34 protein-coding genes and 1 riboswitch are annotated in these 42,022 nt (G+C 55.8%); of the genes, 12 read left to right on the forward strand and 22 right to left on the reverse strand.

The features are described from left to right. The coding region (locus tag K1Y02_07520) for an EamA family transporter (protein MBX7256196.1) at positions 1 to 968 on the reverse strand (968 nt) is incomplete at its 3' end. A 42-nt stretch (positions 969 to 1,010) separates the two neighbouring features. Beyond that, a complete protein-coding gene (locus K1Y02_07525; protein ID MBX7256197.1) occupies positions 1,011 to 1,346 on the reverse strand; it encodes a hypothetical protein in 336 nt (111 codons plus the stop codon). 160 nt (positions 1,347 to 1,506) lie between these two features. Here K1Y02_07525 and K1Y02_07530 point away from each other — a divergent pair, with 160 nt between their 5' ends. Next, a complete protein-coding gene (locus tag K1Y02_07530) occupies positions 1,507 to 2,310 on the forward strand; it encodes a prolipoprotein diacylglyceryl transferase (protein ID MBX7256198.1) in 804 nt (267 codons plus the stop codon). Here K1Y02_07530 and K1Y02_07535 read toward each other — a convergent pair. After that, a complete protein-coding gene (locus tag K1Y02_07535; protein ID MBX7256199.1) occupies positions 2,304 to 4,550 on the reverse strand; it encodes a sulfatase-like hydrolase/transferase in 2,247 nt (748 codons plus the stop codon). The two genes, K1Y02_07530 and K1Y02_07535, sit on opposite strands and share 7 nt — an antisense overlap. Before the next feature lie 418 nt (positions 4,551 to 4,968). Between K1Y02_07535 and K1Y02_07540 the strand changes: the two genes are divergently transcribed. Both K1Y02_07540 and K1Y02_07545 read left to right on the forward strand, forming a co-directional pair. After that, complete coding sequence (locus K1Y02_07540) at positions 4,969 to 6,057, forward strand: cobalamin synthesis protein P47K (GenBank protein ID MBX7256200.1); 1,089 nt, start codon at positions 4,969 to 4,971, stop codon at positions 6,055 to 6,057. Positions 6,058 to 6,210: 153 nt separating this feature from the next. Beyond that, entirely contained in the window at positions 6,211 to 7,719 is a 1,509-nt protein-coding gene (locus K1Y02_07545; GenBank protein ID MBX7256201.1) for a 2-isopropylmalate synthase, read from the forward strand. Between the two features lie 33 nt (positions 7,720 to 7,752). Here K1Y02_07545 and K1Y02_07550 read toward each other — a convergent pair whose 3' ends face one another. The 8 genes from K1Y02_07550 to ald form a co-directional block, all read right to left on the reverse strand. Next, positions 7,753 to 11,085, reverse strand: a complete 3,333-nt coding sequence (locus tag K1Y02_07550) for a UTP--glucose-1-phosphate uridylyltransferase (protein MBX7256202.1) — start codon at positions 11,083 to 11,085, stop codon at positions 7,753 to 7,755. A gap of 4 nt (positions 11,086 to 11,089) precedes the next feature. Beyond that, positions 11,090 to 12,049 carry an NTP transferase domain-containing protein gene (locus K1Y02_07555; protein MBX7256203.1) on the reverse strand — a complete coding sequence of 320 codons (960 nt, stop codon included), beginning with the start codon at positions 12,047 to 12,049 and terminating at the stop codon, positions 11,090 to 11,092. A 26-nt stretch (positions 12,050 to 12,075) separates the two neighbouring features. Further along, positions 12,076 to 12,657 carry a hypothetical protein gene (locus K1Y02_07560; protein MBX7256204.1) on the reverse strand — a complete coding sequence of 194 codons (582 nt, stop codon included), beginning with the start codon at positions 12,655 to 12,657 and terminating at the stop codon, positions 12,076 to 12,078. Positions 12,658 to 12,810: 153 nt separating this feature from the next. Continuing rightward, a complete protein-coding gene (gene serC / locus K1Y02_07565) occupies positions 12,811 to 13,905 on the reverse strand; it encodes a 3-phosphoserine/phosphohydroxythreonine transaminase (protein MBX7256205.1) in 1,095 nt (364 codons plus the stop codon). 158 nt (positions 13,906 to 14,063) lie between these two features. Continuing rightward, positions 14,064 to 14,858, reverse strand: coding sequence for a YhfC family intramembrane metalloprotease (locus K1Y02_07570; GenBank protein MBX7256206.1), 795 nt, complete (start codon positions 14,856 to 14,858; stop codon positions 14,064 to 14,066). A gap of 22 nt (positions 14,859 to 14,880) precedes the next feature. Further along, the gene (locus tag K1Y02_07575; protein ID MBX7256207.1) at positions 14,881 to 16,062 is read right to left on the reverse strand and encodes a glycoside hydrolase; all 1,182 of its coding nucleotides are present in this window, start codon (positions 16,060 to 16,062) and stop codon (positions 14,881 to 14,883) included. A 267-nt stretch (positions 16,063 to 16,329) separates the two neighbouring features. Next, positions 16,330 to 17,502, reverse strand: coding sequence for a Zn-dependent exopeptidase M28 (locus K1Y02_07580; GenBank protein ID MBX7256208.1), 1,173 nt, complete (start codon positions 17,500 to 17,502; stop codon positions 16,330 to 16,332). Position 17,503: 1 nt separating this feature from the next. Beyond that, on the reverse strand, positions 17,504 to 18,604 hold the full coding sequence (gene ald, locus K1Y02_07585) for an alanine dehydrogenase (protein MBX7256209.1): 1,101 nt from the start codon (positions 18,602 to 18,604) through the stop codon (positions 17,504 to 17,506). 168 nt (positions 18,605 to 18,772) lie between these two features. Here ald and dtd point away from each other — a divergent pair, with 168 nt between their 5' ends. The 5 genes from dtd to K1Y02_07610 are packed head-to-tail and all read left to right on the forward strand — an operon-like array spanning position 18,773 to position 23,583. Next, on the forward strand, positions 18,773 to 19,222 hold the full coding sequence (gene dtd / locus K1Y02_07590; GenBank protein MBX7256210.1) for a D-tyrosyl-tRNA(Tyr) deacylase: 450 nt from the start codon (positions 18,773 to 18,775) through the stop codon (positions 19,220 to 19,222). 2 nt (positions 19,223 to 19,224) lie between these two features. Further along, entirely contained in the window at positions 19,225 to 20,943 is a 1,719-nt protein-coding gene (locus K1Y02_07595) for a hypothetical protein (GenBank protein MBX7256211.1), read from the forward strand. Between the two features lie 3 nt (positions 20,944 to 20,946). Continuing rightward, positions 20,947 to 21,888, forward strand: coding sequence for a methionyl-tRNA formyltransferase (locus tag K1Y02_07600; protein ID MBX7256212.1), 942 nt, complete (start codon positions 20,947 to 20,949; stop codon positions 21,886 to 21,888). A 4-nt stretch (positions 21,889 to 21,892) separates the two neighbouring features. Further along, positions 21,893 to 22,981, forward strand: coding sequence for a glycosyltransferase (locus K1Y02_07605; protein ID MBX7256213.1), 1,089 nt, complete (start codon positions 21,893 to 21,895; stop codon positions 22,979 to 22,981). Beyond that, a complete protein-coding gene (locus K1Y02_07610; GenBank protein MBX7256214.1) occupies positions 22,978 to 23,583 on the forward strand; it encodes a GNAT family N-acetyltransferase in 606 nt (201 codons plus the stop codon). Before K1Y02_07605 ends, K1Y02_07610 begins: the two co-directional genes overlap by 4 nt. A gap of 211 nt (positions 23,584 to 23,794) precedes the next feature. Here K1Y02_07610 and K1Y02_07615 read toward each other — a convergent pair whose 3' ends face one another. Beyond that, positions 23,795 to 25,153, reverse strand: a complete 1,359-nt coding sequence (locus tag K1Y02_07615; protein ID MBX7256215.1) for a DUF2225 domain-containing protein — start codon at positions 25,151 to 25,153, stop codon at positions 23,795 to 23,797. Positions 25,154 to 25,585: 432 nt separating this feature from the next. Between K1Y02_07615 and K1Y02_07620 the strand changes: the two genes are divergently transcribed. After that, positions 25,586 to 28,015 (forward strand): PAS domain S-box protein, encoded by a 2,430-nt coding sequence (locus tag K1Y02_07620; protein MBX7256216.1) that lies wholly within the window; start codon positions 25,586 to 25,588, stop codon positions 28,013 to 28,015. Between the two features lie 13 nt (positions 28,016 to 28,028). Here the strand turns inward: K1Y02_07620 and K1Y02_07625 are convergent, their stop codons facing one another. From K1Y02_07625 to ribD, 6 genes are read right to left on the reverse strand one after another with little or no spacing between them, the layout of a single operon-like run. Then, the gene (locus K1Y02_07625) at positions 28,029 to 28,832 is read right to left on the reverse strand and encodes a PHP domain-containing protein (GenBank protein ID MBX7256217.1); all 804 of its coding nucleotides are present in this window, start codon (positions 28,830 to 28,832) and stop codon (positions 28,029 to 28,031) included. A gap of 2 nt (positions 28,833 to 28,834) precedes the next feature. Next, a complete protein-coding gene (gene nusB, locus K1Y02_07630) occupies positions 28,835 to 29,269 on the reverse strand; it encodes a transcription antitermination factor NusB (GenBank protein ID MBX7256218.1) in 435 nt (144 codons plus the stop codon). Beyond that, positions 29,266 to 29,730 carry a 6,7-dimethyl-8-ribityllumazine synthase gene (gene ribE / locus K1Y02_07635; GenBank protein ID MBX7256219.1) on the reverse strand — a complete coding sequence of 155 codons (465 nt, stop codon included), beginning with the start codon at positions 29,728 to 29,730 and terminating at the stop codon, positions 29,266 to 29,268. The genes nusB and ribE overlap by 4 nt, the downstream gene beginning before the upstream one ends. A gap of 36 nt (positions 29,731 to 29,766) precedes the next feature. Next, positions 29,767 to 30,960 carry a bifunctional 3,4-dihydroxy-2-butanone-4-phosphate synthase/GTP cyclohydrolase II gene (locus K1Y02_07640; GenBank protein ID MBX7256220.1) on the reverse strand — a complete coding sequence of 398 codons (1,194 nt, stop codon included), beginning with the start codon at positions 30,958 to 30,960 and terminating at the stop codon, positions 29,767 to 29,769. A 44-nt stretch (positions 30,961 to 31,004) separates the two neighbouring features. Next, a complete protein-coding gene (locus K1Y02_07645) occupies positions 31,005 to 31,637 on the reverse strand; it encodes a riboflavin synthase (GenBank protein MBX7256221.1) in 633 nt (210 codons plus the stop codon). A gap of 5 nt (positions 31,638 to 31,642) precedes the next feature. After that, the gene (gene ribD / locus K1Y02_07650; protein MBX7256222.1) at positions 31,643 to 32,704 is read right to left on the reverse strand and encodes a bifunctional diaminohydroxyphosphoribosylaminopyrimidine deaminase/5-amino-6-(5-phosphoribosylamino)uracil reductase RibD; all 1,062 of its coding nucleotides are present in this window, start codon (positions 32,702 to 32,704) and stop codon (positions 31,643 to 31,645) included. Positions 32,705 to 32,874: 170 nt separating this feature from the next. Further along, a riboswitch (FMN riboswitch) is annotated at positions 32,875 to 32,994 on the reverse strand. Between the two features lie 430 nt (positions 32,995 to 33,424). Here ribD and K1Y02_07655 point away from each other — a divergent pair. Together K1Y02_07655 and K1Y02_07660 are read left to right on the forward strand one after the other, a co-directional pair. After that, the gene (locus K1Y02_07655; GenBank protein ID MBX7256223.1) at positions 33,425 to 35,413 is read left to right on the forward strand and encodes an SDR family oxidoreductase; all 1,989 of its coding nucleotides are present in this window, start codon (positions 33,425 to 33,427) and stop codon (positions 35,411 to 35,413) included. Positions 35,414 to 35,457: 44 nt separating this feature from the next. Next, a complete protein-coding gene (locus K1Y02_07660; GenBank protein ID MBX7256224.1) occupies positions 35,458 to 36,090 on the forward strand; it encodes a class I SAM-dependent methyltransferase in 633 nt (210 codons plus the stop codon). A 6-nt stretch (positions 36,091 to 36,096) separates the two neighbouring features. Here K1Y02_07660 and K1Y02_07665 read toward each other — a convergent pair whose 3' ends face one another. The 3 genes from K1Y02_07665 to K1Y02_07675 all read right to left on the reverse strand — a co-directional run bounded on the left by K1Y02_07665 (position 36,097) and on the right by K1Y02_07675 (position 39,136). Next, on the reverse strand, positions 36,097 to 37,041 hold the full coding sequence (locus K1Y02_07665; GenBank protein MBX7256225.1) for an alpha/beta hydrolase fold domain-containing protein: 945 nt from the start codon (positions 37,039 to 37,041) through the stop codon (positions 36,097 to 36,099). 62 nt (positions 37,042 to 37,103) lie between these two features. Beyond that, positions 37,104 to 38,066, reverse strand: coding sequence for a flippase-like domain-containing protein (locus K1Y02_07670; GenBank protein MBX7256226.1), 963 nt, complete (start codon positions 38,064 to 38,066; stop codon positions 37,104 to 37,106). A gap of 35 nt (positions 38,067 to 38,101) precedes the next feature. Then, positions 38,102 to 39,136, reverse strand: a complete 1,035-nt coding sequence (locus tag K1Y02_07675) for a DUF3500 domain-containing protein (GenBank protein ID MBX7256227.1) — start codon at positions 39,134 to 39,136, stop codon at positions 38,102 to 38,104. 258 nt (positions 39,137 to 39,394) lie between these two features. Between K1Y02_07675 and K1Y02_07680 the strand changes: the two genes are divergently transcribed. Beyond that, on the forward strand, positions 39,395 to 39,982 hold the full coding sequence (locus K1Y02_07680; GenBank protein ID MBX7256228.1) for a L,D-transpeptidase: 588 nt from the start codon (positions 39,395 to 39,397) through the stop codon (positions 39,980 to 39,982). Positions 39,983 to 39,985: 3 nt separating this feature from the next. Here the strand turns inward: K1Y02_07680 and K1Y02_07685 are convergent. Then, positions 39,986 to 42,022: DUF1559 domain-containing protein (locus tag K1Y02_07685; protein ID MBX7256229.1), on the reverse strand; the 2,037-nt coding region annotated here is incomplete at its 5' end.

The raw sequence follows: 42,022 nt of genomic DNA on the forward strand, positions 1-42,022 counted from the left end.
GCCGCGCGTGTGGAGCGGTTCACCAGAGCCACGCCAGCGACCGTAACACAACTTCCGAGCAGCATGCTTTGAGAGAGCGGCTCGTGAAGGATCAGCCACCCCAGTGTTAATGCCACGAATGGATTGATGTAGGCGTATGTTGTGACGAAGGCAGCGGGAAGCTTCGACAGTGCGTAGATGAATGAACCGAATCCAACGAGTGAGCCGAAGATAATGAGGTACGCTAAGGAAACGGCATTGCTAGCGTTCAAGGTGAACTTGGGGGCTTCGCCCATAGCCAACCCGAGCAAGACTAGAACCGATCCACCTATTACGTTCTGAGGTCCGGCAATTGCCAGGGGCGCTGCGTGAATGGCAGTACGCTTCACGTAGAGACTACCAGCGCTCCATCCGAACGTGGCCAATAGGGCGCACGCCAAGCCCTGCATGTGCGCGACTTCAAAGGACGTCTCGGTAAGTTCGCGGTGAAAGATGATGCATACGCCGCCGGTGCCAAACAGAAGCCCAACGATGGTGAGAAGGTTCAGCGGGCGCCGCGGCGGTAAGAAAGACTCTATGATGACCACCCACATGGGCGTTGTGCTGATGATAATCGCGGCCATGCCGCTTGAGATGGTTTGCTCGGCATAGACGACCAATCCGTTGGCGAAAGCCAGAAAGAGGAATCCGGATATGGCCAAATCCTTCCACGCACTTCTGGGGGGAAGATGAAAACCCGCAAGGCGGGCAATGAGCATGAATAGAATGCCTGCAATGACGAAGCGTATCCCCGCAAACAATGCCGGAGGCAGACTAGCTACGCCAATCCGAATGGCCAGATAGGTCGTCCCCCAGAAAAAGCAGACCGATAGCCAAGCCCCGTAGGCTGCAATGGGAGGTTTGCCATCGGATGTCATGCGTTTGGTGTACCGTTGCCGTTGGACCTGCTTGCGGGTGGAAATCCTATCCTTTTTAGGGACGGGATTCACTTCGCCATTCCTCAAAGAATTCTTGAGGGAGAAGAAAGCGTGTCACCCCGCCAGCTTTTCGCTGTGGTCAAGCGAGGGAACTAAAGGAGTGGAAGCGGCTACTACTTCGATATCGTAGCCCCGTCGAAGAAGTGCCTCGCGAATATCGCACACAATCCGCCTGCGTTCAGAGTCGCTTATTGGCAACGATTCTGGTGCGGCCTCCCATTCCTGGATCGACGCTTCAAAGATGCGTAACCCTTGAGATCCAATCAGTACCTCTGCGGCTATATGCACTTGGCGATCGGTCTCTCTATAACAAATTGAAGTCATGCCGCTGACTTCCAGACTCGAGCCGCTGGGACATTCGAAAAGCACGGCCTTGAATAGTGAGACCACCTGACGACTCCTTTTCCTTCAACTGCTGCAAGTCTCTCCCTACCACTAATTGGTTGATGCGTACTTCGTCGAAAAGAAATACTATTCAGGTCCAATACAATCTGGAATTCGGTATGCATATCTTTATTCAAGACAATTCAGCGGTGAAGACGTTGCGCTTATGTGCCCTGAACTAATCACTTATCACGGAACCACGGTCAGTTCGTACACGACCATGATGGCGCTCGCGCTGTTTGTATCGGTGTACCTGGCGGCCCGTGAATGCGAGAAGCGCCGTTTGCGGCTTACTCCACTTGTTGGACTTCTCATCTTTGCGGCTGGATATATGGGTGCGCGTCTCCTCTATGTCATTCAAGAAGAAGGATTGAGCCGTATCTGGCGAGCGGCTCAATTTTGGCAGCCCGGACTTGTGTTTCATGGCGGCCTTGTTGCGGGAGCCTTAGTCTTCCTCGTATATCTTCGCATCCGGCGAATCCCGTTGATTGACGCATTGGATATTGCTGCGCCGTACGCCGCATTGGGTGAGGCCATTGGACGCGTAGGTTGCCTCTTAAACGGATGTTGCTGGGGGACCGCCACGCTTGCGCCGTGGGCATTGACCTATCCGCCGGGATCGTTCCCCTTCACTCAGCAGCTCGAAGCGGGAATTCTGGCCGCTGGGGCACAGTCCTCATTGCCCGTTCACCCCACGCCGATCTACCTGACCATTGGGTTGACTCTGGTATTCGTTATTCTCAAGCGCAGTCTTGATTGGAGCGCGTTTGCAGGCGTCACGATCTTGCTCTATGCCCTTCTCCAAGGCATATTGCGGTTTGCCGTCGAGTGCTATCGAGGCGATGTCACGCCCATTCTATGGGGACTCACGTGGGGACAGTGGATTAGCGCCGCCCTTGTCGCGGTGTCAGCCGCAATGCTTCTGTTGGCTTACCGGCGGCATCAGGAACGATGGACGGCTCGCTATTGAGCGGGATTCGTGTCCGCAGTTGAGGCTTTCGGCGGCTCACTCGAATCTGCCGTCAACTCCGCAAAGGCAGGTAACCCGCGAATTGAATCGAGGTCGGTATCGGACGCGAGCAACTGCTTGAAACGGTCCTTCGCAATCTTCTTCTGAGCGACGCTTCTCAGGTGGGCAACGGCTTCCTCATTCTTGCCCTGCAACGCACAGATACACGCAAGGTTGTATTCGGGAATCCAAGAATCGGGTCTGATATCGACGGCGCTCTGATAGAAGGTGGACGCTTTCTCGTAATCCTTCAACCTTGTGGCCGAAACCCCCGCTTGCACAAGGGCATGGAAATTCTGCGGAGCAACGTCCAATGCCTTTTCATACTGCGCCAAGGCTCGTGTGAAGTCTTCACGGAGAAAGTAGAGGTCGGCGATGCTGGCCAAGGCCCGCGGAGAGGTGGCATCTTCCTGCAGTGCTTTGTCATACCACTGTTGAGCCGTCTCCAAATCGCCCTGTTCTGCCAAGACGAATCCTAATTGGAGCATTGCCTCCACGAAACGAGGGGTAATCTCTAACGCCTTGCGATAGTGCTGTTCGGCTTCCTTGAAATCTCCCTTTTGAAGCGAAATAAAACCGAGCATATGCTCGGCTCTCGCTTGGTTCGGGTCAATCGCCAGCGACTCCTGATACTCGGCAGCGGCCTCCTCCCGCTTCTGTTGACGCATGAGCACATACGCGAGCGTGTTGCGCGCAGAGACGTGACGCGGCAGATCGGTGACTACTGCCCTCAAGGTCTTCTCAGCATCCTCGTAGCGACCCTGCTGCGCAAAGTGACGCGCGTCTTCCAACTTCTCGTGATAGGGCAAACCATCCTTGGGGTCCATGCCCTGCATTGCTTGACGCTGTGAGTCCGCAGACAAATACCCTAGCGCCTGAAGCATCTCCATGGTTTCGTTGTCCATCGGATTTCGCGTCTCGACCAGCGCTCGTCCATCACTCTCCTGGATAAGCTTAGAAAGCTCGCCGTCAAGGCGGATGGCGACTTCCGGAGTGCGTGCGTGGATGTTCTCAAGTTCCTTGGGATCTTTCGCCAGATCGTACAGTTCGGGTTTGGGCGCACGGATGTATTTGTAGCCGTCCATTCGAATCCCGAACAGCGGGGCCATCCCAAACCCAACTTCAGAAAGTAGCGACTCGCAGTATTGTGGGAGTTGAGGTGGTGGAACTTTCCCTTGAAACGCCGATACAAGGTCCTGCCCCTGAGTCCCTTCGCCCCCGGTCACACCTGCGATCGACAAAATCGTTGGCATGAGGTCGATGCAGCGCACCGGGCCGTTATAAGTCGTCTGGGGGGAGAAACACGCAGGATAGCGCAGGATCAGAGGAACGCGAATAGTCGCATCGTAGATGAAAATCGCGTGCGTCTTTTCGCCGTGCTCGCCAAGGCTCTCGCCGTGGTCTGCCGTAACCACAATGAGTGTATTGTCCAGTTGGCCTTGGTTTGCGAGCCAATCCACGAGAATACCGACCGCTGTGTCAGCCTGGGCGATTTCAGCGTCGTAGGGTGATGGCATGAGGTAGCCGTTCTCAACATTCGCTTCGTAGGGTTGGTGGGGATCGAAGAAATGTGTCCACAGGAAAAAAGGAGGACGGTTCTCTTTGGAAGCCCATTCCTCCAGCCAGGTTACTGCCCGCGTGGCAGTCTTGGGGCCAGGCCGGTCCGGGATCATGAAGAGCGGCGGTTTATCTTCCTCCCACATCTCGTCATCATAGGAATCAAAGCCTTGTGTCAGATTGTATCGTCGGGCGAGTACCTGAGCGGATACCGCGGCATGAGTGTCGTACCCGGCAGTCTTCAGGCATTCGGCCAATGTAACGGCTTCGTCACTGAGTGCATACGTCCCGTTGTCCCGAACGCCGTGTGCTGGCGGCAACAACCCCGTCATAATGGATGCGTGAGCCACCATTGTTATCGGGGCGGTGGTTGCGCAGTCGGTGCACAATACGCCCTCCCTGGCGATCCGGTCGATCACCGGCGTGCGCGCGAGGCCAAATCCGTAAGCGCCGAGGCGATCTGCGCGCGTCGTATCAAGGGTGATCAGCAACACGTTTGGACGCGTTGGCATGGGCGGAGTTGAAGTCTGCTGGTCTTTCGGTTGACAGCCCGCCATTCCTAGAACCGAAACGACAAGAAAGAGACACAACAGCGCTGGTCGCCACAATTTCATGAGAATTGTCTGTGCACGCCTCTCGGTCATCTGTTTCATCCTAGTGCGGATTTCTCACGAACACACTTGAACCTCTCTCGTAACCAATGTGCTTGTCTGACTTGCGGCCAAAAACAAAGCGATTCCCCGAAGACAGGGTGTGTTTGCGAGAAATCCTCATGGCATAACCTCCAAGTCTTGCACGTGAGCAAATTGCGTCGGCGCTCAGCTGCGCCGGTGCAAATTGCGGACTACCTCACATCCGCAAACGAACCACATGGTACCAGTTGCGGCTTAATCACTCCTAACGCTTGAACCCCAGTTCTTGTCTGTGGCTGGACGATGGACTAAACTTAATGAGGACGGTGGACGCACCCGCCGCCCTGCGCTGCTAGGATTCTGAACCCGCACAACTGCACGGTGGACAGCTTTGTTGAGCCCTTGTCCCACTTATACAGGGTCTTAAAGAATGAGACTGATCCTTGTAGGCGGCTTTCTTGGCGCCGGAAAGACCACACTTCTCGGAGTTGCGGCGAGGCATTTGTCCGCGCGCGGCTTCAAAGTGGGAATGATCACAAATGACCAAGCCCCCGACCTGGTGGACACGGCCCTATTGACTCGTTTTGGAACCAACGTGAAAGAGGTGGCGGGGAGTTGTTTTTGCTGCAACTTCGGGGGCTTCACCCACGCGGTTCAGTCCTTGGCCGACTCCGGCGCCGACTGCATACTCGCGGAACCTGTGGGTAGTTGTACGGACCTCTCTGCGACTATTGTTCATCCCATTAAGAGACAATTCACCGATTGGCAGATTGCACCGTTGAACGTCTTGGTCGATCCTGTTCGCGCGAGAGAGGTGACGTCCTCGGCGAGTTCCCCGCTCCATCCCGACGCATCGTACATTCTGGAGAAGCAGTTGGAAGAAGCGGATTGCATCTTGCTGAACAAGGTGGACACGTTGTCAGAAAGCGACCGCAAACAACTGGTGTCAGCTCTGAAGGCACGCTACCCGCACGCAGACGTTATAGCTGTCTCGGCGTTGCGGAAAATGGGAGTAGCCGAATGGCTGGACGCCGCTCTGGACGCCAAAGGCGTGGATACGCGCATAGCAGCGGTCGACTATGACCGCTATGCAAACGGGGAATCGGTCCTGGGGTGGCTGAACGCAACCGTTGAGCTGACCTGGATACGTGACGACGAGCCGGATTGGGAAACGATTGCGCTGCGTTTGATGACTGCTCTTGGCAAACGTTTTCACGAGACAAGTTCGGAAATCGGCCACATCAAGATTCTTATGAATGCATCTCACGGACAGCTTGTAGCCAATCGAACCGGCCTGCACGACGCCGACTCATTTCGCCTGGACGGGAATCTCGACGAATCAGCGGTGTTTCTGATCGTGAACGCCCGAGTGCAATCGTCCCCATCGGAGTTGGAAAAGGTGTTTCGCGTGTCCTTGGAAGAAGTCACAAAGGAGCATTCCAGTTCGGCCATTCGGGCTCTCCACTGCATCAAGCCAGGGCGGCCCGTACCCACCTTTCGCTACAGCGCCACAGGCTGACCCCACTCGAATTTCTGCGGGTCCGAGCCTCTCTTTGAACTCATTCGGATGCCTTTGGTACGCTGGAGGCGTGGGTGTGTGAAGTGTCAGCACTTCAGGAATCCAATAGCGTATTTCACGTTGGATAGGCCCCGCGATTTCAAAGGAGGAAACGTGTCCGAACGCGTTGAGATATTCGATACGACATTGCGCGATGGCGAGCAGTCTCCCGGCGCAAGCATGAATGTGCACGAAAAGCTGCAAATGGCCCAACAACTTGAGCGCCTGGGAGTCGATATTATCGAGGCCGGGTTCCCAATCGCATCGGAGCAGGAATTCGAGGGCGTGCGGCAGGTGGCAAAGACTGTAAAGAAGCCCCGAGTAGCAGCGTTGGCACGCGCAAACAAGGCCGACATCGAGCGGGCGGCTAAGGCCATCGAAGTGGCGCAATCCCCTGTTTTGCACACATTTATCGCGACTTCAGAGATTCATCTCGAGTACAAGCTCAAGATGAGCCACCAACAAGTGCTGGACAAGGTCGGTGAGTCCGTTCGGCTTGCGAAGAGTCTGATTGGGCGCGTCGAATACTCCGCCGAGGATTCGACACGTAGTAACTTTGAGTACCTTGCTCAAGTCGCCAAGGTGGCTATCGAGGCCGGCGCGGACGTAATAAACCTTCCGGACACTGTTGGGTATACGACACCCGTCGAGATTGAAGAGATGTTCCGATACGTAATTGCCAATGCCCCCGGATCGGACCGCGTCGTCTTTTCGTGTCATAACCACAACGACCTTGGTTTGGCGGTAGCGAACGCTTTGGCCGCGCTACGCGGCGGCGCACGCCAAATCGAATGTTGCGTAAACGGCATCGGTGAGCGTGCCGGGAACACGGCGCTCGAAGAAGTCGTCATGGCAATGAAGACCCGTCAGAATGTCTATCCATTCACGACGGGCATTATCACCGAAGAGATTACTAACACCAGCCGCTTGCTGGGCAATCTGACCGGCCTAACCGTGGCATACAACAAGCCCATCGTGGGTCGCAATGCATTTGCCCATGAAGCCGGCATTCATCAGCACGGCGTCATTGCCAGCCGTATTACCTACGAAATCATGACTCCCGAGTCCGTGGGCCGAACCAGCAATGAATTGGTGCTGGGTAAGCACTCGGGCAAACATGGACTGACGAAGCGCTGCGCGGACCTTGGTTTCACACTGACCGAAGAAGAGATATCGATCCTCTATCAGAAGTTCATCGCGCTTGCGGATAAGAAAAAGGAAGTGTACGAAGACGATTTGCGCGTGTTGATCGCATCAACCAGGAACGAGAGCTTCGAGATCTACACGTTGGAGCAACTCCGGACGGCGGGCAACGATCCGACCTTGGGTTTTGTGAAGCTCAAGCGCGGAAACGAAGAGTTCATGGAGACGGCTACCGGCGATGGTCCGGTCGATGCCGCATGCCAAGCCATCGAACGAATCACCGGAGTCAGCGGGCGTTTGCAGGAGTTCAGCATCCGCGCGGCCACACCGGGTCGAGAAGCTCTGGGCGAAGCGCATGTCACGGTCGATCTCAACGGCAAGTCATACTATGGCACCGGGGCCAGCACGGACATCGTCGAAGCGGCAGTCCACGCCTATCTGGGCGCGATCAACAAGCATCTGGCGTTGCAGGAGCAGTAGACCGACTGCTTTTGAAGTGCCGAGACTCTTCAATTACGTGAAAACGCAGAGCCCCTCAACGTGGGACTTGCTACCGTCGTTGGCCCACGGGTCCAGTTCGCTGGGGTCTTTGAGTTGTTGACCGCGCGAACGCGGCACGGCCAAGAAGCCTGACGCGACGTCTCCTAGCCCTGTCATGTCACTCCATAGCTTCTCGAATTGCGCGACGGGATAGACGTCTTCCTGACCATGTCCCCAGCGCCTCTTCACGTCCTTGATCGTCACATATGTGGGGACTCGCTGGGCGACGCGTCGAATGGCCTCGGCGATTACGCTTTCGGGACCTTCCAAGTCGGCGCGGGACAGGCCGAACACCGCAAGCAACGAATCAATTTGCACCCACGTGGTCATGGAGTTGTAGTAGCTGAGTTTCAGCTCGTCCTCTTCACGCGGTTGGGCAAGCCCTTCGAGAAGCCGCACGCGCCCATTTACGCGGGCCAAGCCACCGCCACGGTCCACGATTCTCCGTGGCACGACTTCAAACGTCAGCGTCCTTCCCGAGACAAGGTGCAATCCCAGCGCGAGTGGATCCAAATCGGCGCCTAATGTGTCGATGTTATGGAGCATGATTGTGTCGAGTTGGGGGCGTTCACGCAGCATCTTCGCCAGCACGCCGTTTCGTAGCAGGTTGGGCAGTTCATACCAATGGCCCGGCGGGTTGAATCGTTGGATGGGCAGGTTGTCGACGTAATCGCTCCCCTCTCCCACCGATCGCGCCCAGCCCATCAGCGCGCCGCGCACTGCTTCTCGGACTTTCTGCTTCTGTTCGTCGAGCGTCTCTTGCGGCATCTCTTCCCACAGAAACATGAGATCGCGAACCATTGGAACCAGCCGTTGCGCGATCGAGCGCCCCGGACTTAGGAAGACGGGGCCTGGATACCCGTAGTTTGCGGTTCGCTCAAGGTGACGTTCTATGGGCGCATGAGTAAGGAAGCTCGTGGAAACGGCGTGTAATGGTGGAGCGCCATACGTCTTAGCGGCTCTCCGCGACTTTGCCAGGTGTATTTCCAGGAAACTACGATGTTGTCCATTCATCATCACGAATGGATTGAGGGCCTTGATCGCCCCGGCACCGGTGGTCCATCGGCTGCCGACTCCGCCCGCCAGCGAAAGAACGGCCGCGCGTCCTTCGCGCAAGGCCTCTTCCCCGCGCTTCTGCGCCCCGTCAGAATCTAAAAATGGTGTCACGTCGCCAGGAAACGTGTCATCGATCTCTGTTTCAACCGGCAGACGATTGTGAGCCAGTCCGATACGGCCGCTTCGAAGGTCGGCGCGCAACTGCTCATGTTGAATTCCATCGAATCCGTGCTCGGCCTTGATACGTTGAGCGCCGGCGTCCCACTCGATTCGATCGGCTTGAGTAGCCGGATTCGCCACACGGAACAAATTGCTGACAATGGTCCGCAAGAGGCCAAACGTCTCTTCGGGATTGCTGACGCGCGCGGTGACATGATCCAATTCCGCTCGCCTCAAGTACGGTATCGTCTCTGGCGCACTTCGCACCAGCTCGGGGGCCTGAAGGGCATAGTACCGCGAAGGCATCAGGGCGTCATCACCCCGGCGGAGAGTTGCGGTGGTCCCAGCTTGATTGATCGCGAAATTGTACACAACGGGGTCCATGGCAAACGGAAGCGCGTCTTCCATTTCGCGTTTCGTGCGCACCATGATTTCGAGTATCTCGTCCTTGAACCGTTGGTGGTGTTGTGGCGATACGTACATCGCCATTCCCCCGCCGGACATGCCGCCGAGCATTTGGAAACCCCAATAGTCGTCACCGAAAGCGGCATTGGCACGCGCTGTCAGGGTCTCGGTGAAATGGTTCGTGACCCATGGGATGATCGTTTTAAGTGGCGCATTCCAATTCCTTGTGGTGAAGTGCGCCAGACTTCGAATGTCGCCTGATTTCAGCGACGCGAGAATTCCGTCGAATATCTCACGCATCGAAAGTCGCGCCTTCCACTCGGATTCAGAGCGAAGCAGATACTTCTCCGTGACCATCTCGAGAATGGGACCTACGTTCTGCGCCATTCCTCCGTGGATCAACACCAGCGAACTGGCCAGACGGTCTGTGATTTCCGGATGCAGGTCGTCCGTGCCGAGAATGCGGTGTTGAGGCAGCAGGCGGCCCTTGCTAATGCCGAATTCGGGGTCATCGGGGGTTGCCTGAGCGCCTTCAATAACTTTGATTCCGGGCCAGACGCCGCCGGAATCTTGCCACCCACCACCGGACCCTCCCAGCCACTCGCCAAGTATGGCGCGAGAAGCAACCAGTCGTCGCTCATTCTCGCAAAGAGAACCTTCCAGGTGGGCGGTCTGTCCGGTAGCGCGCATCAACACGGCGACGATGCCTGCCAAGAGATTGGTGGAAACTGCCAAGCGCGATCCCTTGGGAATGTCATTTACTTGGGTAACCAACTCGATTCCCATGCCACGGCCGGCTACTCGCGCAAGGATATCCGCGACGGAATGCGAGGTACCCTCAAACGATGGCGGAATAAGTCCACTGGCAATCACGCCTGCTTTGAGAAGGCTTAAGTAGTCGTTTCCAAAGTTGAACAGGTCGGTAAGATCGGTGATGTCCTTCGTTGCATTCAGGTCGACGCTCGTCAGTCGAAGAATGGGTTCCTGAATCACACGGACACAACAACGAATGGGGGGAGTTGCGCCTTTATCGCGCCCGTACACGCCAAGGTCGACGGAGATGTTTACGACGCGAGCGCCCTCGGGATAGTCCATCCCCAGGAAGAAGATGTCGGACCATCCGCTGTGGCTGAGGTCAAGTCGTACGGGCGTAGACTCGACGAGCAATGGGTAGAGCAAGGATCCCTCTTCACGCTGCAGGAGTTCCGGACGTATCCGGACGGGGTGGTCGTCGGTGTGCCCTACGCGAAACATCCATTGATTGCCGCGGCCCGCACGCACGCTGCGGCGTACTTGGTCTGCGAGGTTCTGAAATGCGAGGTGGCGATACGCCTCTGCAAGCGCACTCAGGACAGTCGCATTCGGACCCTGATCCACAAGCGCCGCCCGAAAGCGCGCAATCGATTCTTCAAATCGCCGATCCAGCAAATCGACGAATCCAGCAAAAGGCACGCGACCCACGCTGGACAGTTCTTTCGAGTCCATCAATACAAACCGGCAAGCGGCGTAGAGAAAGAGAGTTGCTCGAACTCGTTCGTAGAGGTTCTTCGCATTTCCCCTGAAGTGCTCTAATTCGCCCAGTAGCTCGAGCAACTGAGAAGTGGTCAGGCCCTTGCACAAGGAAACAAACGAACGATCGCGAATCGCGGCCTCCGTGCTTGTTATCGTGTCAATAAGGGGATTCACCGTGTTACTCGCTGCCATGCAATCGCGACTCCGCAAGCAATTCGGCGACATCCGAAAGGATCTCGACGCGGTCCTGTCCCGCGAGCCCCAGCGCAATCTGTGTTTGCAGGACTCCGTACTTTGCGCCGATATCGTGTCTTGAGCCGCTGACCTCCATCGCCAGACACCGTTCTTTTCCGGCAAGCTCATTCAGCGCGGTCGTCAGTTGAACGTCCGCGCCCCCCGCCTTGGCCGCCGCGACTCCCTCTTCAAGCAGGCGGAAAACCGACGGGGTCAGTACGTACATCCCGAAAAAGCAAAGATAGTGACCAACGCGAAGACCAGGAGTGTGCAATTCAACTTCCGCAACACTGAGGGATGGCTTCTCCAGTATTCGCTCGATTTGGTAGGCATTGGGCAGATTGTGCAAGCGCTTGCCTGCCACGGTACCGTATCGTCCTACCAGATGTTCGCGCGTTGCTTGGACACCGGCAACAGTACAACTTTCCTGGGCTGCCAGTCGGATGAGCTGTTGGGCGCACCGGGAGTTTGGAACGTGAGAAACATACAAGTGATCGCTCAGCAGGAGCAGAAAGGGCTCATTGTCAACGAAGTTGTGCGCGCAATAGACGGCGTGCCCATATCCCAACGGCTCGGTTTGCGCCACGAATCGCAGTCTACGGCCCAGTTCAGACAACCGCTCACCCTGGCGCTTGGCCCACTCCTGTCCCTTGAACGCGGCCAGTAGGTTGGTCCGCAGCGACTCCAGCAGACGCGTGTACTGCGCCTCGTCACCCGGAGCGCAGACAACGCAGATCTCCTCGATACCGCTTTCGAGCGCCTCCTCCGCAATGATCTGGAGGACCGGTTTCACAATTCCGTCGCGATCCACAAGCGGAAGCATAGCCTTCTGCACCGTGTCCGCCGCCGGATACAGCCGAGCTCCGCGCCCGGCCGCCGTAATTACCGCTTTGCGTACATGCACGTATACTCTCTCCTACCTCGAATGCTTCAGAGTGACTTGCTGCTGGTATCGGTATTGGGGGAGTCACCCGTCAACGTTTCAAAACGATCCATCAGCACCAACCCGAGCTCGCGCTCCAGTTCCATTAGGGTCTCGCGAACGTAATCGATCTTCAGATCTTCGTGGCGACTCAAAATAGCTTTGGCGTCGGCAAGATCCTGTGAACCTCCGGCGAATACCTTCTCGATAATCAGATCTTCCGGCGCCGCGAAAAGTACCATGCTGTCGCCTACTTTTCGCGGAATAGCGTGTGTTATGGCGCGAGCCTCGTACCCTGTCAATGAGAATATGAAACCCACTCGAACGGACGACTCCCTGTGAAGACAGGGAAGGACATAGTTCTCGCGTGAGTACTGGTTCGGGGATTCGGCAAGCGAAGTCAGCCCCACTTCGTCCATGACCGCGCAGAGAACGTCGATATGCTCGGGCCCCACGCCCAAGGCAAAACCGATGTCCCTTGAAGCACGAGACTTCCCGTGGACAAAGGCTGCCTGGCCACCGATGACCATATACGGCAGCCCATGCTTGTCGAGGCATCTCGCCGTCCGTTCTAGGAGTGACTGAAGCAAACGCGGCCCTCACACAGCGGATCCCGTCCTGCAATTCTCCGCACAGGGCATCAGCCATGTACTTCCTCGCCTTGCCCTCGTCCTCTGACGGTAGCTAGCCCGGATTTCTCACGAACGCGTTTGAACCTATTTCGGAACCAGTGTGATTGCGGACTAGCCGTTTGCGGAGTGGAACTCCTTCATGAAGGCAACCAAGGCCTTCACGCTATCCAATCCTACCGCATTGTAGATGGACGCGCGCATCCCGCCGACCGAGCGGTGGCCTTTCAAGCCATGGAGACCGGCCGCGGTGGCTTCCTTCGCGAATTTCTGCTCCAGTTCCTCGCTCGGAAGACGCCAGGTTACATTCATCAGCGACCGGCTTTCGGGTTTCGCGTGACCTCGATAGTAGCCATTGCTTGCGTCGATCGCTTCGTAGAGAATGCGCGCCTTCTCCTTATTAACGGCGGCTATCTTATCGACTCCCCCCACTGTATCGAGGAGCCACTTCGTTACCAAATAGATGATGTAGATGGCAAAGCACGGCGGGGTGTTGTAAAGCGAATCGTTGTCCGCGTGGACTTTGTAGTCGAACATGGACGGCAAGCCTTCCGGCACGCGCTCGAGCAGATCTTCGCGAATCACAACAACGGCAACGCCAGCCGGCCCCAAATTCTTCTGGGCGCCTGCATAGATCATGGCGTACTTCTCAACCGGGATTGGGCGGGATAGGAAATTCGATGAGGCGTCGCAAAGCATCGGCACACTGCCCGTGTCAATTTCATCGAACATTTCGACGCCTTCGATAGTCTCGTTTGACGTGATATGGCAATACTGCGCGCTCGGATCCAGATTCAGTTCGCTTTGCTTCGGGAAGCGGACGTAGCCTTCTTCCTTGCCATTCCAGGGGGTCTTTGTCGCTCCCTCTTTCTTGGCTTCTTTGAGGGCTTTGCTGCCCCATGAACCGGTAATCACGTAATCCGCGCTGCCGCTTTTGCCGCGCAGAAAGTTCATCGGGATCATGCAGAATTGAGCCGACGCACCTCCCTGAATGAACAGTACCTTGTAGTTGCTGGGCAGGTTGAGCAGCTTCGCAATATTGGCCTTTGCGCCTTGGTGCACCGCATCGTAGGTTTTCGAGCGGTGGCTGATCTCCATCACCGAAGCCCCTGCTCCGGGCAGTACCAAGAAATTGTCGCGCGCCTCTTCAAGAGCCGGCAACGGCAATGCGGACGGACCCGCGGAAAAATTGTGTACCCGTGCTTCCATGATTCGATCTCCTTCACTGCTATTAAGCATCGTATGCGCAGCCGGAATTCCCCCGCGCGCTGCACCCCAAGGTCTAAATTGTAGAGGGCAATTCTTGCGCCGTCAAACTGTCGATAAACATGCCGGAAATTAGGCCAAATTCAGGGTTGCCGGCGCCGTCAGGCAATGGGTTCCGCTGGCGGATTGTCCGGCGTGGGCTCGTGAAAACGGCGGGCGCACCACCTGATGATCGGGATGCTAACCAAGGCCGCGGGCGCGATGGCAAGTTCCACCCACCACACGGAATAGGTCTTGAGCATGCCGGAGAGATGAGCAAAACCGGCTACGGAATCAATGTACGCGAAGAGCGCGGCACCCGCGAGAACCATAACCCAGTTTCGGTGCGTGGTCCCCAAGAAGACCAGGGCACGTGAAGACGTGTGGCACAAAATGGCGAGGACGCGTTCGACGATTGGAACGAGAAACAGGATGCTGGCGTGAACACCGGATTCACGGATAGAGCGAGTGACGTCTTCGGAACCAGGTAGGCCAAGATAGAGCACAACCGCCGCGGAAAGACTGGATAAACCCAAAAGCGCAGCCTCTATTGCCCCCGCGCCCACGCCAATGCCGATGGCCTTGTCGGGTGTGCGTCCCAATTCACGCCAAATCATCACAGTCAACCACGTCAGGCCGATCTCAAAAAATGCCGATGAAATACCCACAAAGAGACTTCCCACGGCCACATACAGAGAATGCGGAAGCGAGCGTTCAAGCGCACTAAAGATGGCTGGATTGGTCAATGCCGCTGTCACTCCTTTCATGAGGACGGCCACGAACCACAATCCCGCGCCAAGCCACATCCATCTGAGGCGGCTTCCCGCCCTCCTTCGACAGATGACGACACTTAGCAACGCTACTAGAACCATTCCTATGCCGGAAATCGTCAGAACCTCAGTATTGCTCAGTTCCATACGGCCTCTCCTTGCATTGCGGTCAGTTTGTTGCCTTGTTCACAAGTACGCGCGGACGTGCCATCCCGGACGCGAACTGCCCCTTCATGACATCGTCCTCGGTGAATGTCGCCAAGAGAATCTCGCGCGCTGCCTTGCGCTCAAAATCGTAGATTATGTAGATGGTTCCGTCGGGGGCCTGAACGCCGTCAGGATACGACACGGACTTTCGTTCGTCCACGACAAGCCCCCCATTCCACGACTTTCCGTCGTCGTCCGACAAATACGCAGTTAAATGGGAGCGAATCTTCCCGTTCGGCGGGTTGTGCTTCACAAGAAGAATTCTTTCCGAAGCGAGCCTGCGGATAAAAAAACGGGCGCTCGGGATGTGCGTTATGGTCGTGCACGGCTGCCCAGGGCTCCATGTTTTGCCTCCGTCGAGCGATATAGACTCACCTACTCCATAGTCGGTCCGCACAAGCATCCATAATGAGTTGTCTTTGCGTTCAACAATCATGTGTTCGTCGCAGGAACGTCCATTGACGTCGGAATACCCCAGCAGGTTCCATGTGGCACCTTGGTCTGTTGATCCATACGCCTTGGAACCCGAATTACCTGCGATGTTGTGGGCGTATTCGGGTCTCATGACTTCTGCGGGAAATGCCCATATCGCGACAGGTAGCATCCAGGTCCCACCGGAGAGGACCGTCGGCTTATTCATCATGATTCCATCGCAGATCCGCCGCGGTTCTGTCCACGATGGGGTCTCGTTGTCCGGCTCATTCGTGGTTACGCACCAGACTCCGGCGCGTCCATCCCAGTGATTAAAGCCCTGTGCCCAGAAGAACCAGAGGGTATCCTTGGGGTCTATCCACAAACACGGATCGAATGCCCGCACATCTCCTGCCGGATCAACTACCGCCTTGATCGTTGACCAAGTCGCTCCGTTGTCGCCGCTCGTGGCAAGCATGCAGTAATTGTCTTGATCCTCCCCTTTTCCGCCTCCATACCACGTGGCCCACAATCGTCCATTCCGGGTCCGTTCCAATCCAGGAATGCCTTGGAACAATCGTCGACTGCCGGTGTACTCGGGACCCGGGGATGTATTGAGAAGGGGCGCTTTCAGTGCCAGGTCTTGGATATCCGTTTCCGGCCCGACTTGCTGGGAATGGGAGGCACAGACGAGAAGGAGAAGTGAAATTGCGCATCCTATCGCGAATCTCATGGAACTACTCCCCCGTATCCACTGTCGGGCGATTACCAATACACACCACGCCGCCCATTCCAGTAGATAGAAGCAAGTGTAGTCGCTCTCCAACGGCAAGTCCACTGCCTAAGCCGAAATCACTCGGCAGTGCCGATCGGGGAGTTGGTCCGAATGGGCCAATCCGGCGAGAAAGGAAAGGCTCGAATTTCGACCGGTGGTGGAGATTCCAGGAAAGACTGATCGACGAGGCGAAGCATTGCCTCTTTCCACGCAATAGTTGATGGTTTACTGCAAACCGCCGGTTTTTGTGTCGGGGGGCCCTGCCAGATTTCGTACCACAGCCTCCACAAAGTCAGCGGTGTGCTCCACCGTCGTATAATCTATCTCGCCGGGCCGGTCCCCCTCCACGTCAAAGTCCGTACGCCCACCACGTGCCGTAATCCCTATCGCCTTGTAACCGCGCGTATACGCAAGGTAAGCATCCGTTGGTAAGCCGCGATGTACAATTGGCGAAGCGGTAGACTCCCGTGAAGCCGCTTGCGCCGCTTTAATCAACTCTGGATCGGACTTAAAAGTGTGTAGCAGGCCTTCCGCCCTCGTGTAAAACACATCGCCCTGGCCCACATCGTCGACGTTGATGAAGTAGGTGTTCGATTTGTCTAAGCGATGCACACGAAGGAAGTGCCGCATCCCGCTCAGCCACGTTTCTTTACTGCCAGTCGCCAAGAACCAAATATCTGAATTTTCCACGGGAGCCCGTTGAATGCGGTCCGCGAGTTCCAGCATGACCGCTACGCCGGACGCATTGTCTGATGCGCCGCGCACATAGTCATTCGACAATTCGCAGGAACCAACTGCAAATGCGGCGCCGATAAGGACACCAAGACAGCTCCATTGAACGATAAGGTCGGGCCTGATTGACCAGTCCTCGAAAAGCGCCACATCGCGGAGGACACAACAGACCAATAGGATAACCATGGAGACCACAACCAAAATGTGAGCGGGGCGCAACCATCGTTCCACCTCCGGACGCCGCAAGAAGTGGTCGCGGGGGCTATCGTAGTGCGCGGTAATCACAATGAGTCGTTCCGGCCTGAGCGCGTGCAGCCTCGCGACAACATTCTGAGTTTCATACTGGGGCAGCAGATTCCCCAGGATACGGTAACCGGAGAATTCGGCGAGATAAAGGAGGAATACAATGCAGCCGTAAGTAAACGCCAGCCATGGTTCCCAGGATGCGAGCAATGCAACGACAACGGCTTCGCCATAGTAGGAGGCAAACAGAAGCCATGGACTCTCTATGGCAAAGAAATCGTCGATTTCCACGTCCGGGGTTACGAGGGTCAGCCGGTCGCGAATGTACTCCGCGGCGGACCGCTCGCTCTTGGTGCTCGCGCCCCGGTGTGTCAGATTGCCCGCGAGATATTCGATATCGCGGCGCATTTCCGCCTTGCCCACGCTAGACCTCGGCGCAATCCAGGCCAAAGGCGTCGGCAACTCCCTGGTGCGTCACGGCCCCTTGGTACACATTAAGTCCGCGCTTTAACGCGGGATCCTCGGCAATGGCGCGTTCCAGGCCTTTGTCGGCGAGGGCCAAGCCGTAGCCTAGTGTCGCGTTTGTCAGCGCGTAAGTGGACGTCCGAGGTACGGCCCCGGGCATGTTCGTGACACAATAGTGCACGACATCATGGACCATATACGTGGGATCGTCGTGTGTGGTTGGACGCGACGTCTCGAAGCAGCCGCCTTGATCGATGGCAATATCCACAATGGCCGAGCGTTGACGCATGCCGCGCACCATTTCCTTCGTAACAAGTCGAGGAGCCCTGGCTCCGGGAATCAGAACGGCCCCGATCACCAAGTCCGCATGCGTGACTTCCTCCGCAATTGCCGCGCGATTGGACATGAGCGTTGTAACGTGCCCGCCCATAATATCGTGGATGTATCGCAGCCGGGCTGGGTCCACATCAAGGATCGTCACGTGAGCTCCCATGCCCACGGCCACGCGGCACGCGTTTTGTCCTGCTGTGCCCGCCCCGAGAATCACTACGTGGGCCGGCCTGACACCGGAGACGCCGCTTAGAAGGATACCCATGCCTCCGTACAAGGCCTCCAGGCAGTGCGCGCCCTTCTGCACGGAAAGCCTGCCCGCCACTTCGCTCATGGGAGTCAGAAGTGGCAAGGTGCCATCGTCTCTCTGAATTGTCTCGTAGGCGACACCCGATACACGCTTCTTCATCATGGTGCGGGTCAGGTGCTCGTCAGAAGCCAAGTGGAGGTACGTGTAGATGATCTGGCCATCGTACATGTACTCCCACTCTTGGGCGATTGGCTCCTTAACCTTGATGATCATGTCCGAACGGTCCCAGACTGCGCGAGGATGCTGGACAATCTGAGCGCCTGCGGCCCGGTATTCGGCATCTGAGATTCCGCTGCCGATTCCTGCGCCCTTTTCAACGAGGACTTTGTGTCCGTGCGCCACAAACGCAGATACACCGGGAGCCGCCAATGCCACTCGGGCTTCACCGGTCTTTATCTCCTTGGGTACGCCTACGATCATGGTATGTCTCCCCATGTTTAATCTGAATCAGAAGTATATGTTTCGCCGTGACTGCGTTCTATATTATCCGGCCCGGGTGACCTTGCACAGTGATAGTGATAGCATTTTGAAGCCTTTTCTGTCGCCTGTTAAACTCAATTCCTGTCAAGCCGCGAGAAGAGGAGTCCTATGCGCGCAGTAGTCCAGCGAGTTTCCGAATCATCGGTATCCGTGAATGGCCACGTTGTCGGACGGATTGGCCGGGGACTGCTGGTGCTTTTGGGAGTGGCGCACTCCGATTCGGTAGACGATGTCAAACAACTGGCCGACAAAGTAGCCGGGTTGAGGTGTTTTCAAGACGACGCAAGCAAGTTCAATCTGTCTGTTGAAGACATCGGCGGAAGTGTTCTTGCCGTTTCACAATTTACATTGTATGGAGATTGCCGTAAGGGCCGCCGCCCATCGTTTACGGATGCGGCCCGGCCGGAGCACGCTATTCCTCTCTACGAGTCCTTTGTCGAGCTTCTGCGTCAACGGAACATTCACGTCGAAACGGGCGAATTTGGGGCGCATATGGATGTCCGTCTGGTCAATGACGGTCCGGTGACCTTGCTCCTCGATTCGCAAAAGGCCTTCTGAACATGGGTGCACTCTGCGGCATTCTGGGCCGGTCCGATTCCATCGCGCTGAACGCGATGATTGATGTATTGGCGCCGCACGCGCGGGAGATGCGATGCCTCGAAGGCTCCAACTACTCTGTCGCGTCGGCGTACTGCTCTGAAGATCCCTTGTGCCTTGTCGATGGCGAAACTACTGACATAAACGACGCGCCTCTCAAACCCCACGAAGTGCATGCCCGCTGCGCGAAGGCCAAGTCGCCGGGAACGCTGGCGTTTCGGGGAGGTTTCGCCGCCGTTGTTTCCCTGAGTGACGGCGATCGGTGGTGGCTGTTGCGGGACCGGCTCGGCAGAAAGCCTCTGTATTACTACGTCGGCGACAACGTGTTGGTCTTCGCCACGGAGCTTAAGGCTCTGCTGGCCTCCGGGTATGTTCCTAGACGGTTGAATCTGGTCGCTGTCGACCGCTATTTGACGCTCCGGTGCGTGCCCGGAACGGAATCGATGGTTCAAGGCATTTGCCGCGTAAGGCCAGGTCATGTCGTTGAGTATGCGTCCAATCGTTGTTCTTCTACCGAGTTCGCCACGTTCAACATGCGAACGGAATCGCTATCGCGCGACGAGGCTGCCCGCGCGCTTCGAGAACGGTTAGAGAAGGCTCTTGGACATACACAGTCTGAATTGCTGCTCTGGTCATCAGGAATTGATGCGGCCGCTCTGCACGCGCTTAAACCTCAATTGCGGCCCTGTTTCGCGGTCCTCGAACGAAGCTGGCAAGACGAAACGCGACTCGCTAAAGAATCCGCCAAGAGTCTCCACATCCGTATGCAAACGATGCAGGCGCGCCGCTTTACGGAAGAGACCTTCTTCCGATGCGTGGCATGCCTAGACGAGCCCATAGCCGACCCGCTCGTGTTCCCGCTTTGGTTGATGACGGAAGCTGCTTCGGACATCGGCGCTCACTTTCTTTCTGGGCATGGGGCGGATGAAGTGTTAGGCGGGTATGCCCGCTATCACTTTCTCCAGAAGGCGCAGGAGGTGGAGCCCCTCATACCTGCCGGGCTTCTCAGCAATATTACCCCCTCACTGCCGCCAAACGCGTTTGTGAGACGAACGACTCGCTTCCTTACTTCCATGCGCGACCCTCAGCGCGCCTATCTCTCCTTGCTGAGCGTTTTCGATGAGGGAGAGCGCGAAGACTTGTACACGGAAGCCGTGAAGGCAGCCCTGTACGAGTTCGGACCGCGAAAATCCACGATCCAAGATCACTTTAACCAAGAGGATCTGACGGCAAATGTGCTCTCTCTCGATCTGCATGTTGGCCTCCCCAATATCCTGCTTGCCAAATGCGACCGCATCGCCGCGGCTCACGGAGTTACGCTCAGCCATCCCTATTTGAACGATTCGATGCTCGACTTTGCGTTGAGCATACCGTCCGACATCAAGTTTGGTGTCCGCAGCAAACCGTTATTGCGGCTTGCCATGAAAGGTATTCTGCCTCCATCGATTCGTTTGAGGGCGCGAAGAGATTTTAAGGTCCCGCAAAGTGGCAACGTTTTGCGAGTTATCGAAACTGTCACCAAAGAGACGATCACCCCGGATCGCGTCGATGCAACGGGACTGTTCAAGTGGCACGCGGTGGAAACCATACTTCGTTCGGCATCCCACAATGTGTATCGGCGCCGCCAGTTTTGGGCGCTGCTCATGTTCTTTGCGTGGTATCGCTGCACGATGGAGACCTGAGCGATGCGAATTGCCGTTGCGGGCGGAGGCTATCTCGCGTCACAAATTCTGGAAGCGGTATTGCATTCCAATCATGAACTTGTCGCACTGATCCAGGATGCGCGGCGTTATCGCGGAGTAAAACGTTACCTCGGTCCTATGGTCGGAGCATTCTTTCCCAAGCGGGAAGTATCCGGTGTAGCCCTCCGAAAGCGAATTCCAATTGTCTTCATCGATAAGATGACGGAAGACGAACTGGCGCCGCTCCGAGAACTCAAGCTCGACCTCATACTAGTTTGCGGGTTCGCAATTATTCTCAAGAAACCCCTGCTAGATTTGCCTGCCATTGGGTGTGTGAATTGCCATTCCTCCTTACTGCCAAGACATAGAGGCCCCAACCCGTTCACCGCGGCAATTCTGGCAAATGAGAAAGAGACTGGAATCACGTTCCATGTAGTGTCCGAGGGGATCGATACCGGCGACATTCTGAAACAATACGCGTTCCCAATCTCGGGAACCGATACGGCGGGTTCCATTCATCGCCGGGCTTCGGACCTCGCGAGTGAAAAAATGGCCGAGGTCCTCTCATATATTGAACAAAACGGACTCAAGGGGTGCCCGCAACACTCCGAAAACGCGACCTACGACAAGCGCTTGACCCCGTCGGAATTGTGTATTGACTGGACGTGTCCGGCTGACATGATAGAGAGAAAAGTGCGGGCGTGTTTCCCCTTCACGATCGCCCGGACAAAGTACAAAGGCCGGACGGTATACCTCTCGCGCGTTCGCATGAGCAGCAAGCATATCGAAGCTCAACCCGGAGAGGTTATCGAGAACATTCCACAACTCAGGGTAGGAACGGGTAAGGGCGTTGTAATCATCGAGATTGCGCACACCTTGCGGCCAATTCCTTGGTTCTGGCCACGATTGTTGCGTAGGCCCCAGATCGGCGAGCGACTGGGATAGGCTCGTGCCCACACCCGTTTCCATAATCATCCCCGCTCATAACCAGGTCGACTACTGTAAACAGTGCATTGGTTCCATACTCTCAAACACCGACTACCCTCATCGACTGATACTCGTAGACAACGGTTCCACGGACGGTGTGGGTGAGTTGTTTGACTCCGTTCCGGGCGCCATTGCCGTTCACAGTCCAACCAACCTCGGATTTCCGGGAGGGATAAATCTCGGGCTGCCGCACGTTGAAGGTCATGTGCTTATCCTCAACAGTGACACGATCGTTCCCGCGCGCTGGTTGACCAACCTTGTTCACACCCTCGAATCCTCCGCTCGAATTGGCTTAGTGGGACCGATGAGCAACTGCGTTTCCGGTCCTCAATTAATCGAAGGTCTGTCATTTGAGACCATGACCGAAATCAATGAATATGCCAGTCAGCTCTGGCAGGAACGTCGAGGGTTTATTGTGGATACCGAGCGTATTGTCGGTTTCTGCATGCTGATCAAGGACGAGACGTTCAACGAAGTCGGCGGGCTTGATGAATCCTTCGGTATAGGCAACTTCGAGGACGATGACTATTGCATGCGGGTGAGAAAGGCCGGTTTCCGCATTTGCATCGCCGAGGGTTGTTTTGTCTTTCACTACGGCAGCCGAACCTTCAGCGCAATGGGCTACACCTCCGACATCTATTCGGATCTGATGAATCGGAATGCCAAACGCTTCAAGGATAAATGGCGACTGGACGATTCTGGTGGCGCGCGACTGACTCAATTGTCTTATTCCCTTAACCGGGATGCGCGAGAGGCCTTCGAACGCGGCAATTTTGACGAAGCAGTTCGACTTCTGAAGGACGCTATCGGCGCAAATCCGTCGATCGATAGAAATTTTAACGATCTGGGTGCGGTGCTCTGGGCCATGGGAGAGCGCGAAAAGGCATTTGAGTATTTTGCCAAGGCCGTATCCATGAATCATGAATCAAGTGAGGCGCGCGAGAATTTGCGCGATGCCGGCATCGCGTTAGGGTTACAGAATGAAGCCGATGCAGTACTTTCGAAGAGTCTGCGCATTGGCTTGACGGAGGAAAACGAGCCAAGCCCATGAGTATAGAAATCCGCGAGTATCGGCAAGACGATGAAGCCGAGTGGATGCGTGTGCATGCCATCATTCTGAGCATCTCGCATGCGTGGAACTACTCCATTCAGGAGCGGCCAGCCTACGAAGGGTATGAATCCACGCGCTTGGTCGCCCTGTGCGATGGAAAGATAGTCGGCCTAACGGACGCTCAGTATGAGCGAACCCCGGGAGAATTGTGTTTCCAAAAGGATAGCTGCGGGGGATATGTGCTGGAATTTGGAAGGCTGCCAGAATTCAGCGGACTCAATATTGGCAAACTGCTCGTGGACGCCACTGTCGAGGACGCAAAGCAGAAGGGATTCCATCGCCTTGAGTATTGGACTCAAGACCGGAAGGCGCAGCGATACTATGCCCGGTTGGGAATGAAAGAGATTGGCAGGCACTACCGATTCAGAATGCGGCCCCCGGAGGATGTGAAGAAGTTGCTGGGCGAGACATACATTGGTATCGAATACATCTATTGCGCCTGTCTACCCGAAGAGTGGCCGCTCATCAAGGAAAAGCACGACATTATTACGAAGCACCCACTTGAGCCACACTTGTGCATCGGTTACGAAGTCCGCTTTTAGCCCGGATTTCTTACGAGCACATCTTCACAACCAGTGCGTTTGCGGGACTTGCCGTGAAAAGCCACGTAGTTCTCCGGATGCAGAGTGTGTTCGCGAGAAATCCTCATGGCATAGTCTCAACGTCTAGCACGTGAGCAATTTGCGTCGGCGCTCAATCGCGCCGATGCAAATTGCGGACTACGTCAGGCATTTCCCAAGCTATAGCAGCTTCTCATCCCTGGGCGTCCCGAAGCGCCTTTGTCTTGGCGGGGGTCAATTCTCCCTTCTCCTGAAGGTAAGCGACCACTCCCGGCACGATCCCGTTTTCTTCCAGCGCGGCCATTACTTTCGATTCGGAGATTCCCGCGTTGTCTCGAAGAATCTTGTGTATGAGTTCCCGGTCGCGTTCCACGAGCAAGCCAATCAACTTCGTGCGAAGCTCTCCCGCATGCTCGACGGACCTGGACAGCTTGCGAATTCTTCCTAGCAGACGCTGCTTGGTGTTCTCGTCGAGATCCTTAGGCTTAAGCTCGTCCATGAGTCTGGAACGCGCCTCGGCAGCGCCGCGATAGATGCCACGCACCGTATCGAAGGCCGCATTCAGGTCATTGCACCGAATGAGCAGATCGACAACAAGCGAAATACCGTTGAGATAGGTCTGCGAATTGTCAAAAGCCGGATCAGTGGATATCGCCTGCTGTAGATACTGTAGCGACAACCGCATGGCCTCGTTCTCGTCGGATGGCGCCATCGGCCACATTGACTTCAAAGAGACCATGAGCTTGTAGAATTCCGAATCACCACCCGTTTTCCCTGCAGCATCATCGCCGGATGCTGCGCTCCCTTCTTTAAGGAGACGTTTGAGCCTAAACACCTCGGCGAATTCGGCCTCCAACAACTTCTCCACGTTGGACCTGTGTTGGCGAATTTGGGCACTCTGTTCAGACACGTTGCCCTTATAATCGACTTCATCAATCTGCCGCCCCAACACCACGCTCGTCCTCACCCAGTGTTCACGGGCTGTATGAAGCGCGTTTTCGAAATCGGCCAAGGCTTCAAGAGAGCTTTTGTCAGCCCGGTTCAGTCCTCCGTCTTCTTGCTGAGGCGCCTGCTCTCTATAGAGCCACGCGATTCGGAGGAATAGCCTGGCTAGCTTGAGGTTATCCTGTTCGCTCTGAGGTGTCAGCAGTTGGATAAAAGCCCCAAGGAAATGAATGAGCAACGCAGTCTCGAACGTTATGTTGTCATAGCGAATGTGGTCGCCCAGAAACTCTATAACCTCTTTTTCACGATCGAGCGCGCGTTTATATGCTCGCAGCACCAGAGGCGTGTGCTCGTTATCGCCAGGCCTTGAGAAATCATTGGTGAGATCCGCGTAATAGCAGCGGGGACAGAAAAAGAGATAGTAGTACGGAGGATGAACCGGTGTTGCCTTCTCGGCAATCCACTTGTACTCAAGTACGTGGCCATCCGACTCTCGCTCACCTTCCAGGTACATCCTCAAACGGAAATGGGGGTGTTCATGGTCCTCGGTACAGGCCGGACAAGTAAGCTTCTTATAAATGAACGGAGATGTTCCGGAATCACTCATTGTCACGCTCCCCGGAATGGTTGCGCATTGGAACTTTCAGCATCTCGCTGACTCAAATGCCGTTCCAACTGCGTAAACGACACATTAGTTGACGGCCCGTATACGGCGGACTGAAAACGGCCCGCGTTTTGGCACATCCCTGCGGCAAGAGGCAGCGCGAACGCGCTGGAGTGCTCCTTACAGCCCAACCGGACCTAATCGCAATTGAATGGTAGCGAAACCGTACCGCCTCAGACAAGCTTCTCCATGCGTCCATCCCGTCACGCATATCGTGCCACATGCCTGTCATTACAGCGTCTAGAACCCCTGAAGCGTGTATCCGGCTTCAGTGCTAGAACTGCGACAGAATGCCACACATTATGGTAAACTGCCCTATGTCAATTAAGATAGGATTCGTTACAATGTTCATGCAATTCTTGGGACTTTGGTAGTATGCACACCTGGGAACCGTCTTCAAGAAAGAGACTGACCCTGATCCTCGCATCTTCAATCCTTGTCGCGCTGTGCCTTGCGATTGTCGCCCGTTTGTGCGAAGAGGATCAGCTTCTCCCCAAACTGGCCACGGATCTTATGACCTTAGCGGCCATATTGGTGGTGATATCCCCATCCTTCTATATCACCTATTATGTTCAGGAAGCATTCTTTCTCCGCATACTGACGATTTCGGCGGCTGTCTGCCTTGCAGTTTCCGCGTTCTTGGAGTTCACAGGAACCTTACCGCAATTAAGTTGGAGTCCCCTTTTCGCCGACGCCAGCGACCTGCATCGTGGCCTGCTATGGTTCTTAACGATGCTTGGTTCGGTGCTTCTGATAGCATCGCTCTACTTCACGCTTGTGGAGGCCGCTTCGGCGCGTTCCGAGACGCAAAGGAAACACAATGATCTTCTGAATGAAGTCCAAGAACGCGAGCGGGCGCAAGCAGCCCTTCGTGAACAGGATGACTTGTACCGGCTCGCTATCTCTCAAGCCGGAGCGATTCCCTATCGCGTCAACTGGCAGACAATGACCGGAAAGCTCTTTCACAACGGCGCGGGGACCCTTGCGAATATCGTGGGAGACGGGTACGACTTCAGTCAGTATCTGAAAATGCGCAAGGAAGTAAGGTATCTCGGCCCCCTGGGCGACATGTCGCCTCAAGAAGTGGAAAAGCAAATCGAAAAGGGCCTCCTGCGCACTTGTCAGTGCGAATACATGATGCTTGCGCACGATGGGAGCGAGGTTTGGTTCTTCGATAGTTGGACGGGGATTCCGGACGATCAAGGTCGCGTTGCGGAAGCTATTGGCCTGATCCAGGATGTGACTCATAAGAAGCGCGAAGAACAGGCTCAGATCAGAAAGGAGCGGTATTACCGCGCGCTCATCGAAAATGCGCTGGACATTATCACGGTCCTGAGAAGAGATGCATCTGTCCGCTTTGTGAGCCCTTCGATCGAGAGCGTTCTCGGATACAGTCCCAATGAACTCGTTGGCATGGATATTGTCGATCTGGTCGCTCCCCAGGATCGACTAAGGTTCATGGAGGCCATCGGAAACTTAGACACAACTCCTTCCGGGTTCGACATGGGACTCTTCCAATTCCGGCATAAGGATGGGAGTGTGAGGATACTGCAATCCGTAGGCCGGGATTTCTCGGATTATCCAGGTATTAGCGGCCTAATGTTGAATATACGCGATCTGACGGATCGTGTGAACTTGGAGACTCAATTGCAGCAATCCCAAAAGCTGGAAGCGGTTGGCAGACTTGCCGGGGGAATTGCGCACGATTTCAACAATCTCCTGACCGCCATCATGGGCAATGTCGAATTAGCCCTCATGCGCCTTGACGATACGGACGAAAAAACTCGCGAGCATCTCGACCAGGCGAATCTCGTCTCACAAAGTGCCGCAGACCTTATCAGGCAGCTTCTCACCTTTGCTCGTAAACAGCACCTGGAAATGAAAGCGGTCCATCTTAATCATATTGCTCTTAATCTAGACCGCATGCTTCGCAGACTCATCGATGTTAACATCAGCTTGTCGACTATCCCCGCGGCACTGAATGACCTCGTGCGAGTCGACACCGGGCAGATCGAGCAAGTGCTTGTGAATCTTGTCGTGAATGCACGTGATGCTATGCCCCATGGCGGCAGCATCACCGTGAGCACCCAGGACGTACCCCAAAAAGGACCGAGAAATTGGTGCTCACCCAACGATCTTCACAAAGACTTTGTATCCATTTCCGTGACGGATACCGGCACGGGAATGTCTCCCGAAGTTATTGAACACATCTTTGAGCCCTTCTTCACAACGAAGTCTCAGGGGAAGGGAACCGGCTTGGGACTTGCTACTTCCTACGGGATTGTTAAGCAAGCCGGCGGGTATTTTGAAGTCAGCAGCGAAATCGAACGTGGCACCACATTCAGAGTCTTCCTCCCTGTCTTTTCGGGGCAGGAAGAATTGTTCCCGGATACGGAATCTCGGAATCCGATATTGAACGGCAACGAAACCATTCTTCTCGTTGAGGATACAGAGCAGACGCTATTTATCATTCAGACAATTCTGCGTTCCTACGGATACACCGTGATTGGAAGAACGAATGGAGAAGACGCCATCAAAGTGGCGAACGAATACGGCAGAGCGCTTTCACTGCTTATTATTGATGTGGTTATGCCCAGCATGAATGGAATGGAAGTTGCCAAGCGCGTTCGTGCGCTAACGCCTGAAACCAGAGTGCTCTTCATTTCCGGCTATACGGACAAGGCGCCAATTCCAGTTTCCAATGACAACAAGACGGCTTTCCTTCCGAAGCCGTTTACCCCGTCCACACTGGTTCGACACGTCCGTGCGCTCTTGGACTCGAACAAGACTCTTATCAAAGTGTAGTCCACGGTCCGCTTCACGACAGACGTTCGTTCAGCGCCTCGAATCGCGCATACGGAACCCGTACTTTTCCCATATCAGGCTTCCTTCCTGTCGCTCCGTGGCAGTCCGATCCCCCTCCGACGAGAAGTCCTTTGGCTTCCGCCAAACGCGAATACTCATCCGTCTGTCCTGGCGAGTGTTTGCTGTGATACGCCTCAAGCCCATCGAAAGGAAGTTCCAGCAGCCGGGCAACACGCCGCCGGACTGGCCCTATGCCTGGATGCGCGAGGAATGCAAGCCCGCCGCTGTCGTGAATCAACTCGATGGCTTTTTCGAGCGGCATGCGTGGATTGGCTTCATACGCCTTCCTGCCCTCGCCAATGTACTTCTCGAAAGCGCCCTGAACAGTCTTACAGAGACCCATGGCGTTCAGTTCGCGCGCAATATGGATACGGCCGATGGAGGCCTCCCCCGCGGCTCGCTCCGCAACTCGGTCAAATGTGATTGGGATACCAAGTCCCCTGAGTTTGTCGACGATCCGCATCGCTCGCGCGGTGCGACCCTCCCGCAGGCGGTCCAGACTGGCTACGAGGGCGTCATTATGCACATCTATGCCGAGCCCGAGTGTATGAACTTCAAAACCCTGAAAATGAGCGGTAATTTCGACTCCGCTTAGAAATGCAATGCCTGCCAACCGAGCGGCCTCGCGGGCCTCGAGAACGCCTCCTACCGTGTCATGGTCAGTCAATGCGAGCGCGGAAATTCCCAATTCCGCGGCCCGCTCCACCACTCGTGCGGGGGCATCCGTCCCATCGGAAAAGTTGCTGTGCAGATGCAAATCTACGTAGCGCTCGCCCGCGGCTCTATCTCCCTTAGACGGTCGAGGACTCCATTGATGAATCGCGCCGTCTCCTCTTCTCCGTACACCTTGGTGACTTCAATGGCTTCATTGATGGCTACGTTGGTTGGCACATCCGGTTCGTGCCACATTTCGTACAAGGCCACGCGCAATACATTGCGCTCGACACGCCCCACCCGGTCTGGAGTCCAGCGATTGAGCGCGGCGTCGATCGCCTCGTCCAATGCGATACGGTGCTCCATCACCCCGCGGATTAAACGCTCGGCGTACGCTTTAGCGCCTGGCTTCACGGGATTCCCGACCCAGAAGGTCTCGATCGTCGACTCCCAACCGTATTGCGTGAAATCTAGGCCGAACAAAAACTGCACGGCCCGCTCGCGCGCACGCCGCCGCAACTGTGGATTTATTGCGCTCACAACTGCTCCAACAGGTTGACCATTTCAATTGCCGACACTGCTGCATCAAATCCTTTGTTACCGGCCTTCGTACCGGCGCGCTCGACGGCTTGTTCAATATTGTCTGTCGTCAGTATACCGAACAAAACCGGAACGCCGGTCTCCAGGCTTGCCTGAGCCACACCCTTGGCTGCTTCAGACGCCACGTACTCGAAGTGAGGCGTCCCGCCGCGTATGACCGCGCCCAAGGCCAACACGGCGTCGTACTTCTTCGTCGCCGCCATCTTCTTTGCAACGAGCGGAATCTCCCAGGAACCTGGCGTCCACGCCACCGTGATCTCGTTGTCGGCTACGCCGTGCCGCTTCAGGCCGTCCAGAGCTCCGGCAAGGAGCTTCGATGAGATGAACTCATTGAAGCGCGCCACGACGATGCCATACTTCTTCCCCTTGGATACGAGTTTGCCTTCTATCACATTTGGCATAAACCTTCTCCCTATCCATCCGGTCTTCCGCTTCAGCTAAGACAACAGATGCCCCAGTTTCTCTTTCTTTGTCTTCAAGTAACGCTCATTACGTTCGTTGTGCGGAATGATCAAAGGCACACGCCCCGTCACGATCAGTCCGTGCGCTTCGATGCCCACACGTTTGCTCGGATTGTTCGTAATGAGCCGCATCTTCTTTACTCCAAGATCCGCCAGTATTTGTGCACCGATTCCATACTCGCGGGGATCGGCTTCAAATCCCAGATGCACATTCGCCTCTACCGTATCGAACCCCTTGTCCTGAAGTTCATAAGCCCGAATCTTGTTCACAAGACCGATGCCGCGTCCTTCCTGACGCAAGTACAACAAGATGCCCCGGCCTTCCTCCGCAATCATCTTCAACGCTTCGTCCAATTGCTTGCCGCAATCGCAACGTAGAGAACCAAAGACATCTCCGGTGAGGCATTCCGAGTGAACTCGAACCAGAATGTCATCGTCCGGTCCAATCTCGCCCTTTATCAGAGCCACGTGCTTCTTGCTGTCAATTTCGGTTTCATACGCGGCCAAAATGAAGTCGCCGTGCTCTGTCGGCAGTGTCGTTTGGGCCACGCGATTAACCAGCTTCTCGTGCCTTCTTCGGTATTCAATAATACTCTCAATCGAACAGATCTTGATCCCGTGCTCTTGGGCGAAGTTCTCCAACTGCGGCAGGCGAGCCATGGATCCGTCCGGATTCAGGATTTCACAAAGCACCGCGGACGAATTCAACCCGGCAATACGCGCCAAGTCCGCGGAACCCTCTGTCTGTCCTGCGCGAACCAGTACTCCGCCTTCGCGAGCCTGCAACGTGTGTACGTGCCCGGGCATTACCACGTCTTGGGCCGTCGACTTGGGATCGATTGCGACGCGGATCGTATGGGCGCGATCGAACGCGCTTACCCCCGTCGTGACCCCTTCGGCAGCCTCGATGGGAGCGTGAAATGCCGTGCCAAACTTGCTGAGATTGTTGTGCGTGATTACGGGAATTCGCAGAAAGTCCATGCGCTCCTTGGTCAACACAAGACACACCAATCCGCGGCCGTGCATGGTCATGAAATTGATGATCTCCGGCGTGACTTTCTCCGCGGCAATCACGAGGTCTCCCTCGTTTTCACGGTTTTCATCATCGACGAGGATAATCATCCTGCCGGCTCTTAGTTCCTCAACAATCTCTTCAATCGGGGAAAACATGCTTCGCTCCTGCTCTGCGGCGCAGCGTTTGCGCCCGCCAGAACCTATTTCTCCAAGTAGCCCTGCCGCTGCAACGTCTCCAGCGATAGTCCGCTCCTCGGCACGTTTCGTAGATAGTGATAGATGTGCTTGGCAAACAGGTCAGCTTCCATGTTGACCAGGTCGCCCGGCCTCTTCTTGCCTAACGTAGTACTGTTTAGCGTTGTGGGAATCAGCGCGACACCGAACGTGTCTCCACTCGGATCAACGATTGTCAGACTGATTCCGTCGATCGAAATCGACCCTTTGGGCACAAGATACTTCGCGACTTCTGACGGGGCCTGGAACTTCCAAAAAGAAAAATCTCCCTGGTTCGTGATGGACTTGACGCGGCCCACACCGTCAACGTGACCTTGTACAAAGTGTCCACCCATGCGGTCGCCGAGGGCCATCGCGCGTTCCAGATTCACGGCGTCGCCGGCCTGCAATGCGCGCAAGGACGACTTTTCCAGCGTTTCAGGAGACATCTGCACGACAAACCCGCTTTCGTCAAACGCAACCACGGTCAGGCACACACCATTCACCGCGATACTGTCGCCTTCCTTCATGGAATCGAGCACAGTCTGCGCGAGAATCGTGACGTCGGCGCCCGACCGTCGGGAAACGACACCTACCTCCTCAATGAGTCCCGTAAACATCTCTGCTATTCGTGCCTCACGTATGCTTCAACCAACAGATCCGGGCCCACCGGCTTGGCCGTCATGCGTTCTAACAGGATGGCCCCGTCCATGTCGGCTATTCCCTCACCTTCGACGGCAGTGATCGCATCGCGACCGCCTACAATCTTCGGCGCGATGAAGAACATGACTTTATCCACTATCCCCGCCTCAAACGCCGAAGCGTGAGTCGTTCCGCCGCCCTCGATTAACACGGTCATGATCTCGCGCGCCGCCAATTCGTGCATCAGGAGACGAAGATCGAGTCCGCCATTTCCACTGGGTATTCTCAGAACCTCATCGGCTCCCTTGAAATCTCTCGATTCGGGGACAGCCACCCAGGTCGGGGCCTCGCTATCTTGGCGGAAGACTGTCCGATCTCCATCCAAATACTCGTCGGCGTCGACGATTACGCGAACCGGATCTTTGGCTTTGTCCTGGTCCAATCTCGTCGTCAGACTCGGATCGTCTAGCATCACCGTCCTGCTACCCACGAGTATGGCGTCCACCTCATTCCGCAGTTGGTGAACAAGTCGTCTCGATTCCTCGCTGGTGACCCAACGCGAGTTTCCCGTGCGTGTAGCAATCTTGCCGTCGAGCGTCATGCCGCATTTCGCAATCACGAACGGCATCTTCTGCGTAATGTACTTCGTAAACGCTTCATTGAGCGCGCGCGCTTCTGGCTCAAGCAGCCCCACGTCCACCTGGATTCCAGCGTCGCGTAGGCGGAAGACCCCTTGACCGCTCACGCGGGGATTGGGGTCGGGCATCGCCACCACGACTCGCGCGGGTCGGTGTTCAATCAGGAATTGGGTGCAGGGCGGCGTCCGGCCTTCGTGACAGCACGGCTCAAGCGTCACATACAGCGTTGCCCCCGCGACGTCTCCCCCGGCATCACGTACCGCGTTAACTTCGGCATGCGGCAGGCCGGCCTTTTCGTGAAAACCCTCCCCCACGATCCGTCCGTCGCGCACTACGACACAGCCTACCATCGGATTGGGGCTTGTCCGGCCCCTTCCGCGCGCGGCCAATGCCAGGGCGCGCTGCATGAACTGCGCGTCCCCCGCATTGAAATTTGAGCTGTGCAACTTCTCGGACATAAAAAAACCCGACGGCCTCTACTGCGCCTTCGGGACATACCACACGCTTCGACGGATGGCCGTTTGCGACTCCGCCCTGCCGCTCCGCACTCTCAATGAGTGCAATGCGGCCTATGCGTGTTCACCTTCTCCCATCCGGACTGTACCGTCGGCACCGGAATTTCACCGGTTCCTGCGTGTTTCCACGCTCGCGGGCTATAACCGCCGGTCGGGAATTACACCCTGCCCCGAAGGTGACTCTGTAAACTACGTACTCCCGCGAACGCTTTCTGAGCGTCGCAGGGAAATCACTGAATCAGGTCTACTTTATCATTCACGGCTTTGGGTGTCAATTCATGACCTGTGCGTGCAGGGGCATCTCTTTGGGCGACTATCCCGGATTTCTCGCGAACACACTTGAACCTCTCTCGTAACCAGTGTGTTTGCGAGACTTGCGACGAAGAACAAAGCGGTTCTCCGAAAACAGAGTGTATCCGCGAGAAATCCTCATGGCATACCCTCAATGTCTTGCACGTGAGCGATTTGCGTGGGCGCTCAATCGCGCCGGTGCAAATTGCGGACTATGATTTGCCCATCAGAGGAACAAACGATAAACTTGACACCTTCTGGCACCTTCATATGGTCTTAAGTGCCAAGGCTCTGACAAGTAAACACATAGGGTGAACAACCATGGCATATTTTGTTACCGGTGGAACCGGTTTTATAGGCTCAAACCTCGTTGAGCGACTGCTCAGGAGAAAGGGTGTCATCTACCTGCTCGTCCGCAAGGAATCCGAGGAGAAGGTGGAGGCCCTTCGTGCGCGATTTGGAGTTAACTCCAAACGCATTGTCTCCGTTTACGGTGACCTTTCCGAACCCAAGTTGGGACTCAGGAAAGAGCAGTTCACAAAGCTTAAGGGGCAAATCGACCACTTCTTCCACTTGGCAGCATTCTATAACTTGATGTCGGAAGACGAGAACCTCGAGAACCAGGTCAATGTCCAGGGTACCCGGCGCGCAGTGGAAGTGGCTGGGGCCCTTCAAGCCAAGTGCTTTCACCAGATGAGTTCCATCGCCGTCGCCGGCGAATTTCGTGGGTACTGGCGAGAGGACATGTTCAAAGAGGCTGAGGGGCTTCGCCATCCCTACTTTCGCGCCAAACACGACGCGGAAGGAATTGTCCGGAGAGAATGTAGCGTTCCCTGGCGAATCTACCGCCCGGGGATCGTCGTTGGCCACTCCAAGACGGGCGAAATTAATAAGGTAGACGGACCCTACTACTTCTTCCGCTTCATTCAGAAGGTACGGAAGGTGTTTCCCGCGTGGGTACCACTAATCGGACTGGAAGGGGGCAGAATCAATATTGTTCCTGTCGATTATGTCGTCGATGCCATTGATCACCTGGCGCACAAGCGCGGTCTCAACAAACGCAGCTTTCACATCACAGATCCCGAGCCATTTCGCGCCGGCGAGATTCTGAACCTCTTCGCCAAGGCGGCCCACGCCCCGCAATTCGCCATGCGGATTGACTCGCGTATGTTCGACATTATTCCGAAAGGCATACTCGACGGCGTCTTGGAGCTTCCGCCCATCCGGCGCATTGCCGATACCTTCTTGAAGGACATCGGCATCCCGCGCGAGGCGTTGCGGTATTTGAACTACCCCACCCGCTTTGATTGTCGAGACACCATCAAAGAACTCGAAGGCACAGGCATTGTCTGTCCCCGTCTCAGCGACTACGCGCCCATGTTGTGGGACTACTGGCAGCGTCACCTGGATCCGGACTTGCACCGCGACAGGACCTTGGCAGGGGCGGTGAAGGACAAAGTCATTCTCATTACTGGCGCGTCGTCGGGCATTGGGCGAGCAGCCGCTGTCAAGATTGCGGCCGCCGGCGGAACGCCGATCATTGCGTCGCGTTCCCTTGAGAAATTGCGCGACGCGCAGCAAGAAATCGAGTCTCTGGGCGGCAAAGCCCACATTTATCAGGCCGACATCTCCGACATGGAAAGTTGCGACCAGCTCATCGACCAGATTCTAAGGGACCACGGCCGCGTGGATATCCTTGTAAACAACGCGGGCCGTTCCATTCGGCGCTCGATCAGGCAATCCTACGATCGCTTTCACGATTTCGAACGTACGATGCAGCTCAATTACTTCGGAGCTGTCCGCTTGATCCTGAAGGTGCTACCGGGAATGACAGAACGAAAATGCGGTCACATCATCAACATATCGACCATTGGCGTACTCGCAAACTCTCCACGGTTCTCGGCCTACACGTCCAGCAAATCCGCGCTCGACACCTTCTCGCGATGCGTTCAAGCGGAGTTGCTCGATAAGGACATCAAGTTCACGACTATCAATATGCCACTTGTACGAACCCCCATGATCAGTCCGACCTCGTTTTACGAGCACGTTCCTGCGCTTTCCTCCGAGGAGGCAGCCGATATGGTGTGCGAAGCCATCGTAGAGCAGCCGAAGCGTATCGCTACGCGCCTGGGTATTTTTGCCCAAGTGATGACAACTCTGTTCCCGAATCTTGCCGACGTGATTCTGAACACGGCGTATAAGATGTTTCCCGATACTGACCCCGCAAAGCAGGACGAAACGGCAGGGCAGGCCGAACCTTCTTCTGAGGCGGTTGTGTTTGCTGCTATTATGCGTGGAATCTACTGGTAATCCAGCCCTAGAAAGAATAGACATCGCATCGAGGTAGTAGTCGCATGATGATTGTGCCTGAAGACATAGAAGCATACGCGGCGTCTCATACGTCCGAATTGGACCCCGTGTTGGGCGCGCTTGAAACGGAAACTCGGGAATCGATGAAGTACCCGCATATGCTTGTCGGAAAAGTGGAAGGCCGGTTCCTCCAACTACTCGTCCGCTTGACCGGAGCACGGCGCATTCTCGAAATTGGCACCTTCACTGGATACAGCGCCTTGTGTATGGCGGAAGCGCTTCCGGATGACGGGAGTATTGTCACGTGTGACATCGATGAGGCCGCGACAAGCCTGGCGCGGCAATACTGGGCCAAGAGCCCACACGGGCGAAAGATTGACCTAAGGCTTGCCCCCGCGCTGGATACCCTCGCCTCACTCGACGGTCCCTTTGACATGGTCTTCATCGATGCGGATAAGGAGAACTACACAAATTACTGGGAAGCTGCCCTGCCAAAAGTCAGGCAAGGCGGCTTGTTGGTCGTGGATAATGTCCTTTGGGGTGGGCGCGTACTCAATCCCGTCAGACCGGTGGACATCGCCGTGGACGCATTCAACAAACTAGCAGCCGAAGATCCGCGTGTGGATTCCGTGCTGCTCACAGTCCGCGATGGTGTGACCCTGGCGCGCAAACGATAAAGCGGATCAGGGTTGTGCGTGCTGTTTTAGAAAGTCCCAGACTACCTGGCTTGCTTCGAAATCGAACGAGGTCTTGCCCACAAGCGATTCGGGGAAGTTGACGTCTCCACCTGGCCACGTGTGACCGCCGCCATCCACCGAGATTAGTACGACCTCCGCACCTCCTGGGCCTGCCGAATACGTGTCTTTTGCTGCGGTTGTGCCGTCATCCCCGGCAGTGTCTGGCAGTGCCTCTGTAACCGGAGGCACTTGCGCCGCGTTGTTCTGAATCCAGAAGCCAACCGTGTCTGACATACTCTGGTATTGGCTGCTTAGAAAAGGCCCCTGCTGCACTGTCCCTCCTTCCCAGGGGAAGAATGGATCGTCAATGCCCTGGATCATCAAGATGGGCAATGGACTTGAGGGACTAACCGCCTCTTCCCAGCCGACAGGGAGTGTGGTCATGACAGCGGCCACCGCCGCCAAGCGATCCGTAAGTTCACACGCCAGTCGATGGGTCATTAAGGCGCCATTGGATGCACCCGCCACGTAGACTCTCTTGGGGTCGATTGCATAGTCGGCAGCCAGCTTATCTATGAGAGCCGAAATGAACGCAACGTCGTCGGCTGGCTTGCCAAGGGCGCTCACGGTCGACTGAGGAGTCGGATCGGCATTCCAGTGTCTGCGTTTCCCGTCTGGATACACGACAATGAACCCTTCACTGTTGGCAATGGCGTCAAACCCCGTCAGGCTCTGCATATAGATACCCGTGACCGCAAACGGATGCAGGGCAATAAGAAGTGGAACCGGTGAATCCGGGCTGTATGAGGGCGGAACGTGAATGAGGTAGGTACGCTTGATCCCATCAACAAGAATGCTCCCGCGAATTCCTGTTCCACTCTGCGGACAGCCCATCGTGGGAATTCCCAAAACTAGACAAGCCAAGAAGAACAGACTCTTGCGCTGTTTCATGGCGCTGCTCCTCATCTGGTTTCACTCAGCTAACGCCGCTTTGCGCTCCCGAATTCCCTTTCTCAGTCCACCTCGGAGGCGCGTTTCCTAAAATCAGCGGCACCTACTCCCACCGATCCCCAAAAGAGAAGGTTGGTCAACAAGATTCCCAACGCGACGCCGGCGGCAAGGACTGGCGTAGGTACATGACCAGTCTCATGGATTAACGTCGCCGCCGCGAAGTAGGGCACTCCAGTTGCATTGGGGGTAACCGGCACTGCTGAGACAATTGCATGGATGCCTTTCGATGCCGCGCTTACATGCATCGGAATGGGGTATCCAAATGCGACATAAAGAAGCCGGCCGGCCCATACATCTAAGATTCCTGCGATGAGCGTCAATACTCCGGTGTAGACCGCTGTACTTCCAAATGAGCGTACCTCGCGCGCGACTTTTGGCGCAAGCGACACCAAGTTCTGCAAACGGCCTTTTGATGTAATTCGTGAAGCCAGCCTTTCCCAGTAGCTTGCATTCGCCAGCACCATTAAGGCGCCGGCAAAACCCAGACACAAAAGCACACCTGTCACAATCAGCGCGCTGCGGTTGGGAAGACTGACAAAGGCGAGGCCAAACAACCCAATTCCTACGGTGCTTGCCATCTCCAAGACGCGATCGACGAGTATCCACGCGGCTATTCGAGCAGTTCGATGCTTGCGGATCAGAAGCGGGCTGAACTCCCCCATTCGGGCAGGCGACCATTCCCCCGCTGCTTTTGACAAGAAGAAAATGCCTACGGAATTGTTGCCAGGGCCGAGCGCTATCCGCCATTTGAGTGCACGTATCCAAAGGGCTGCCAGCGTGACCAGAACCATCACGCAGATGGTGACGCCGTCTACATCCTTCATGGCAGCGCGAATGCGCTCCCATCCGATCGTCCAGACTGCGCCCAGATATAGCGAAATCCCCGCAATCCACAAGAGCTTTCGATAATGGGAACGCTTAACCTCTCCGGGTGTCTGATCAGTCTCTTGCTCGTTGCTGTTCATTGGCAATATCGTATCAAGTAGCTAATGCTGAATGCCTAGTGTTCATGTTGCCCCGGGTGGGTTGCGTTTGTATGCTCGGCATAGTGCTCCTTGAGCATATCCATTCCGAAGTCCCCCTTGAAGTCCCGCCATACCGTGTGAACGTGATTGGCATTGTTCTGCGTGTTGTCGTATTCAATCAAGAATGTAGGCCCTTGGATTCGGTAGTAGTGCTTCTCCCCTTTCTCCAATCCCCCCATCCACGCGAACTTTATACCATCGAGTCCAGAGGCGCGGACCTTGACGAGGCGTTCCTCGGCTTGCTCGCGCCGCATCACCGATGCATACAGCTGCAACAGGCTAATCAAGATACCACGTTGTTCTTCGTTCAAGTCAGTGTACGCAATTCCCGTGTCTTCTTGAATGGCGGCCTCGCGTTCGGCGCCGGTCAGGATATCCGCGGGCGCGGTATCACTCACCACTCCAGCCTTGCGTTGTTCGGGGCTTAAGGATTTGACGAGATTTCGCGCAAGGTCCTCTTCTTGCCCCAAAGCGCGTGTGCCTTTGCGTGATCCGGCGAGCACCTCCCCGGGATTCGACCCCAGGAACTGTGGCAGCGTCGCAACGATGTGACCATCGACGATGGTCCAATGAAGCGACAAATGGTGTCCTTCGTATCGCAGCCCCCAGTTCTTGTCGGACCCTGGTTCTCCAAAGTAGGTCACGTAGTATTGCAGCGGATCGCGGGTCGTGTCATTAGGCGAAATCTCTCGCAGCACGTTCTCCATATCGCGAATCGTCTCAACGGTGGCATAACCTTCTTGACTCAATCCTGTGCTGAGAACGGCGAGAGCCTTTTCTTTCTGATCCGGATTCAGTTGCTTCAACATGATTCCCTTTCGCGCTTTGGGAAAATAGTGCCAATTGAGGCGCTCGTCGTTGTCAAAGGGCAATACCGCCGTCTCGCGTTGGGTCTTGTCCAGAGAGTCCAGAAAGCTCTTCGATTTCTCGACCAACTCATCGAACGCTGTGTCCGCATGCGCCACCATCGCTCCAAGGAGCGCTATCAACATAAAAGAAAGCCGATTCATGAGCGTTCTCCAGCCTTGCATTCCGGGTTTCGCCAACACCTTCCCACGGGACGGCGTATCCTACCGGAATCGTCCATGCGCCGCACCTTTGATGAAGGTGAATGTGCTTGCCTGTCACTGCTACGATATGCGCCCGTTTCGAAAGAAGACCGCTGAATGTGAACGAGAGTATGGAGAGCCTTAATGAGATTCCGTCCCTTCACGGGAGTATTGATAGCCGCATGTTTCTTGATGGGTACGTCAACGGAGGGTGTTGACATGGCATCCACACAAATATCGGGTTCGGCCGCCGAGGCCGCCGCGCAAGTCGCCTTGACTCGCGAACAGTGCGAGACTCTGAAGAAGCATCATTGGCGCAAACGTATCCCCGAGGGCATCGGCGTGTGGGTATCTGTTGACGAGCAGATGCTGCGTGTCATTGATGGCGATGCGATCGTGTGGCAAGTATCATGCGCAACGGCAACCCGCGGAACAGGCTCAAAGAAGGATAGTCTCAAAACTCCCCTCGGCTGGCACAGCATAAAGCGCAAGATCGGGGCCGGAGCGCCGTGGGGTCAGGTATTCCGTTCTGCGAAGGCCGTTAACGAGATTTGGAAGCCTGGCGATTCCACAAAAGAGGATCTTGTTCTCACTCGGCTTTTGTGGTTAACGGGTGAGGAACCCGGCAAGAACAAGGGCGGCGACGTCGACTCGTTTGATCGCTGCATCTACATACACGGAACGAACGACGAGGAACGTATCGGTACACCGTCATCGCATGGATGCATACGTCTCCGCAACGATGACGTGATTGTCTTCTTTGACATGATTCCTGAAGGGACTATGGTGCTTATTACGGAGAACTGAGACTCATTCGCCTTCTTTTTCGCCGCAATCGAAATAGCGATTCGTGCGCGGGCCAAACCAACCGACGGCCCAACGCTCATTGATTCCGCCATAGATGTTCGGACCGTCCGGCGCCCATTCCCATTTCTCGCTTGTGACATGACCGTCACACCACACCACGTTTACGCGGCCGTCGTGACGAAAATGCAAGCTCGGTGAGGCAAAGCCCCAGTCCTGATTGCCTCTGGGATAATCGTCAGTGACAAATAGAGGCGGCTCCAGGAATCCGTACTCAACAATGTACCCCTCCTGCGGCATGGCGGCATCGGCAAACATGATAGTCTGCGCGGGATTGGCAACGCGCGAGTCCAGCGTTGAATGCTTCGGGGCGGTCAAGTAGTCATCCTGGTAATACGTACCTCCAATGTAGGCCGCGTTGTAACCGTATCCCCCGGTACCAGCTTCAAATGCGTTCGGTACGTCGCCACGTTTTCTGAACTCGGTGAACACCGGGCATTCTTTGACGCGCGCGTCGGGCAAGTATTCCGCCAATAATCCCTTTCCTGGGTCGAAATCGCTATCGGGACTGGGTGTCTCTCGCATCCCATGCCAGCGCACTCGCCCGCCGAACCCTTCATTGATGTCTGGAGCGGCGGGTACGTAGCGCCCCTGGTTCTCTGACGCGTACATGGTGTTTGCCAGGTAGAGCTGGCGTAGGTTGTTGGCGCACGTTACCGATAACGCTTTCTGACGCGCCCTGCTCAACGCAGGCAGCAGAATGGCAGCCAGGATTCCGATGATCGCAATCACGACAAGCAACTCAACGAGCGTAAACCCGCGTCGGTGCGCAGGCTTTCGTGTGCAGTATGCTGGCAAACTCAAGCACAAGGCCAGGAAAAGAACGAAGACCAATGGCGTTGTGCGCAGCGGAACGGATACATAGTCGGATGGCCCGTATTCGCCGCTCGAAAGCTCTTCGGTCTGTTGCGCATCGGCGTATGCGTTTAAGGTGAATCGCGAGTCACGATTACTGACTTCAATTACAACTCCGGCGCGACCACCATATGCGAGTGTTTGGTGACCGTTCGCACCCAAGTCTGCATCGGGGGATAGGATTGTGCCGTCTTGAACCCATATCGTGATTGGCGTTCCTTCGGCTACGATGTTCCCAAATACATCCCGGATGACGTCAGACACCAACTCCATTGTCACCGGGCTGTCGCCATCCGGTTCGCCGACGGTCCACGTTATGGGACCAACTGGCGGTCCAGGCAGGAACTCGTATTGCAGCTCTCCGTACGCCGCCCCTTGGACAGATGCCGCGCTGATGAAGCTGGTTCCAGATTGGGTTGGCGCCAAAACCGTGAATGCAATTGAGGCACCGCTCGTAGCAATCTGTACTCCTGCCCTGCCGCTATCCGCGTCCGCACTCTGTATCGTTCCGCGCGAAGACGAGACGGTGATAAGCGTACCGTCGGCTACCGGCAGGCTGGACTCGTTTTGGATGATTCCACTCGTCACTGTCACCGTGTTGGACCCATTCGCAACTACCGAGTTCAGAGGAAGCGCGGACAACGTGATTTCGCCTTGTGGACCGGGACTATTGGTGTCCCCAGCTCCGGCAGTTCCGGCTAATAGAAACAGGCCGGGATAGCGGGAGGAAAACGTAATCCGGTTTGTGCCGGCACTGACGACAACATTGGCGATACCGGTCTGCGTATAGTTGCCACCCTGCAAACGGTACGGCTGCAGGGATGCCTCGTCCATGCCGGTGATGTCTGATGATTCGTACACAATCGTGATCTGAGCCGGTTGAATCCCTGCAGCTACGAAATCCGATTCACTTGCATCTATCTGGCGAACTGCACCGCTCTTCAGCAAGCCGCCAATCGGGAGCGTGCCACCCGGTTCGCCTGGTGCATGAATGTCAACGGCACAGTTGAAGTTGCGCGGTAAGGCAGTTCTTGGTGCGTCTGCAAAGAGGCGCAGTTTTGTGCCGAGTGCATCTTCGGCTTCTCCCAGCAGCGTGCCCGACGGGCTTCCGCCTTCCAGGGAAGGTAT

Source organism: Candidatus Hydrogenedentota bacterium (assembly GCA_019695095.1).
In the GTDB taxonomy this organism is placed as follows: domain Bacteria; phylum Hydrogenedentota; class Hydrogenedentia; order Hydrogenedentales; family SLHB01; genus JAIBAQ01.

Bases quoted from the DNA above. Each gene is read 5' to 3' on its own strand.
- K1Y02_07530 (MBX7256198.1), top strand. From the start codon at position 1,507: ATGTGCCCTGAACTAATCACTTATCACGGAACCACGGTCAGTTCGTAC.
- K1Y02_07535 (MBX7256199.1), bottom strand. From the start codon at position 4,550: ATGACCGAGAGGCGTGCACAGACAATTCTCATGAAATTGTGGCGACCA.
- K1Y02_07540 (MBX7256200.1), top strand. From the start codon at position 4,969: ATGAGACTGATCCTTGTAGGCGGCTTTCTTGGCGCCGGAAAGACCACA.
- serC (MBX7256205.1), bottom strand. From the start codon at position 13,905: ATGGAAGCACGGGTACACAATTTTTCCGCGGGTCCGTCCGCATTGCCG.
- K1Y02_07570 (MBX7256206.1), bottom strand. From the start codon at position 14,858: ATGGAACTGAGCAATACTGAGGTTCTGACGATTTCCGGCATAGGAATG.
- K1Y02_07575 (MBX7256207.1), bottom strand. From the start codon at position 16,062: ATGAGATTCGCGATAGGATGCGCAATTTCACTTCTCCTTCTCGTCTGT.
- ald (MBX7256209.1), bottom strand. From the start codon at position 18,604: ATGATCGTAGGCGTACCCAAGGAGATAAAGACCGGTGAAGCCCGAGTG.
- dtd (MBX7256210.1), top strand. From the start codon at position 18,773: ATGCGCGCAGTAGTCCAGCGAGTTTCCGAATCATCGGTATCCGTGAAT.
- K1Y02_07595 (MBX7256211.1), top strand. From the start codon at position 19,225: ATGGGTGCACTCTGCGGCATTCTGGGCCGGTCCGATTCCATCGCGCTG.
- K1Y02_07600 (MBX7256212.1), top strand. From the start codon at position 20,947: ATGCGAATTGCCGTTGCGGGCGGAGGCTATCTCGCGTCACAAATTCTG.
- K1Y02_07610 (MBX7256214.1), top strand. From the start codon at position 22,978: ATGAGTATAGAAATCCGCGAGTATCGGCAAGACGATGAAGCCGAGTGG.
- K1Y02_07615 (MBX7256215.1), bottom strand. From the start codon at position 25,153: ATGAGTGATTCCGGAACATCTCCGTTCATTTATAAGAAGCTTACTTGT.
- K1Y02_07620 (MBX7256216.1), top strand. From the start codon at position 25,586: ATGCACACCTGGGAACCGTCTTCAAGAAAGAGACTGACCCTGATCCTC.
- ribE (MBX7256219.1), bottom strand. From the start codon at position 29,730: ATGCCAAATGTGATAGAAGGCAAACTCGTATCCAAGGGGAAGAAGTAT.
- K1Y02_07640 (MBX7256220.1), bottom strand. From the start codon at position 30,960: ATGTTTTCCCCGATTGAAGAGATTGTTGAGGAACTAAGAGCCGGCAGG.
- K1Y02_07645 (MBX7256221.1), bottom strand. From the start codon at position 31,637: ATGTTTACGGGACTCATTGAGGAGGTAGGTGTCGTTTCCCGACGGTCG.
- ribD (MBX7256222.1), bottom strand. From the start codon at position 32,704: ATGCAGCGCGCCCTGGCATTGGCCGCGCGCGGAAGGGGCCGGACAAGC.
- K1Y02_07655 (MBX7256223.1), top strand. From the start codon at position 33,425: ATGGCATATTTTGTTACCGGTGGAACCGGTTTTATAGGCTCAAACCTC.
- K1Y02_07660 (MBX7256224.1), top strand. From the start codon at position 35,458: ATGATGATTGTGCCTGAAGACATAGAAGCATACGCGGCGTCTCATACG.
- K1Y02_07665 (MBX7256225.1), bottom strand. From the start codon at position 37,041: ATGAAACAGCGCAAGAGTCTGTTCTTCTTGGCTTGTCTAGTTTTGGGA.
- K1Y02_07670 (MBX7256226.1), bottom strand. From the start codon at position 38,066: ATGAACAGCAACGAGCAAGAGACTGATCAGACACCCGGAGAGGTTAAG.
- K1Y02_07675 (MBX7256227.1), bottom strand. From the start codon at position 39,136: ATGAATCGGCTTTCTTTTATGTTGATAGCGCTCCTTGGAGCGATGGTG.
- K1Y02_07680 (MBX7256228.1), top strand. From the start codon at position 39,395: ATGGCATCCACACAAATATCGGGTTCGGCCGCCGAGGCCGCCGCGCAA.